Origin of the sequence: Sulfurimonas sp. C5 (genome assembly GCF_029872055.1) — a bacterium.
GTDB lineage: Bacteria > Campylobacterota > Campylobacteria > Campylobacterales > Sulfurimonadaceae > Sulfurimonas.
The window spans coordinates 115,343-170,161 of record NZ_JARXNQ010000004.1 but is presented as its reverse complement, the minus strand read 5'-3'; the positions used below and the strand labels follow the sequence as shown (position 1 = coordinate 170,161).

At 36.4% G+C, this 54,819-nt stretch carries 59 protein-coding genes, 2 tRNA genes, 1 rRNA gene and 2 riboswitches (1 of these 64 running past the window's edge); of the genes, 38 read left to right on the top strand and 24 right to left on the bottom strand.

The features are described 5' to 3' along the window. The first annotated feature begins 8 nt into the window (after nt 1-8). Together rrf and P6N22_RS08495 are read left to right on the top strand one after the other, a co-directional pair. Nucleotides 9-124, top strand: a 5S ribosomal RNA gene (rrf, locus tag P6N22_RS08500). Nucleotides 125-199: 75 nt separating this feature from the next. Further along, nucleotides 200-276 (top strand) — tRNA-Thr (locus tag P6N22_RS08495). Here the strand turns inward: P6N22_RS08495 and aat are convergent. Genes aat through P6N22_RS08470 form a run of 5 tightly spaced genes read right to left on the bottom strand, consistent with a single transcriptional unit; the run spans nt 255 to nt 5,026 of the window. After that, nucleotides 255-953, bottom strand: coding sequence for a leucyl/phenylalanyl-tRNA--protein transferase (gene aat, locus P6N22_RS08490; RefSeq protein WP_280332028.1), 699 nt, complete (start codon nt 951-953; stop codon nt 255-257). The two genes, P6N22_RS08495 and aat, sit on opposite strands and share 22 nt — an antisense overlap. After that, nucleotides 934-3,138, bottom strand: a complete 2,205-nt coding sequence (gene clpA / locus P6N22_RS08485) for an ATP-dependent Clp protease ATP-binding subunit ClpA (protein WP_280332026.1) — start codon at nt 3,136-3,138, stop codon at nt 934-936. The genes aat and clpA overlap by 20 nt, the downstream gene beginning before the upstream one ends. Before the next feature lie 3 nt (nt 3,139-3,141). Further along, nucleotides 3,142-3,441: an ATP-dependent Clp protease adapter ClpS gene (clpS, locus tag P6N22_RS08480; protein WP_280332024.1), complete on the bottom strand. Its 300-nt coding sequence runs from the start codon at nt 3,439-3,441 to the stop codon at nt 3,142-3,144. Between the two features lie 4 nt (nt 3,442-3,445). Further along, complete coding sequence (locus P6N22_RS08475) at nt 3,446-4,681, bottom strand: aminotransferase class I/II-fold pyridoxal phosphate-dependent enzyme (protein WP_280332022.1); 1,236 nt, start codon at nt 4,679-4,681, stop codon at nt 3,446-3,448. Nucleotides 4,682-4,693: 12 nt separating this feature from the next. Further along, nucleotides 4,694-5,026: a PLP-dependent transferase gene (locus tag P6N22_RS08470; protein ID WP_280332020.1), complete on the bottom strand. Its 333-nt coding sequence runs from the start codon at nt 5,024-5,026 to the stop codon at nt 4,694-4,696. Nucleotides 5,027-5,150: 124 nt separating this feature from the next. Between P6N22_RS08470 and P6N22_RS08465 the strand changes: the two genes are divergently transcribed. The 4 genes from P6N22_RS08465 to P6N22_RS08450 all read left to right on the top strand — a co-directional run bounded on the left by P6N22_RS08465 (nt 5,151) and on the right by P6N22_RS08450 (nt 6,124). Beyond that, complete coding sequence (locus P6N22_RS08465) at nt 5,151-5,378, top strand: hypothetical protein (RefSeq protein WP_280332019.1); 228 nt, start codon at nt 5,151-5,153, stop codon at nt 5,376-5,378. A gap of 6 nt (nt 5,379-5,384) precedes the next feature. After that, nucleotides 5,385-5,609 (top strand): hypothetical protein, encoded by a 225-nt coding sequence (locus P6N22_RS08460; RefSeq protein WP_280332017.1) that lies wholly within the window; start codon nt 5,385-5,387, stop codon nt 5,607-5,609. A 57-nt stretch (nt 5,610-5,666) separates the two neighbouring features. Continuing rightward, a tRNA-Arg gene (locus tag P6N22_RS08455) sits at nt 5,667-5,743 on the top strand. Between the two features lie 171 nt (nt 5,744-5,914). Continuing rightward, nucleotides 5,915-6,124, top strand: a complete 210-nt coding sequence (locus P6N22_RS08450; protein ID WP_280332015.1) for a hypothetical protein — start codon at nt 5,915-5,917, stop codon at nt 6,122-6,124. Between the two features lie 12 nt (nt 6,125-6,136). Here P6N22_RS08450 and P6N22_RS08445 read toward each other — a convergent pair whose 3' ends face one another. Then, nucleotides 6,137-6,763: an arylesterase gene (locus P6N22_RS08445; RefSeq protein ID WP_280332013.1), complete on the bottom strand. Its 627-nt coding sequence runs from the start codon at nt 6,761-6,763 to the stop codon at nt 6,137-6,139. 247 nt (nt 6,764-7,010) lie between these two features. Here P6N22_RS08445 and P6N22_RS08440 point away from each other — a divergent pair, with 247 nt between their 5' ends. From P6N22_RS08440 to P6N22_RS08430, 3 genes are read left to right on the top strand one after another with little or no spacing between them, the layout of a single operon-like run. Beyond that, complete coding sequence (locus P6N22_RS08440; RefSeq protein WP_280332011.1) at nt 7,011-7,784, top strand: hypothetical protein; 774 nt, start codon at nt 7,011-7,013, stop codon at nt 7,782-7,784. A gap of 2 nt (nt 7,785-7,786) precedes the next feature. Beyond that, nucleotides 7,787-7,987, top strand: a complete 201-nt coding sequence (locus P6N22_RS08435) for a YwbE family protein (protein ID WP_280332009.1) — start codon at nt 7,787-7,789, stop codon at nt 7,985-7,987. 10 nt (nt 7,988-7,997) lie between these two features. Next, a complete protein-coding gene (locus P6N22_RS08430; RefSeq protein ID WP_280332007.1) occupies nt 7,998-8,387 on the top strand; it encodes a hypothetical protein in 390 nt (129 codons plus the stop codon). Between the two features lie 11 nt (nt 8,388-8,398). Here P6N22_RS08430 and P6N22_RS08425 read toward each other — a convergent pair whose 3' ends face one another. The 3 genes from P6N22_RS08425 to P6N22_RS08415 are packed head-to-tail and all read right to left on the bottom strand — an operon-like array spanning nt 8,399 to nt 9,921. Next, nucleotides 8,399-9,013, bottom strand: coding sequence for a cupin domain-containing protein (locus P6N22_RS08425; protein ID WP_280332005.1), 615 nt, complete (start codon nt 9,011-9,013; stop codon nt 8,399-8,401). Next, the gene (locus P6N22_RS08420; RefSeq protein WP_280332003.1) at nt 9,006-9,371 is read right to left on the bottom strand and encodes a hypothetical protein; all 366 of its coding nucleotides are present in this window, start codon (nt 9,369-9,371) and stop codon (nt 9,006-9,008) included. Before P6N22_RS08420 ends, P6N22_RS08425 begins: the two co-directional genes overlap by 8 nt. 46 nt (nt 9,372-9,417) lie before the next feature. Next, complete coding sequence (locus tag P6N22_RS08415; RefSeq protein ID WP_280332001.1) at nt 9,418-9,921, bottom strand: J domain-containing protein; 504 nt, start codon at nt 9,919-9,921, stop codon at nt 9,418-9,420. 327 nt (nt 9,922-10,248) lie between these two features. Continuing rightward, a riboswitch (guanidine-I (ykkC/yxkD leader) is annotated at nt 10,249-10,348 on the top strand. A gap of 51 nt (nt 10,349-10,399) precedes the next feature. Between P6N22_RS08415 and P6N22_RS08410 the strand changes: the two genes are divergently transcribed. The 12 genes from P6N22_RS08410 to P6N22_RS08355 all read left to right on the top strand — a co-directional run bounded on the left by P6N22_RS08410 (nt 10,400) and on the right by P6N22_RS08355 (nt 24,066). Next, complete coding sequence (locus tag P6N22_RS08410; protein WP_280331999.1) at nt 10,400-11,668, top strand: hypothetical protein; 1,269 nt, start codon at nt 10,400-10,402, stop codon at nt 11,666-11,668. Nucleotides 11,669-11,904: 236 nt separating this feature from the next. Beyond that, nucleotides 11,905-12,008, top strand: a riboswitch (guanidine-I (ykkC/yxkD leader). Between the two features lie 47 nt (nt 12,009-12,055). Beyond that, nucleotides 12,056-13,123, top strand: a complete 1,068-nt coding sequence (locus tag P6N22_RS08405; protein ID WP_280331997.1) for a putative urea ABC transporter substrate-binding protein — start codon at nt 12,056-12,058, stop codon at nt 13,121-13,123. A 9-nt stretch (nt 13,124-13,132) separates the two neighbouring features. Continuing rightward, complete coding sequence (locus P6N22_RS08400) at nt 13,133-13,957, top strand: ABC transporter permease (RefSeq protein ID WP_280331996.1); 825 nt, start codon at nt 13,133-13,135, stop codon at nt 13,955-13,957. After that, nucleotides 13,954-14,736, top strand: coding sequence for an ABC transporter ATP-binding protein (locus P6N22_RS08395; RefSeq protein WP_280331994.1), 783 nt, complete (start codon nt 13,954-13,956; stop codon nt 14,734-14,736). The genes P6N22_RS08400 and P6N22_RS08395 overlap by 4 nt, the downstream gene beginning before the upstream one ends. Further along, nucleotides 14,726-15,463, top strand: coding sequence for an urea amidolyase associated protein UAAP1 (locus tag P6N22_RS08390; protein ID WP_280331992.1), 738 nt, complete (start codon nt 14,726-14,728; stop codon nt 15,461-15,463). Before P6N22_RS08395 ends, P6N22_RS08390 begins: the two co-directional genes overlap by 11 nt. A gap of 10 nt (nt 15,464-15,473) precedes the next feature. After that, nucleotides 15,474-16,094 (top strand): urea amidolyase associated protein UAAP2, encoded by a 621-nt coding sequence (locus P6N22_RS08385; RefSeq protein WP_280331990.1) that lies wholly within the window; start codon nt 15,474-15,476, stop codon nt 16,092-16,094. Between the two features lie 19 nt (nt 16,095-16,113). Further along, complete coding sequence (locus tag P6N22_RS08380; protein ID WP_280331988.1) at nt 16,114-16,896, top strand: N-acyl homoserine lactonase family protein; 783 nt, start codon at nt 16,114-16,116, stop codon at nt 16,894-16,896. 94 nt (nt 16,897-16,990) lie between these two features. Then, nucleotides 16,991-20,590, top strand: a complete 3,600-nt coding sequence (uca, locus tag P6N22_RS08375) for an urea carboxylase (RefSeq protein WP_280331986.1) — start codon at nt 16,991-16,993, stop codon at nt 20,588-20,590. 10 nt (nt 20,591-20,600) lie between these two features. Next, nucleotides 20,601-21,455, top strand: coding sequence for a TIM barrel protein (locus P6N22_RS08370; protein ID WP_280331985.1), 855 nt, complete (start codon nt 20,601-20,603; stop codon nt 21,453-21,455). Next, nucleotides 21,452-22,339, top strand: a complete 888-nt coding sequence (locus P6N22_RS08365; RefSeq protein ID WP_280331983.1) for a DMT family transporter — start codon at nt 21,452-21,454, stop codon at nt 22,337-22,339. The genes P6N22_RS08370 and P6N22_RS08365 overlap by 4 nt, the downstream gene beginning before the upstream one ends. A gap of 10 nt (nt 22,340-22,349) precedes the next feature. Then, nucleotides 22,350-23,684 carry an allophanate hydrolase gene (gene atzF, locus P6N22_RS08360; RefSeq protein WP_280331981.1) on the top strand — a complete coding sequence of 445 codons (1,335 nt, stop codon included), beginning with the start codon at nt 22,350-22,352 and terminating at the stop codon, nt 23,682-23,684. Beyond that, a complete protein-coding gene (locus tag P6N22_RS08355) occupies nt 23,677-24,066 on the top strand; it encodes a hypothetical protein (RefSeq protein ID WP_280331979.1) in 390 nt (129 codons plus the stop codon). The genes atzF and P6N22_RS08355 overlap by 8 nt, the downstream gene beginning before the upstream one ends. A 10-nt stretch (nt 24,067-24,076) precedes the next feature. Here P6N22_RS08355 and P6N22_RS08350 read toward each other — a convergent pair whose 3' ends face one another. The 3 genes from P6N22_RS08350 to P6N22_RS08340 all read right to left on the bottom strand — a co-directional run bounded on the left by P6N22_RS08350 (nt 24,077) and on the right by P6N22_RS08340 (nt 25,517). After that, nucleotides 24,077-24,271: a hypothetical protein gene (locus P6N22_RS08350; protein ID WP_280331977.1), complete on the bottom strand. Its 195-nt coding sequence runs from the start codon at nt 24,269-24,271 to the stop codon at nt 24,077-24,079. Between the two features lie 101 nt (nt 24,272-24,372). Then, a complete protein-coding gene (gene trpA, locus P6N22_RS08345) occupies nt 24,373-25,113 on the bottom strand; it encodes a tryptophan synthase subunit alpha (RefSeq protein WP_280331975.1) in 741 nt (246 codons plus the stop codon). Between the two features lie 2 nt (nt 25,114-25,115). Beyond that, entirely contained in the window at nt 25,116-25,517 is a 402-nt protein-coding gene (locus P6N22_RS08340) for an Hpt domain-containing protein (protein WP_280331973.1), read from the bottom strand. Nucleotides 25,518-25,596: 79 nt separating this feature from the next. Here P6N22_RS08340 and panB point away from each other — a divergent pair, with 79 nt between their 5' ends. From panB to P6N22_RS08325, 3 genes are read left to right on the top strand one after another with little or no spacing between them, the layout of a single operon-like run. Beyond that, entirely contained in the window at nt 25,597-26,388 is a 792-nt protein-coding gene (panB, locus tag P6N22_RS08335) for a 3-methyl-2-oxobutanoate hydroxymethyltransferase (RefSeq protein ID WP_280331971.1), read from the top strand. A gap of 2 nt (nt 26,389-26,390) precedes the next feature. Then, a complete protein-coding gene (gene ruvB / locus P6N22_RS08330) occupies nt 26,391-27,404 on the top strand; it encodes a Holliday junction branch migration DNA helicase RuvB (RefSeq protein ID WP_280331969.1) in 1,014 nt (337 codons plus the stop codon). Further along, the gene (locus tag P6N22_RS08325) at nt 27,405-28,499 is read left to right on the top strand and encodes an AI-2E family transporter (RefSeq protein ID WP_280331967.1); all 1,095 of its coding nucleotides are present in this window, start codon (nt 27,405-27,407) and stop codon (nt 28,497-28,499) included. Here P6N22_RS08325 and P6N22_RS08320 read toward each other — a convergent pair. Continuing rightward, entirely contained in the window at nt 28,462-29,310 is an 849-nt protein-coding gene (locus P6N22_RS08320) for a lipid A biosynthesis lauroyl acyltransferase (RefSeq protein WP_280331966.1), read from the bottom strand. The genes P6N22_RS08325 and P6N22_RS08320 overlap by 38 nt on opposite strands. Before the next feature lie 35 nt (nt 29,311-29,345). Next, nucleotides 29,346-30,347, bottom strand: a complete 1,002-nt coding sequence (gene waaC / locus P6N22_RS08315; protein ID WP_280331964.1) for a lipopolysaccharide heptosyltransferase I — start codon at nt 30,345-30,347, stop codon at nt 29,346-29,348. An 82-nt stretch (nt 30,348-30,429) separates the two neighbouring features. Here waaC and P6N22_RS08310 point away from each other — a divergent pair, with 82 nt between their 5' ends. From P6N22_RS08310 to P6N22_RS08280, 7 genes are all read left to right on the top strand, one after another. Then, nucleotides 30,430-31,335, top strand: coding sequence for a PDC sensor domain-containing protein (locus P6N22_RS08310; protein WP_280331962.1), 906 nt, complete (start codon nt 30,430-30,432; stop codon nt 31,333-31,335). Beyond that, nucleotides 31,335-31,946, top strand: coding sequence for an imidazole glycerol phosphate synthase subunit HisH (gene hisH, locus P6N22_RS08305; RefSeq protein ID WP_280331961.1), 612 nt, complete (start codon nt 31,335-31,337; stop codon nt 31,944-31,946). Before P6N22_RS08310 ends, hisH begins: the two co-directional genes overlap by 1 nt. Before the next feature lie 22 nt (nt 31,947-31,968). Next, the gene (gene hisA / locus P6N22_RS08300; protein ID WP_280331959.1) at nt 31,969-32,679 is read left to right on the top strand and encodes a 1-(5-phosphoribosyl)-5-[(5-phosphoribosylamino)methylideneamino]imidazole-4-carboxamide isomerase; all 711 of its coding nucleotides are present in this window, start codon (nt 31,969-31,971) and stop codon (nt 32,677-32,679) included. A gap of 70 nt (nt 32,680-32,749) precedes the next feature. Continuing rightward, nucleotides 32,750-33,124, top strand: a complete 375-nt coding sequence (locus tag P6N22_RS08295; protein ID WP_280331957.1) for a response regulator — start codon at nt 32,750-32,752, stop codon at nt 33,122-33,124. Further along, nucleotides 33,124-33,951, top strand: coding sequence for a 50S ribosomal protein L11 methyltransferase (locus P6N22_RS08290; RefSeq protein ID WP_280331955.1), 828 nt, complete (start codon nt 33,124-33,126; stop codon nt 33,949-33,951). The genes P6N22_RS08295 and P6N22_RS08290 overlap by 1 nt, the downstream gene beginning before the upstream one ends. Nucleotides 33,952-33,954: 3 nt before the next feature. Continuing rightward, nucleotides 33,955-35,916: an ATP-dependent zinc metalloprotease FtsH gene (gene ftsH, locus P6N22_RS08285; RefSeq protein WP_280331953.1), complete on the top strand. Its 1,962-nt coding sequence runs from the start codon at nt 33,955-33,957 to the stop codon at nt 35,914-35,916. Next, nucleotides 35,903-36,538, top strand: coding sequence for a phosphatidylserine decarboxylase (locus P6N22_RS08280; protein WP_280331951.1), 636 nt, complete (start codon nt 35,903-35,905; stop codon nt 36,536-36,538). Before ftsH ends, P6N22_RS08280 begins: the two co-directional genes overlap by 14 nt. Here P6N22_RS08280 and P6N22_RS08275 read toward each other — a convergent pair. From P6N22_RS08275 to P6N22_RS08265, 3 genes are all read right to left on the bottom strand, one after another. After that, the gene (locus tag P6N22_RS08275; protein WP_280331949.1) at nt 36,526-38,859 is read right to left on the bottom strand and encodes a tetratricopeptide repeat protein; all 2,334 of its coding nucleotides are present in this window, start codon (nt 38,857-38,859) and stop codon (nt 36,526-36,528) included. The two genes, P6N22_RS08280 and P6N22_RS08275, sit on opposite strands and share 13 nt — an antisense overlap. A 65-nt stretch (nt 38,860-38,924) precedes the next feature. After that, nucleotides 38,925-39,641, bottom strand: coding sequence for an outer membrane protein OmpK (locus P6N22_RS08270; protein ID WP_280332042.1), 717 nt, complete (start codon nt 39,639-39,641; stop codon nt 38,925-38,927). Nucleotides 39,642-39,720: 79 nt separating this feature from the next. Further along, nucleotides 39,721-40,062: a MerR family transcriptional regulator gene (locus P6N22_RS08265; RefSeq protein WP_280331948.1), complete on the bottom strand. Its 342-nt coding sequence runs from the start codon at nt 40,060-40,062 to the stop codon at nt 39,721-39,723. A 211-nt stretch (nt 40,063-40,273) separates the two neighbouring features. Here P6N22_RS08265 and P6N22_RS08260 point away from each other — a divergent pair, with 211 nt between their 5' ends. Continuing rightward, complete coding sequence (locus P6N22_RS08260; RefSeq protein ID WP_280331946.1) at nt 40,274-43,858, top strand: bifunctional proline dehydrogenase/L-glutamate gamma-semialdehyde dehydrogenase; 3,585 nt, start codon at nt 40,274-40,276, stop codon at nt 43,856-43,858. Continuing rightward, nucleotides 43,859-45,325, top strand: coding sequence for a sodium/proline symporter PutP (gene putP, locus P6N22_RS08255; RefSeq protein ID WP_280331944.1), 1,467 nt, complete (start codon nt 43,859-43,861; stop codon nt 45,323-45,325). A gap of 25 nt (nt 45,326-45,350) precedes the next feature. Here putP and P6N22_RS08250 read toward each other — a convergent pair whose 3' ends face one another. From P6N22_RS08250 to P6N22_RS08240, 3 genes are all read right to left on the bottom strand, one after another. Beyond that, entirely contained in the window at nt 45,351-46,001 is a 651-nt protein-coding gene (locus P6N22_RS08250; protein ID WP_280331942.1) for a DUF3530 family protein, read from the bottom strand. A gap of 108 nt (nt 46,002-46,109) precedes the next feature. Then, the gene (gene serS / locus P6N22_RS08245; RefSeq protein ID WP_280331940.1) at nt 46,110-47,360 is read right to left on the bottom strand and encodes a serine--tRNA ligase; all 1,251 of its coding nucleotides are present in this window, start codon (nt 47,358-47,360) and stop codon (nt 46,110-46,112) included. 24 nt (nt 47,361-47,384) lie between these two features. Continuing rightward, complete coding sequence (locus P6N22_RS08240; RefSeq protein ID WP_280331938.1) at nt 47,385-48,296, bottom strand: methylenetetrahydrofolate reductase; 912 nt, start codon at nt 48,294-48,296, stop codon at nt 47,385-47,387. A 21-nt stretch (nt 48,297-48,317) separates the two neighbouring features. On the opposite strand from P6N22_RS08240, the gene serB reads away from it, so the two are divergent. Next, nucleotides 48,318-48,974, top strand: a complete 657-nt coding sequence (serB, locus tag P6N22_RS08235; RefSeq protein WP_280332041.1) for a phosphoserine phosphatase SerB — start codon at nt 48,318-48,320, stop codon at nt 48,972-48,974. After that, nucleotides 48,974-49,309, top strand: coding sequence for a hypothetical protein (locus P6N22_RS08230; protein WP_280331936.1), 336 nt, complete (start codon nt 48,974-48,976; stop codon nt 49,307-49,309). Before serB ends, P6N22_RS08230 begins: the two co-directional genes overlap by 1 nt. A 25-nt stretch (nt 49,310-49,334) precedes the next feature. Here the strand turns inward: P6N22_RS08230 and P6N22_RS08225 are convergent, their stop codons facing one another. The 4 genes from P6N22_RS08225 to rpsF form a co-directional block, all read right to left on the bottom strand. Continuing rightward, nucleotides 49,335-51,047, bottom strand: a complete 1,713-nt coding sequence (locus tag P6N22_RS08225; protein WP_280331935.1) for an OmpA family protein — start codon at nt 51,045-51,047, stop codon at nt 49,335-49,337. A gap of 92 nt (nt 51,048-51,139) precedes the next feature. Further along, a complete protein-coding gene (rpsR, locus tag P6N22_RS08220; RefSeq protein ID WP_280331933.1) occupies nt 51,140-51,403 on the bottom strand; it encodes a 30S ribosomal protein S18 in 264 nt (87 codons plus the stop codon). Nucleotides 51,404-51,428: 25 nt separating this feature from the next. Beyond that, nucleotides 51,429-52,019 (bottom strand): single-stranded DNA-binding protein, encoded by a 591-nt coding sequence (locus tag P6N22_RS08215; protein ID WP_280331931.1) that lies wholly within the window; start codon nt 52,017-52,019, stop codon nt 51,429-51,431. Between the two features lie 13 nt (nt 52,020-52,032). Further along, nucleotides 52,033-52,425 (bottom strand): 30S ribosomal protein S6, encoded by a 393-nt coding sequence (gene rpsF / locus P6N22_RS08210; RefSeq protein ID WP_280331929.1) that lies wholly within the window; start codon nt 52,423-52,425, stop codon nt 52,033-52,035. A 238-nt stretch (nt 52,426-52,663) separates the two neighbouring features. Here rpsF and P6N22_RS08205 point away from each other — a divergent pair, with 238 nt between their 5' ends. The 3 genes from P6N22_RS08205 to P6N22_RS08195 form a co-directional block, all read left to right on the top strand. After that, nucleotides 52,664-53,674 (top strand): divergent polysaccharide deacetylase family protein, encoded by a 1,011-nt coding sequence (locus P6N22_RS08205; protein ID WP_280331928.1) that lies wholly within the window; start codon nt 52,664-52,666, stop codon nt 53,672-53,674. 2 nt (nt 53,675-53,676) lie between these two features. Next, a complete protein-coding gene (locus tag P6N22_RS08200) occupies nt 53,677-54,450 on the top strand; it encodes a DNA-processing protein DprA (protein WP_280331926.1) in 774 nt (257 codons plus the stop codon). Between the two features lie 137 nt (nt 54,451-54,587). Next, a protein-coding gene (locus P6N22_RS08195) for a porin family protein (protein WP_280331924.1) crosses the window boundary here: on the top strand, nt 54,588-54,819 show its beginning. The gene runs 317 nt beyond the window's last position; 232 of the gene's 549 nt are visible here — the first part of the coding sequence; it begins with the start codon at nt 54,588-54,590; the stop codon falls past the right edge of the window.

The following is a 54,819-nucleotide window of genomic DNA, read 5'->3' as shown; positions in this document are numbered from 1 at the left end:
GATCTTGTCTAGGTGGCTATAGAGAGAGGGAAACGCCTGGCCCCATTCCGAACCCAGAAGCTAAGCCTCTCATCGCTGATAATACTGCTCTTTGCAAGAGTGGAAACGTAGGTCGCTGCCTAGTTGCAGATCAATTAATCAATTTTCTGATTCTATTGTTTTTTTAAAATTCACAATAGGATAGAAGTCTTTAAAATTTGCCGACATAGCTCAGTTGGCTAGAGCAGCTGATTTGTAATCAGCAGGCCCGGGGTTCAAATCCTCGTGTCGGCACCATTTTCAATAATTTCCCATCTATTATTTATATTTTCAAAAGCAGAGTTTTTTAATCGCATTAAAAAGTAATCACGTGCTACTTCTTTTGCACCTAAACTTTTTAGATGTTCTGTTGGTACTTGACAGTCTATAAAATCATATCCCCATATCTTTAAATGCTTAATTAATGTAGCATAAGCAGCTTTGGATGCATCATTCATATGTGCAAACATAGATTCACCACAAAATACTCTTCCAATAACAATACCATATAATCCACCAACAAGCACACCATTATAATATGTTTCTACAGAGTGGGCATATCCCATGTGAAATAGCTCAGTATATGCTTGAATTACATCATTATTAATCCAAGTACCCATTTGATCTTTTCTAGGTGTTGATGCACACTTAAGCATTACTTCCGGAAAGTTTGCATCAAATTTATATGTAAACTTTTTCATACTTTTTTTGAGTGACTTTGAAAGTTTGAAATCATCAAGTTCCATAATTAATCTTGGGTCAGTAGACCACCAAAGAATGGGATCCCCTTGAGAGTACCAAGGGAAAATACCGTTTTGATATGCACGGATTAAGCGTGAGGGATTAAGATCACCTCCCCAAGCCAAGATACCGTCTTCGTTGGCTTCTCTAGGATCTGGGAAAGCTAAGGAGAATTTATTCAGCTCCGGAATCATTAACTTCCAGTTCTGTAAAGTTTAACTCTAATGAGTCTTCATTTACTGTAACAGATACACTACCACCTTTTTGGAGTTTACCAAATAGTATCTCGTCACTTAGTTTATTTGTAATATTGTCTTGAATATATCGTTTAAGTGGTCTAGCACCCATCTCTTTAGAGTATGCAGTTTTAGCAATATACTCTTTTGCTTTTTCATCGATTAAGACAGTGATTTTTTTCTTTTTAAGATCATTGTTCAAATCACCAATAAATTTATTAACAATCCCTTCTACAATCTCTTGTGTAAGTTGTTTGAACTCTACAATTGCATCAAGTCTATTTCTAAATTCAGGGGCAAAGAAAGATTTTAGCTCTTCATCTTTTGAGAGAGATTCATCTTTATTAAAGCCCATTACAGCTCTTGAACTTGCCGTAATATTTGAGGTCATAATTAAAATAACATTTTGAAAGTTTGCTTTATATCCATTATTGTCAGTAAGCGTAGCTGTATCCATAATCTGTAAAAGGATATTTAATAGATCAGGATGTGCTTTTTCAACTTCATCAAGTAATAGCACACAATATGGATGCTTTTTAATAGCTTCAGTGAGTAATCCTCCTTGTTCATATCCTACATAGCCTGGAGGTGCACCAACTAAGCGAGATAGCGCATGTTTCTCCATATATTCACTCATATCAATTTTTTCGTAGTGAATGCCAAGAATTTGACTGAGTGAAAGTGCAAGTTCTGTTTTACCTACACCTGTAGGACCTGAGAATAAGAATGAGGCAATAGGTTTGTTTTCTGGAGTTAAACCAGCTTTAGATATTTTAATTGCTTGAGAGACAATTTCAATAGCTTTATCTTGTCCGATAACTCTTGATTTTAGTTGATCTGCAAGATCTTGTAGAAGCGATAGGTCATCTTCTTTCATATGTGTATCTGCAATACCTACCATTTTAGTAATGGTTTTTTGTATATCTTTTGCACTTACTTTAGTTTTATGTGCTTTTTTAAGATGAAATGATGCTGCTGTTTCATCAATCAAGTCAATCGCTTTATCAGGTAAGAATCTATCTGTAATATATCTTTTTGAGAGGTCTACGGCAGTTTTAAGTGCCTTATTCGTATATGAAACATTATGGTGTTGTTCATATTTAGATTTTAAACCTTTTAAGATACGGTAGCTAATTTCAGTTGAAGGCTCATTTACATCAACTTTAGAAAATCTACGGCTAAGCGCTTTGTCCTTTTCAAAACCGTTTCTGTACTCTGCAAATGTTGTAGCACCCATACATTTGATCTCTCCAGAAGCCAGTGCTGGTTTTAGCTGATTTGCAGCATCCATGGTACCGCTTGTACTTCCTGCACCAATTAGTGTGTGAATCTCATCTATAAATAAAATAGCTTTTGGTTTTTTCTTGAGTTCATCCATAACGGCTTTTAGACGTTTTTCAAAATCACCTCTGTATTTAGTACCTGCGAGTAAAGCCCCAAGATCGAGTGCATAAAGTTCAGAATTAAGAAGGAGCTCTGGAACTTTATCGGCAGCGATGTTTAATGCTAATCCTTCAGCAATAGCTGTTTTACCAACACCTGGTTCACCAACTAATATAGGATTGTTCTTTTTACGACGGCAGAGGATCTGTGTTACTCTTTGAATCTCATCATCTCTGCCAATTACAGGGTCTATTTTTCCCTCTTTGGCTTTTTTGATAAGGTTAATTGAATATTTATCTAGTGGTGATTGTTTTTCATCAGCTTCTTGTTCTAAATCCGTGTTGTGTGAGATGAATTCTAAAATATCAAGTCTTGAGATATTGTAATGTTCCAGCAACATGTATGAAAAACTATTTTCCTCTTCATACAAAGCAGCTATTAAATCACCTACATCAGCACTCATTTGTCCCGCAGACTGGATGTGTCTGACCATTTTATCGATCAGGCGAGAAAGGGCAACACTTTCATAAGGTTCTTGATCAATGTTTTCAGGAAGCTCTTCAATATTGTCTTGGATATAATTTGCCAATGAAGTTTTCATGTTTGAAACATCCCCACCGCATGATTCAATGATATAAGAACCTTCAGGTGAAGATAAAAGAAGATAAAACACATGTTCTATCGTTAAATACTCGTGACGAGATCTCTTTGCATAAAGTATAGATTTTTGAAATATATCATTTAGGGTAGGGCTAATCATGGTTTATTCCTCTTCCATAGTAGCTTTTAGCGGAAAACCGTGGTCTTTTGCTTTTGATAACACCTGCATAACTTTTGTTTCCGCAATTTCATGTGTATAAACACCACACATACCACGTCCTTTTTTATGTACTTCTAACATGATATCTTGCGCTTGTTCATATGTTTTATGAAAAATACCAATCAAGATGTCAACTACGAAATCCATAGTAGTATAGTCGTCATTTAAAAGATAGACTTTATACTTTTTAGGATATTTTAGTTTAAGATCCTCTGAAACTTCGTATTTTGTTTCTGTTGCCATAGCTTTACTCCGCTGCGTTTAAGAAGTCTTCAATAATATCTTGTGGATTTTCCAATCCGATTGAAACACGGATAAGACCATTGGTAATTCCCAAAAACTTTCTTTCATCTTCGTTAAAATCACTATAAATTGTTGATGCCATATGTAATGCTAATGTACGGCTGTCTCCAATATTTGCAGTTATAGTTGCAAGTTTCGTTCTATTTAAAAACTCATATGCTTTTTCCTGCGTGCCCATATCAATTGTCAGTAGTGTTCCACAACCGTTTGAAAAGTCACTTTTGTAACGTTCATGGTGTGGATGAGACTCTAAGCACGGATGGTTGATATTTAAACCTTTTTCACTTAATGCTTTTGCGATCACTTCAACACTGTTTACAATTCTTGGAACTCTTAATGCCAATGTTTCCATACCTAACATTGTTTGATACGAGGCATGTGCATTTGCACTCATTCCGAAATCTCTTAGTGCTCTTTTTTTCGCATTTGGGATAAGTGCCATTTTCCCCATCCCTTTGATGAATTTAGCCATAAAAGTATATCTTTCAGATTTGAACTTGTCATCACCTTCATTAATAGCACGAAATACTGCACAACCGCCAAGTGCCGAAGCATTACCAGAGATAATTTTTGTAGTCGAATAAACAGCAATATCTGCACCTAATTCTAAAGGCTTAATGCTAAGAGGTGTTATTGTATTGTCAACTATTAATGCAACTCCAGCTTCATTGGCAATTTGCGCAATAGCTTTTATGTCCGGAAGTCTCATATTTGGATTTCCGACACTTTCTAAGAAGATGATTTTTGTATTTGAAGTGATAGCTGCTTTAATAGCATCGAGCTCATCTACATCGAAAAAGCTTGTTTTGATTCCAAATCTTGCAGTTGTTTCAGTGAAAAACGAGTATGTTCCGCCAAATAGTCCACCGACACTTATAACTTCATCGCCGCTAGCAAGTAAGCTCATAACACTTAAAGTGATTGCACCCATACCTGAACTAGTAGCTACTGCACCAACACCTCCGTCCATCATTGCCATGAGTGATTCTAGTTTTGCAGTTGTCGGGTTACCCACACGAGAATATAAAGGTTTTTTAACACTACCGTTAAATATCCCCTCCGCTGTTTCACAATCACCGTAAGCAAATGATGCTGAAGACGTTATTGTCGGTGAGATTGCTCCCTCTTTAGAACCAACCTCTTGAACAAATTGAGTACAATACTTTTCAAAGTTATCCATATTATCTAATACCTATGTCNCAAATAGTCCACCGACACTTATAACTTCATCGCCGCTAGCAAGTAAGCTCATAACACTTAAAGTGATTGCACCCATACCTGAACTAGTAGCTACTGCACCAACACCTCCGTCCATCATTGCCATGAGTGATTCTAGTTTTGCAGTTGTCGGGTTACCCACACGAGAATATAAAGGTTTTTTAACACTACCGTTAAATATCCCCTCCGCTGTTTCACAATCACCGTAAGCAAATGATGCTGAAGACGTTATTGTCGGTGAGATTGCTCCCTCTTTAGAACCAACCTCTTGAACAAATTGAGTACAATACTTTTCAAAGTTATCCATATTATCTAATACCTATGTCGTTAATTTTATAAATTATATCTAATTAGATATAAAAAATATCTCATTGTATTGATTTATGATAGAATTACAGGAATATAAAAGATACAGAAAGTTAGGATAGAAAATGCAGGAAAAAACTTCTTTAGAACTATTAAGTGCGAAGGTTTCAGAGATATTACAACAAGTTTATAACCTTAAAGAAGAAAATGAAGTTTTAAGAAATGAAGTAGTGACTCTTAAAGCAGAACGTGAAATTAAAGATCAAGAGATTGAGAAATTAACATCACTCAACGCGGAAAAAGATCAAGAGATCGAAGAGATAGTTGCTAAAATAGAAAGTATACTGGACTAATATTTAATGAGTAAAAAAATAGGCTTACATATTGGAGGCAGAAGATTTGACGTAGATGTGGAAGACGAATTTGCCACATTTTTACAGTCACAAATGCAAAGAGATTTTAATTGTGACGGTAACAATGATGCCAAAACAATGCTGCAAGCTTATGTAAGACAAACATATGAAATTTTTACTCAAAATAAGAAAATAGACGAAATAGTAAAAAAAATAGATAAAGAGGATTAGATTTTATAAAACTCTAAGGAAAAGGTGCTATAATTTCAGCCTCCTTTAAATGGATGTGCGCTCGTAGCTCAGCTGGATAGAGCACCGGTTTGCGGTACCGGCGGTCAGGAGTTCGAATCTCTTCGGGCGCACCATGTTAAACTTCATTAAATATATAATCAAAAATACAAATAAATAACATTGTTACAATAGATTACATTTTTACAAAACTGTGGTCATTCTTACTAAAAATTTTCCATATCGTCAAATTTGCTAATTAGTTGTTGATTTAAATATAATACATAAAAAAATAAATGGTATAAAAAATGGCGAAGAAAAAACAAAAAAGTATAGAACTTAAAAATCAAAACATCACTTTTAGTATTGAAAACAGAGATTTCGAAGTGATTCGCTTTTACCCTTCAAAAATGACCTTGGATGTAATGATTTTTGAAGACAATATCAAACAAGGTATGCAAGAGTTTCCTTTTGCACACCTTCCTCGCAATATAAAAAAGCTGGTTAGCCCAAACTAAGAAAGACTGGGGTTACTTTAGTAGTCCTTCATCCGATAAAATCTTATAAAAACGTTCAGCAATAACTTTATAGCCTTTATCATTAGGGTGGATAGTGTCACTTTTGAGTTGGTTCTTTCCCAAAACATCACTGAGTACGTCCTCAGCAAACATAAGTTTATACTCATCTGCAAGAACTTCATATAGTGACAGTGGAGACAAGCCTAATAAACCAAAGTTAGGAACAGCGACAAGTAGTACTTCAGCACCATTATTTTGAGCTAGAACTATCATTTGACGAAGGTTCTCTTGTAGCTGATGTATCGATTTTTTTCGTAATATATCATTACCTCCGTGACAAAGTATGACGACTTGAGGTTTATATTGTTGAAGTAACTCTGGAAGCCGCTTTAAACCATCAGCAGAAACCTCTCCAGATATACCTGCATTAATCACCTTTATACCACTAAGACGTTGCAGTTGTGAAGGATAGTCTTTGCCACTAGATGCTCCGTATCCGGCAGTCAAGCTGTCACCAAAAGCAAGGATAGTCGATTCTTTTGATAAAGGTTGTTTATCTGTATCATCTCCGTTTTTTACAAAGATCATCAGTATTATTAAAAGTACTAAGGGAAAAAAGAGAAGACGGATAATATTCATGTGACTTTAGATCTCCTTGTACGTGTCTGTATAGATTATATAATAATTATTCAAAAATTGAATTAGCTAAAATTTATAGGTTGTGGCATAAGTCGTTTTACGGTTGTTTCATGAGAATCCAGCTATAATTCCATACTCGTTTGTATCTGCCCGAGATATTTTTTTAAGGACATCTATGTTATCTTCTATTACCATCAAGCGCAACAATCACTGGCTATACCATTGTGAACCTGCACGCAAGCAAGAAATGTTGACACAGCTCATTTCTCATTATGCCGATAAGTCTATTCTTATTGCCGTTTCACATAAGGAAAATCTCTCGCTCGAAAGTGCTGAAAACATTACCGTCATGACCGATGATGAAATAGATGCACAACAATTCGATCTTGTCATTCATGCTGATCTTCCTGCAAAAGCTTCACAATACATTAAGCGTTTGTCATGTGCCAAAGAGCTTTCAATTGGGCTGCTGCTTCAAGAAGAATCACAACTGCTTTACCAGATCGAAACCTTGTTAGGTCGTACTATCCCGCAAAAATATTTAGAGGGCTTTGAACCAGTTAAAACTGTTCAAAAAGAGTTTCCAAAGCAAAATGACCGTCCTTCCAAAAACCGCTCGGAATATAATCAAAAACAACGCCATGAAAAGAAAAAATTTGGCAAACCTGCAGATCCTGATAAACGTCGTCAGCGTAATCATCATAAAGACGGAACAGTCCGTACTGAAGAAGAACGTGCAGAGTATCAGTCTCGCCGTACTCAATCGGGAAAAAAGCACAAATTCAACCATGACAAAAAAGCCACGGATGAGAAAAGTAGCAGAAAGCCTTTTAGCGATAAGAAAAAGTATGATAGAAAAGAAGGTTCTGAGAGTGAGTATAAAAATAGAAAACCGTTTGACAAAAAGCGTGACAGTGACAACAAGAAGAACGACCGTAATTCCGACAATAAAGTTACAGAACCGAAGAGAAAGCCACGTACATTTCAGATAAAAGCTTCAAAAAAAGATGGTGATAAATAAGAATGGATGGGAAAAGAAGAGCAGATATAAAACCAGGTTCTAAGGTCAGTATAGTTTTAAAGCAGGACCAAAGAAGTGGTAAATTAACGGAAGGGATCGTAAAAGATATCCTTACAAATTCTGCAATACATCCTCACGGTATCAAAGTCAGATTAACCAGTGGGGATATTGGAAGAGTCAAAGTAATACATTCAATAGATTAGGTTGTAAATAATGAGTATATTCGCTTTACAATCACCGGCAGGTGGTTTTTTAGATGAAGATCTTAAACATTTTAATAAAAAATTTGATGACTGGTGTGTTCAGTGTGAGACTTTTGAAGATGCTGAGGTACTGGCAGAGAGCCTAAGAAAAAGAAACAGCGTAGAGATCATTGAAATTACACCTTTAAGTTATCCACAATACTTTTTTCCGACACTTCAAGGGAATATTCATGCAACACGTCAAATAGGAGAGAAGATCATCTGCATTGTTGAACCGTATATGGGTTCAAGCTTTCGTATAGCAGTTTGTGATCTAAACACAAAAAAAGTAAGACTTACAAATACAAAATACAAAAGTGTTCTCAGTGTTGAAGGTGCATTTGCTAATTTTAGTGAGTAAAAACTTCTAAATTACAAGTGCCCCGTTTTAACAAAAATTATAGTTTCTTCATCTACATAAGGGTAGTGTTCACTTAAATGGGGGCTTCTTATCCAGGAACCCTCTGGATATTTTCCATGTTCATCCATAAAAGTGCCTTGTAAGACAAAAATTTCCTCTCCACCCCAATGTTTATGAGGGATAAATCTTTCATTTTTAGGCCATTTTACTAAGGCTGTTTGGATATCTAGCGGGAGTACTTCTAAATTTCCTTGTCCGGGCAGCCATTCAGAAGCAGATGTGTCAATGATGATTTGTTGATCATTTTTAGAGTAATTGGTTTTTCTAAAGATTGTACATCCTGTTGTAGTGTTGACAAAAGATTCATCTTCTTTTGGCAGATGTAAATAGCTCCCTTTACCAAACTTTCCAAATTCATTAATGTAAGTTCCCTCTAAAACAAATATTTCTACATTGTTGATTTGAGAATTTTCATTTACTTTCGAGTACTCTTCCATTTTAACTAAAGCTGTCTCTTCTTCCATATTGAAAGAGAGTGTTTTTTTGAAAATACCTTTTTGTTCGGTTTTTTCCCATTCTATAGTTGCTGTATTAATTAAAGCCCGTTTATCGTAGTCACTATTCATTTGTGTTTTCTTTTTCTTCTAAAGACTCTTTTTTATTGAAAACTGTAAACAGATTGTAGATACTCTTGATAAGATATGATATAAAAACTACACATATACTAAATAGCAGCGTTAAAACAGTTAATGTAAGTACTATTGTTATAAATCTCGGATTATCGGTGTAGAAGGTAACAAGCTCATAAATTTCTTTATAAATGAAAGCTGAAAATTGATACTGCATAATTTTTGAATGTAAATAACCTACGGAGACTACAATAGCTCCGATCCATGTCCATAGTAGTAAACCGCCCACTAGAGGAACTATGATAACAGTGCTTAAAAATTTCCCTATAGAACTCTCTTTATACTCTTTTTTCATGACGTATCCTGACCTTATTTAATAAGTTAGTGTTAAATATTATATCTTAAACTAGATTCCATTTGAGTAAGAGGTCACGAGCGTTTGTAAGATGGATAAACTCTTGATGACTACCACCGTGATCAGGATGTTTCTGTTTTGCAAGACGACGATATGCAGATTTGATTTGTGACGTCTCAAGTTTTCCTGTTAAAGGAAGTTCCAACAGTATTCTCATCTCTTTTTCATCTCTTTTTTCAAAACTACCAAAACTTCTTTGTCTACTGCGATTGTATATATTGATCTCTTCATAGAGCTCTTGCTGTTTTTTCAAAGCTGCTTCTAAAAACTTTTGTCGTTTTTCATGCCATATTTGCATAGAGATTACCTGACATGCGGCAAAATTGATTTCACCGCTTCTTTCAAGTTCTTCTAGATCAAAAGGACCTACCATCTCATAGGGTTCTTCAAGCCAAGCTTGGTGACCATTGTGAGAAGATTCAACATGACCAATAGTTACAAAGTCACGAATCCCTAAAGCACTATTATAGATGATCCATTGTGTTTGCATTATCGATCTCCTTTCTTATATTCTTAAAAAGATACATACATAATATATACCAATGAAATTTATTACTGATATTCACTGATCAGTTTCATAATTAGGAATAAGCTGAAAAGTTTACATAATATATAAAAGATATTTATTTAGGCATTGATACTACGTAGTTAGGAGATATATTACTAGTTTATCATCACAATATTTTGATAGTTAAAAGAGAGTGTTGATTAAAATTTAATCATTTTTATGAATGATTAACTATCTATATACTATATCATGCTAATTACAAAACATGACTTGAGATATAAGGTTATTATATTTTTTTAGCTTTATAAATTAATAGATTACTAGGGTTCCGACAAATTTTTGTGACTGGACCGAGAGTTATCGACCTTAATTAAATAAGGTTACACGGAGGGATAAAAGCCCGGGAGACTAAAAATCTCTTGCAGTGTTTTAAAAATTTTTTATGAGTCGAGGAGACAAGATGAAAGTAAATAAAATAAGTTTAGCGGCAGCATTAATTTTAGGAGCAAATTTATATGCTATAGATAATATCAACGTTAATGGTAGTGCAAGCCTTTTCTATGGTTCTGATGCTACAACTGTAAAAAATGCACCAAATCAAAAGATGTTTGATAAAGATGCAAGTTATGCTGATCTTGGTGTAACTCTTGGTGCTACAGCAGATCTTACTACAGGTATCTCTGCAGGTGTAGAATTTCAGGGAGTTTCTACACTTGGTTTAGAAAACAATCTTGTGAGCAATGTATGGTCAGGTGCTCATACTGCAACTGCTAATGGTAGTTCTTATGGTGCTAAGGTAGATAATGCAGCTTTCTTCTCAGAAGCATGGATTGCAGCTACACTAGGTAAAACAACTGTAAAATTAGGACGTCAAGCAATCGATACGCCACTTGCATTTACAGAAACATGGAATATCACTACAAATACTTTTGAAGGTGCGGTAGTTATCAACGAAGATATTCCAAATACTCAAGTGATCGGTGCATGGATTGGTAATTCAAACGGTACGGGTGATGACGATAACATTGCTAACAATATCGGTAATGTTACATCTGTAGATGGAAAGTTCTATACATTCGGTACTGATGGTGCTTATGCAGCAGGTATTATCAATAACTCTTTTGCTCCTTTAACGGCAAAAGCATGGTACTATAATGTTACACATCTTGCTGAAGCATACTGGTTACAAGCTGATCTAGAAATGGACGGTATCCTTGCTGGTGCTCAATATGTAAATATTAACCCTGAAGCTTCAGGTTCTAAAAATGACTCTGCATACGGTTTAATGCTTGGTTATTCAATGAAAGATTTAGGTACTGTTAAAGTTGCTTATTCTTCTGTAGATAACGAAGGAACATTTGGTGTATCTAACCTTGCAACTCGTGGACAATCATCAGGTGCTCAATCTCAACTGTATACTGAAATGTGGTGGTGGTATGGTACTGTAAGTCAAACAGGTGCTGATACTATCGCTATTTCTGCAGAAACAACGGTAGCAGACATTGATCTTTTCTTAGGTTACTATACTTGTGATATCAAGCCTAAAGGGATTACTTTCGGTACTAACGATAGTGTAGATGAAATTGCTTTTACTGCTAGTAAATCTTTTGGTCCATTAGACACAACTTTTGCACTTATTCATGATATGTTCGGTTATAAAGGTGGAACTTCAACTGGAGATATGGAAGATCTAACTTCGTTCCAAGCGTATTTAACTTACAATTTCTAATCAAATTTCAATTTCTAGGCTTTCTCAGTCCGAGAAAGCTTCTCCTTTAAAGCAAATATCTCATAAGCCCTCTTTCTATAAGAGGGCTTTACTACTCTCAAAAATCATCAAAAAATAAATTTTCAATATTTTTTATAATTGATTAAAATTTAATCATATTGCTGGTGCACGAATGAACCGTTTCTGGTACAATTATCTGTAGAAAACATGACATGAGGTTGAAAGACCTTAACCAAACAACAGATGACTAGGGTTCCGGCAAATTACTTTGTGACTGGTCCGAGAGTTATCGGCTTCTCGAATAATAGAAGTTACACGGAGGGATAAAAGCCCGGGAGGTTTGAAACCTCTTGCCGTGTTTAATTTAAATTTATTCAGGAGTCTCTAATGAAGCCTTTCTTTAAATCTACATCAAAACTATTAGTTGCCGCAACACTTGTAATGGGGCTAGGTGCATCATCGCTTATGGCAGAAGTAAAGAACAAGTTTACAGTTTCGTGGACTATTTATGTCGGTTGGATGCCATGGGATTATGCTCAGCAAAAAGGCATTGTTGACAAATGGGCTAAAAAATACGGTATCGAAATTGAACTTGTACAAGTAAACGATTATATAGAATCAATCAATCAATATACTAACGGAAAATTTGACGGTTGTCTTATGACAAATATGGATGCTTTAACTATTCCAGCTGCAGGAGGAGTTGATTCGACAGCAGTAATTATGGGTGACTTTTCAAATGGAAATGACGGAATCATCCTTAAAGGGAAAAAGAGTTTAGCTGACATTAAAGGTCAAAATGTAAACCTTGTTGAACTTTCTGTTTCTCATTACCTTTTAGCACGTGGTTTAGAGAGTATTGGAATGAGTGAGCGTGATGTTAAAGTTGTAAATACATCTGATGCAGATATCGTTGCAGCTTATTCATCTGCAGATGTAACATCATTAGTGACTTGGAATCCTCAGTTAAGTGAGATTATGAGCAAAAAAGATGCAAACCTTGTATTTGATTCAAGCAAAATTCCGGGTGAAATCATCGATATGCTAGTTGTAAACTCTGAAACATTAAAAGATAATCCAAAGTTAGCAAAAGCTTTAACAGGTGCATGGTTTGAAGTTATGGCTCTTATGAAAAAAGGTGATACGAAAGCGTTAACTTTTATGGCTGAAGCATCGGGTACAGATCTGGCAGGATATAAAAGTCAATTGAACTCTACAAAAATGTTTTACGATGCAAGTGAAGCTGTAGAGTTTGCAGACAGCGATGCATTACCAAATACAATGAAAAAAGTGAGTGAGTTCTCATTTGAACACGGTATTCTTGGAGAAGGTGCACCAAATGCAGAATTCATCGGTATGGAGTTTCCTAACGGAAAAACATTCGGTGACCCAAGCAACATTAAATTACGTTTCACAGATACTTATGTAAAAATGGCTGCAGAAGGGAAACTGTAAGGTATTCACATGAAACGATTTATGAACCTTAAGCCGTCAAAAACTACGGCACTTCTTTTAGGATTATTGCCGTTTATAATTGCCGGACTGTTCTATATCGTGGCATCCGACCTGCGTTTAGCAGAGAACCCAAATGATAAGCTTTTGCCTTCAATGGCAAGCTTTTCAGAAGCTATTGATAGAATGGCTTTTACACCAAGTAAGCGAACAGGTGAACTTCTCTTTGTAGAAGACACTGCCGCTTCACTACAACGTCTTGGGCTCGGGATCCTCATAAGTGCTGTCTTGGCAATTCTTATCGGTATTCCTTTAGGATTTATTCCCTTTGTTAGAGCAGGATTTTCACCGTTTGTGGCAGCTTTTTCGATGGTGCCGCCAATGGCGATATTACCGATTTTATTTATTGTTTTCGGTATGGGAGAGATAGCAAAAGTTGCATTGATAGTCATCGGTGTGACACCACTGCTTGTACGTGATTTACAGCAACGTGTATCGGAAATTCCGGCTGAACAGCTTATCAAAGCTCAGACTTTAGGCGGTTCATCTTGGAGTATTGTTGTTCGTGTCATATTACCGCAGATATTTCCAAGACTTCTTGATTCGGTGCGTTTGACGCTAGGAACTGCATGGATATTCCTTATCTCTGCAGAAGCAATCTCTGCAACTGAAGGTCTTGGATACCGTATCTTTTTAGTACGCCGTTATATGTCAATGGATGTTATTTTGCCGTATGTAGCATGGATTACATTCTTAGCATTTTTCTTTGATTATCTGTTAAAGAAGATAACTTATAAGCTTTTCCCTTGGTATAAAGCAGGAAAGGATGACGTATGAGTTTGATAACCATAAAAAATCTTTGGAAAGAGTATGGTGACAACGTTGTTCTGGAGAAGATTAATTTAAATATAGAAGAGGGTGAATTTTGTACCCTTGTAGGACCTTCAGGTTGTGGTAAAACAACTTTTTTGAAGATGCTTTTGGGTCAGGAAGCACCTACTAAAGGAACTTTTTTGCTTGATGGCAAACCTTTTCCCGATGAACCGAGTGTAGAAAGAGGAATTGTATTTCAGCGTTATTCCGTTTTTGAACATTTGAGTGTAATTGAAAATGTACTACTATCAATGGAATTACAAGAATCCAAATTGTTTGGAAGACTTTTTGGTAAAAAACGTAAAGAAGCAAAAAAGATAGCAATGGAGATGCTTGAAGCAGTAGGTTTAGGAGATGCAGCTGATAAATACCCGAGTGAACTCTCAGGCGGTATGCAGCAACGTCTCTCAATTGCACAGTCTTTGGTTGTAAAGCCGAAGATACTGCTGCTGGATGAGCCTTTTGGAGCTCTTGATCCAGGGATTCGTGCAGATATGCATACGCTTATTCTCGATCTTTGGAGAAAAAATAATTTGACGGTAGTTATGGTAACGCATGACTTGCATGAGAGTTTTTATCTTGGAAGCCGCTTGTTGGTCTTTGATAAAGTCCGTTACGATGAACAAGCACCTAATGCTTATGGTGCGTGCATTACCTATGATATCCCTTTAAATAGTGAAAAGGGAAATGAAAAAGAAAATAAAGAAATCTTGGAAAAGGAAATTAACAATTATGATAACTGAACATAAAAATTTAAAACCTGAAACTATTGTTTTGGATGAAGTTCTTCCAGGCGGAGGAAAATGGTCAAAGATCATTAAACGTGGTCAAAAAATACGTATAAGTACAGAAGATGGACTGGGTTCTCTTTCTGCACTTTTTTATAATGCAGACAATACGGCAGAGCGTTTTAATTCTGCAGATACTGTAAAGATTCAGTACAACGCTTTTTTCGAAAAAGGCAAAGTACTTTATTCGGAACTTGGTCATATCCTGTTTTCAATTACTGAAGATACGACAGGCGGGCTTATGGATGCAATCGCAGGGATGAGCAATCCGCGCATCGTTGAAAAGAACTTTGGAGAAGGAACATTCGGCGAAATCCGTAACCGTTATTTCAAAAGCGACAGGGAAAACTTCCTTGTAGAGCTTGGAAAATACGGTATGGGGAAACGTGATGTTATCCCTTGTATGAATTTTTTTAGAAAAGTGGATGTAAAAGAGGGAAGCAAGCTTGTTCTTTCAGAAAAACGCCCAAAACCTGGAAGTTATATAGAGCTTCGTGCAGAGATGAATGTACTTTTAGTTCTCTCAAATACTCCGCACGTAATGGAATCAGGTGAGTACAATCCAAGCCCGGTACAACTTACAATCTATAATGCAGAAGCTATGACGTCAGATGATTTTTGTATGCATTATACACCGCAAGCTAAACGCGGTTTTGAAAATAACGCAAGATATTTTGCATAAGGAGAAGAAGATGGCAAAAGATATTTCAAAAGCAATTTATAATGAAAAAATAGCGGCAGGCGTTCCTTGGTCTTATGTTGTTAAAAAAGGTCAGACACTTCGCATTGTCGATCTTGAAGGATGTCAAGCGGTAGATACTCTTTTTTATAATGCAAACGATCATGAAGAGCGTTATTCTGCTACAGATACGGTAAGAGAACAAGGTAGTATTTTTGTGACAACAGGAACAAAGCTTATCTCAAGTGATGATAACATTATGATGGAGATTACGGAAGATACATGTGGAAATCACGATACTTTAGGTGGTCACTGTAGTGCCGAGAGTAATACGGTTCGTTTCGGTCACGATAAAAAATATATGCACAGCTGTAGAGACAACTATCTTTACGAGATTGGTGAGTTGGAAATGGACCCTCGTGATCTTACAAACAACATCAACTTCTTTATGAATGTACCTGTTGAGGAAAACGGTCACTTGGCAATTGTTGACGGTATCTCAAAACCTGGTGATTATGTAGAGATGAAAGCGGAGATGGATACATTGGTACTTGTTTCAAACTGTCCACAGTTAAACAACCCGTGTAATGCATACAATCCTACACCTATTCAGATGATAATCTGGGACGAATAGGTTTAGTAAAGAAAACAAGATGACACAGGTAAAAAAATTTTGGCCAATCTTAACAGGAACTCATCGTTATGAGAAAACACTTTCTACTCGCGGACACGGTCAAGGTGTGATCATTGACGCACCGATATTGGCATATTTAATAGAAACATCAAATGGGCGTATTCTTTATGATGTAGGATGTGATTACAATAAGATCGTAGATGAGCAAAAACGCAAAAAGTTTTATGAGCATGAAGGTTTTCCTTTTGGCCCTCCTCAAATGACCGAAGAACAGCGTCTGCCAAACAGACTTGCTGAGCTTGGTCTTGTTAAAGAGGATGTAGATGTAGTTTTTTGCGGTCATCTGCATTTTGATCATGCAGGCGGAGTATGTGAAATGTGTCATGCGGAAGTCCATGTACATAAAAAAGAGCTTGAAGCTGCCAGAGTGTTAGCTGACGAAGCATATTTTGCAGAAGATTTGGATTGTCCGATCAACTGGAAAATCTATGACAAAGAGTATGATCTCATTGAAGGTGTCCGTGCTATCGAGACACCGGGACATACGGCAGGGCATATGTCTATGTTGATAGAATTACCAAAAGGAAAACCTATCTTGCTTGCAGGTGATGCGGCAGACTTGAGTGAAAATTTAGAATATGAGATAGCACCCGGATTGTGCTGGCAGGATAACGAGGCGATGGCTATAGAGAGCATCCAAAAACTCAAAGATTTGGCAAGACGCACCGGTGCAGAGATTTGGCCCAATCACGATATGAAATATTTTGAGTCAAAAAACTGTTTTCCAAAGTTTTTATCATAAGGTCTGAGAAAACCAAACTTTCTCCTTCTTACAAGACGGCTTGTAAGACGTACATAATCGGGACGGCCCGCAAATATAATTCTAAGGACATATGATGTTTACAAAAGTATTAATTGCAAATCGTGGAGAGATAGCTTGTCGTGTTATACGAACTCTTTCAAAAATGGGGATAAAGTCGGTTGTTGTTTATACGGCAGCTGACGCAGATTCACTGCATGTAAGTTTAGCTGATGAGGCTTATTTTATCGGTCAAGGTATTGCAAGCGAGAGTTATTTAGATACTAACAAAATCCTTGAAGTTGCTAAAGAGAGCGGTGCAGAAGCGATTCATCCCGGATATGGATTTTTAAGTGAGAATGCGGCATTTGCACTAGAGTGTGAAACTGCGGGAATTAGTTTTATTGGACCTCGTACGGAACATATGGAAAAGTTTGGTCTCAAGCATACTGCTCGTGCACTTGCTGAACAAAACAACGTTCCTTTACTTCCTGGTTCTTCTATCCTTGCAGACCTTGAAGAAGCAAAAAAAGAAGCGAACCGTATCGTATACCCTGTTATGTTAAAAAGTACTGCAGGTGGCGGTGGTATCGGTATGCAGTTATGTTATGACGAAGAGGAATTATGCAGTGCATACGAATCGGTTAAACGTCTGAGTGAAAACAACTTCTCTGACGGAGGTATGTTCTTAGAAAAGTACGTAGCTTCAGCTCGTCATATTGAGGTACAGGTATTTGGAGATGGAAAAGGATTTGTTGCTGCACTTGGTGACAGAGATTGTTCTGTACAACGCCGTAATCAAAAAGTGATCGAGGAAACTCCTGCGCCGGGCTTGTCGGATGAAACAAGAGAAGCTCTTTATAAAGCGGCCGTAGATTTAACATCATCTGTTAATTACCTTTCTGCAGGAACGGTTGAGTTTGTTTATGATACGACAACGGATGAGTTTTACTTTCTTGAGGTAAATACACGTCTTCAAGTTGAACACGGTATTACGGAAGAGGTAACGGGAGTTGACTTAGTAGAGTGGATGATCACTCAGGCATTTGGCGAAAACCCTGCGTTATACGAGTATAAACATGCCCCTAAAGGACACTCTATTCAGGTACGTGTATATGCGGAAGATCCGTTTAAAAATTTCCAGCCGAGTTCTGGTGTACTAACGAACGTAAAGTTTGCAAAGGGGATCAGATGTGACACATTTATCGAAACAGGTCTGAATGTATCTGCGTTTTACGATCCGATGATCGCAAAACTTATCATCAAAGCTAATGACCGTGATGAAGCACTTGTAAAAATTTCTGATGCAATAGAGAAGACGGAGATTGACGGGATTGAAACAAACCTTCGCTACCTTGGTGCTATTGTACAGTCTGAAGTGTTTAAAAATGCAAAACAGACAACAAAATATCTGAATAATTTTAGATTTTCTATAAGTAGTGTAGACGTTCTTCGTCCGGGTACGCAGACGACAGTCCAGGATTTCCCTGGACGTACGGGCTTTTGGGATATCGGTGTACCACCTTCAGGTCCGTTTGATAATTTTAGTTTCCGTTATGCAAACAGAATTGTAGGAAATGATGAAGCAGCTGCAGGTCTTGAGATCGCTATTGCAGGTCCTACTTTACGTTTTAATTCAGATAGTGTTATTGCATTATGCGGTGCGCAGATCGATGCGTATTTGGACGGTGAAGCGATTGAGATGAATGAAGCAGTGCATGTGAAAGCAGGTAGTACGTTAAAACTCAAAAAAGTACACGCTCAAGGTTTTAGAACATATTTAGCTGTACGCGGTGGTTTTGATGTACCTGAGTATCTTGGAAGCCGTTCAACTTTTACACTCGGGCAATTCGGTGGTCATGCAGGGCGTACACTTATTTCTGGTGACGTACTTCATGTCGGCACTCTTATAAAAGGTGAAGTTGCAGATAAAGCTGTGATACCACATCAAAACTTGACAAACAGTTGGGAGATAGGGGTACTTTACGGACCTCATGGTGCTCCTGACTTTTTTACAGACAATGATATTAAAACATTTTTTGAGACGGAATGGGAGATCCATTACAACTCAAACAGAACCGGTATCCGTCTAATCGGACCAAAACCTGAGTGGGCGAGAACATCAGGTGGTGAAGCAGGGCTTCACCCTTCAAACATCCATGATAACGCTTATGCGATCGGTGCGGTAGATTTTACGGGAGATATGCCTGTAATTCTTGGACCTGACGGACCTAGTTTAGGTGGTTTTGTATGTCCTGTAACTATCATTAATGCAGAGTTATGGAAAATGGGTCAGCTTCGTGCAGGTGACAGAGTGAAGTTTGTTCCTGTAGAACATGAGACTGCTCAGAAGATGATTAAAGCTCAGGATGATGCGATCGCAGAGCTGAAAACTTATGATGAGACAGCTTTTATTACACCAAAACCAATAGGTTCACCAATTCTTTACAGTGATGAAGGGGAAAAAGATCTTCCTGCTATTGTTGTACGTCAATCGGGTGACAGCAACCTGTTAGTTGAATACGGTGAGATGGAACTGGATATTAGTCTGCGTTTTCGTGTACATGTACTAATGGAGGCACTTAAAGAAGCGAATATCGAAGGTGTTACAGATATTACACCGGGTATCCGCTCTTTACAGATTCATTTTGAACCGAGAGTTTGTGATCGTTCAGCTCTAATAGAGAGACTAAAAGAGATTGAATTAACACTTCCGGCAATTGACAATATAGAAGTACCTGCTCGTATCGTGCATCTTCCGTTATCATGGGATGATGAATCAACACGTATAGCGATTGATAAATATATGAGAACTGTACGTCCGGACGCACCGTGGTGTCCAAGTAACATTGAATTTATCAGACGTATAAACGGTTTAGAGAGTATCGAAGAGGTTAAAAAGATTGTATTTGATGCAAACTACCTTGTTATGGGACTTGGAGATGTTTATCTTGGTGCGCCTGTTGCAACACCTCTTGATCCGAGACACCGTCTTGTAACAACAAAATACAATCCAGCCCGTACATGGACTCCTGAAAACGCTGTAGGTATCGGTGGGGCATATATGTGTGTGTATGGTATGGAAGGACCTGGTGGATATCAGTTTGTTGGACGTACTGTACAGATGTGGAACAGATACCGTCAGACACAAGATTTTACAGGTGGCAAACCTTGGTTATTACGCTTTTTTGATCAGATCAAGTTCTATGAAGTGAGTGCGGACGAGCTGCATCAGATGCGTGAAGATTTCCCAAGAGGACGCTTTAACCTAAAAATTGAGGAGACGACATTCAGCCTTAAAAAGTACAAAGAGTTCTTGGAAGAAAACGATGACTCGATACAGACTTTTAAAACGACACAGCAAGATGCTTTTGAAGAGGAGCGTCAAATGTGGGAACGTACGGGTCTGGCTAACTTTACAACTGAGAGTGCAGATGTTGAGAAGCAGACTATGGAGCATATTGAGATCGCAGATAATGCAGAAGCAGTTGAATCTCCTGTTCAGGGAAGTCTATGGAAAGTGATGTGTAAGCTTGGTGATGTAGTAGAGGAGGGTGAAGTGCTCGCTATTGCAGAGTCTATGAAAATGGAAGTTGATATTGAAGCACCAGAACACGGGAAAATTACTCAAGTTCTTTGTCATGAAGGTGAAAATATTCAAGCAGGAAAAATGCTTTTTGTGATTGAGCCGGTTTAGGAAAGAGATCATGAAACTAAAAAATTTTAAAACTTTGTGGGGCTTTGAAGGTGATTTTGAGATCGCATGTAAAGAAGCAAGTAAAGCAGGTTTTGAAGGGATTGAAGGACAAGCTCCCAAAGAGTTGGACGAACAGCTTTATTGGAGAGAATGTTTAGATAAGTATGAACTTGATTTCATCGGTGAAATAGTAACTGGAGGGGATTATGTCCCCGCACGCCATCATACGATACAAGAGCATCTTGAGGATGTTGAAGAGGGAATCAAAAACTCATTGAAACTCTCTGCAAGTTTTGTAACATGTATAGGTGGATGCGATGCATGGAGTGAAGCGGAGAGTCGTGAGTTTTTTCAAAATGCGATAACATTGGCAAAAAAATATGAGATAGATATCTCTTTTGAAACACATCGCAGCCGCTCTCTTTTTACACCATGGGTAACAAAAAGAGTAGTTGATGCACTCCCTGAGATGAAATTAACGCTTGATATGAGTCACTGGTGTGTTGTATGTGAGCGTTTAATGGATACGGAGTTAGAGACTATTAAAGCAATTGCTTCTAATGTACATCATATCCATGCCCGTGTAGGTTATGAACAGGGACCCCAAGTTCCTCACCCAAGAGCACCGGAATATCAAGGAGCTTTGATATCTCATCAAGGGATCTGGGAACTTATCTGGAGTGCACAAAAAGAGAAAGGGATGCAGACGACAACAATAACTCCGGAATTTGGTCCTGACGGGTATCTGCATACATTGCCATTTACCAATGTTCCGGTTGCCGATTTATGGGAAATTAACTGTTGGATGGCGGCAACAGAAAAAAGCCATTTTTACGCTTATTCTAAAAGAGAAGGCATATTATGAAAGCACATTTACCTGTTTTAGTTTTACTTGGAGCCTCTATACTTTGGGGACTCACATGGCTTCCTCTAAAAAGTATCAATGAGATGGGAATTGACGGTATCGGATTGATATTTTTAGCTTACGGTATGTTGGCCTTTATTTTGGTACCACTACTAGTCAAGCAGTTTAAAATATGGAAAGAGCATAAAAAGATGATGTTCCTGATCGCTTTTTTCGGCGGCGGGGCAAATCTTGCCTTTACCTATGCTCTTATAAACGGTGAAGTGATCCGTGTAATGGTACTTTTTTATTTACTTCCAGTGTGGGGAGTCGCAGGGGGACGACTTTTTTTAAAAGAGGAGATAGACCGCTGGCGTTACTTAGGTGCTTTTTTGGCAATAAGCGGTGCTTTCTTGATTTTGGGTGGCTTTGAAGTATTTAATACTCCGCCTTCTTGGATTGACCTAATTGCATTAATATCTGGCTTGTTTTTTGCCTTAAACAATTTAATGTTTCGTGCGGCTCAAGCCATTCCCGTCAGTTCAAAAATAGGGAGCATGTTTTTTGGTTGTTTTGCTATGGCAGGAGTTTTTCTTCTTGCGGGAGTTGAACAGTTACCAAGCGGGATAAGTGACAATGCTTGGTTATTACTTATAGGATATGCTCTTTTTTGGCTTCTTTTGGCAAATATCGGCTCTCAATGGGGAGTTACGCATATGGAGGCGGGGCGTTCGTCAATTATAATTATTTTAGAACTGATTACGGCTGTTGTTTCTGCAACACTGATCGCAGGTGAAACGATGACGGCTATAGAGTGGACAGGCGGTGCACTTATTATGACGGCGGCTTTTATTGAAGCATTTAGAACAAAAGATGACGATCAGCCGTTAACAACGATTGATTAAAGGAAAAAAGATGAATATTACAAATTTAAAAAAATCATATTTAGATAAAACGCTTACGCCTAGAGATTTGATGGTACAAATAAAAGAGCGTATAGAAAAGCACAGCACTAATCCGATCTGGATGTATATTTTGAGTGAAGATGAACTGGAACCTTATATTCAAAGACTTGAATCATGTGAGCCGTCATCTTTACCTCTGTACGGGATCCCTTTTTCTATCAAAGATAACATTGACTTAAAAGGAGTACCGACGACGGCAGGTTGTTTAGATTACAGCTATATTCCTGAAAAGTCTGCTTTTGTTGTGAATGCTCTTATTGAAGCGGGTGCTATCCCTGTTGGAAAAACAGCACTAGATCAATTTGCTACGGGACTTGTGGGAACGCGTTCACCTATCGGGGCATGTCAAAATAGCATCGATCCTAAATATATCTCGGGTGGCTCAAGTTCAGGGAGTGCGGTAAGTATCGCTTTAGAGATGGCAGCATTTTCGCTAGGGACAGATACTGCAGGTTCTGGACGTGTGCCTGCTGCTTTTAATAATCTTGTAGGGCTAAAACCTTCCAAGGGCGTTCTCAGTACATCAGGTTTGGTACCTGCTTGTAGAAGTCTTGACTGTATTTCAATCTTTGCAAACAATACGGAAGATGCACAAAAGGTTTTTGATGTAGCGGCATCTTTTGATGAAGCAGATCCGTACAGCCGAATAATGCCTCAGATGCAAAAAAGCATTCCCTCAAACTTTCGTTTTGCTATTCCAAAAGCAGAGCAATTAAAGTTTTTTGGTGATACTCAAGCCGAAGAGCTGTTTTATAAAGCAGTGCAAAAATTTGAAGAGATAGGCGGAACAGCAGTTGAGAGTGATTTTTCACCTATGCTTGAAGCGGCAAATCTGCTTTACTACGGACCTTGGGTTGCTGAACGTTATGTAGCCGTAAAAGATATGATAGAAAAGAAGCCTGAGAGTTTTATAGATGTGACAAGAACGATCATAGAATCTGGAAAAACAAAAACGGCAGAAGATTACTTTAATGCCGAGTATAAGCTTAAAGCGTATAGACGTCAGGCTGATAGTGTGATGAAAGATGTCGACTTCGCATTGACTCCGACGACAGGTACTATTTATACGATCGAAGAGGTAAATGCCGATCCGATCCAGCTTAATACAAATCTTGGATACTATACAAATTTTATGAACCTGCTTGATTTCTCAGCCTATGCAGTTCCCGCAGGTTTTAGAGATAATGGCCTGCCGTTTGGAGTTACGTTGTTTGCAGAAGCTTTTGAAGACAGAAAACTATTACAACTAGGAGAAAACTATATGACAAGGGGCAGTGATGTCTAAAACGATTAAGATCGCGGTTTGCGGTGCACATATGAGCGGGCTGCCGCTTAATCATCAACTTACAGAACTAGATGCCAAACTTGAAAAGAAAACATCGACTGCCAAAGGATACAGACTTTTTAACGTACCTGAAAAAATACCGCCGCGTCCGGGAATGGTTCGTGATGAGACAAGTAATGCATCTTTAGAGCTAGAGATATGGGAGATGCCTTTGGAAAACTTCGGGGCATTTATGATCCAAATTGCATCACCGCTATGTATAGGAACAGTGTTTTTGGAAGACGGGAGCAGTGTGTACGGCTTTTTGTGTGAAAATAGTGCTCTTTTAGAAGCTGAAGAGATAACACAATACGGGGGATGGAGAGCTTATTTGTCAAAATAAGTTTCAGATTTTAGTTAAAGAGGGAGATTCTATCTACTAAAGAACTTCTGCTTTTTAACTGAAGTTCATCTATTATTAATCTTTCTGGGTCATCAATATATTCTATATTTTCAATATTCAGTACTTCTGATTCGGTATCTGAATATATAAAAGCTTGATCACCCTGTAAGTGTATTTCAAGATCATTGATTTCTAAAATTCTCATGTCTAAATAGTAGCCAAGAAATACTTTAGTTATTTTGAACAACTATTGAAAAATGTAATATTAGATAAAAATTTTTTGGTAGAGTTAGAGGGCAAAGAAGATTAGCTGTTAATCTTTTCTTTGATCTCTTTTGCAAGAAGTGCACACTGGTTGATTTTCTCAGTATATGAGAGTGTGTCATTAAGTAAAATGTTAATAAATGCACTTCCTACAATAACACCGTCAGCACCTTTAACTTTCTCTTTTGCAGTTTTTTCATTTACTCCAAATCCAACATACACAGGTGTTTGTGTAAACTCTTTGATCGAAGCCAAGAAAGGTTGTAAGTCTTCACTCACACCAGAACCTGTAATTCCCGTATACGCAACCATATAGATAAACTTTTGTGCATCTGTTACAATCTCTTGGATACGCTCACGCGAATCTGTCGGAGCAACAAAACTAATGTTTGACAGTTTATTCGCTGCAAAAAGATCTTTATAAGCCAATGCTTCTTCGTGTGGTAAGTCTGGAATGATAAGTCCATTTAAACCAAGCTCTTGAGCTTTTGGAAGAAGTGATTCCATTTTTTGTTGATAAAAGCTGTTAAAGTAACCCATCCACAAAGTATCTACTTTTGGGGCAATCTCTTTTGAGATTTCAAGAAGATCTTTGAATTTAAATCCTTGTTCTAAGGCTTTTTGATTCGCTTTTTCAATTGCAGGACCGTCTGCCACAGGGTCTGAAAAAGGTACTCCGAGTTCCAGTGTATCTACACCGTTTTCTCCAAGTGCTAATGCTAAATCTATACTAAAGTTTTTTTCTGGATATCCAGAAGTTATATATGCTACTAAGTCTTTCAAGTTTAATTATCCGTGTCTGGTATTTTTAATAAAGAGAATTTTATCTTTGTAAGTTCATTGTCTAGTTTGAAATCATCTTGCCATTTTGCAAACATGTCACTTACTTCAAGAAGCCAGTTTACTGTTTCGTCATTGATTGGCGGTTCTTTTTCTCTGAGCTCTTCTAATTCTGATTCGACAAAAGCGGCAAGTTTTGCCATAGGCTCAATTTTTAAATAGCCAGAAGCTGACTTGATATTGTGAAAAACACGAAAAAGTTCATTGATACTTCTTTTATACATGTTTTCTTTTGTCAGGTCAATGACCATCACTTCCATACTATCGATCATCATAGAGTAGTGATCCAGAAACTCATCGACTATTTCAAAATCAAAATTGGCATCTAAATCACTTCTTATACCCATTAAATAATTCTCCTATATTGTTCAAATTATAGCAATTTTTAGTTAAAATAGCATTATTAATGCCAAAAGGGTTTTTTCGATGGGTAAAAAATTAACTATATCTTCTATTCAAAAGCAAAAGGGTGTAAAACCGATTGTGATGATTACAGCATATGATGCTCTCTTTGCAAAGTTATTTGAAGAGAGTGCAGATATGATTTTAGTTGGCGATAGTTTAAATATGAGTTTTGCTGGGAAAAGTGATACTATTAGTGCAACACTCGATCAGATGATATACCATACCAATGCGGTATGTAACGGTGCAAAAGAGAGTTTTGTAGTGTGTGATATGCCGTTTGGAACTTATTTAAATAAAGAAGAAGCTCTTAAAAATGCAATAAAAGTATTTCAAGAAACATCTGCTGCTTGTGTAAAAATTGAAGGCGGTGAGGATAAAGCTGAAATTATTAAACATTTAACTAGTAATGCAATAGCTGTTTGTGGGCATATCGGGCTTTTACCACAGTCTGTAAGAAGTGAAGGCGGCTATAAAGTAAAAGGGAAAACGGAAGAGCAAAGAGAACAGTTACTAAAAGATGCCAAAGCAGTTGAAGCTGCAGGAGCATTTTGTATGGTAATTGAAGGGACAAAAGCGGATGTTGCTAAAGAGATAGCAGAATCGGTTTCTATTCCTGTTATCGGAATTGGTGCCGGTGCTGATGTAGATGGACAGGTTCTTGTATTCTCAGATATGTTAGGTTTCTTTGAAGAGTTTACACCAAAGTTTGTAAAAAAATATCTTGATGGTGCTACACTTGTAAAAGAAGCTGTTGCCCAATATGCCGATGAGGTAGATAAAAAAGAATTTCCAAAAGAGGAACATACTTATTAATTATGGAAAGAGTTGTAGAGATAGAAACATTTAATGCAGAAGAGGAAAGCTCTGAAGTAACCTTAAGACCAGATGCTTGGAGTGAGTATGTAGGTCAAGATCAGATTAAAAAAAATCTTGGTGTTTTTATAGAAGCGAGTAAAAAACGTGAAGAGGCATTAGACCACGTTCTATTTTTCGGTCCTCCGGGATTAGGAAAAACAACACTTGCACTCATTATTGCAAATGAGATGAACTCTAGCATTAAAGTTACTGCTGCACCTATGATCGAAAAAAGTGGTGACTTGGCTGCAATTTTGACAAACCTGGAAGAGGGTGATATCCTTTTCATCGATGAAATTCACCGTCTTTCACCTGCTGTTGAAGAGATTCTTTATTCTTCTATGGAGGATTACCGCATAGACATTATTATCGGTAGCGGGCCAGCAGCACAAACAGTAAAGATTGACCTTCCACGTTTTACATTAATAGGTGCCACGACTCGTGCAGGAATGCTCTCAAATCCTTTAAGAGACAGATTTGGAATGAACTTTAGGATGCAGTTTTACAATCCTGAAGAACTCTCCCTTATTATTGCCCAAGCTTCAAGAAAATTAGGCAAAGAGATTGTACACGAATCAGCTTTAGAGATCGCAAAACGCAGCAGGGGGACACCTCGTATTGCACTGAGACTACTACGTCGTGTAAGAGACTTTGCAGATGTTGCAGATGAAACTATTATCTCATTAGAAACTACACAGTATGCTTTAGATGAATTGGGCATTAACTCTCATGGATTTGATGAGATGGATATAAAACTGCTCAATCTTTTGATCTCTGCAAAAGGAAAACCAATGGGTTTAAGCACTATTGCAGCAGCACTGAGTGAAGATGAGGGGACGGTAGAAGATGTACTTGAACCGTATCTCATTGCAAACGGATACTTAGAAAGAACGGCAAAAGGGCGTCGTGCAACACGTGCAACATACGATGTACTTAATATGGATTATGTAAATTCGGACGGGACACTTTTTTAGATGAAACCACAATATTTTATAGCTATACTTTTCGCAACAGCGTTGTACTGGATGTACCTTTTATATGCACCATATCTTATGGCTATCACAATTGCTGCACTTTTAGCAATCTCCACTTCAAACATTCAAAATTATTTGGAAAAATATCTTCATTCAAAACTTGCAGCTTCTTTTGTTTCAAGTCTATTGCTTGCAGCACTCTTTTTTGCACCATTAGGATACTTCTTAACAACACTTACTTTACAGCTGAATTCATTAGAAGCAGATACGATTAAAAAAGTAGAAGAATATTTGACAGGTTTAATAGAAAATCCTCCAAGCTATTTACTCTTTTTCAAGCCTTATATTGCAGGGGGACTGCAAGATTTAGATGTAAATGCATTAACCGCTGGGGCTATAAAGTTTGCAGGAAAAGTAGGAACATTTTCAGCGGGATTTTTGAAAAATGCTTTTTTAGTTATTGTTTTTTATTTCTTTGCACAGTATAACGGTGCAGCGATTGTATCGTTTTTAAAGCGTGTAGTTCAAATGTCTTCAGAAGACGGAACAATGCTTTCTCGTGAACTTTCATCTGTTATGAGTGTTGTTTTTTATTCTATTATTGCCACGGCTATGTTTGAAGGTGCATTGTTTGGAATAGCAGTTTCGTATATAGGATACAATGGATTACTCTTTGGAATTATGTACGGATTTGCCTCTTTAATCCCTGTTGTGGGTGGTATTTTAATGTGGTTGCCGTTTATGCTGTATGAGTTCTCAATAGGGAACAGTTCAAACGCTTGGTTTATTGCACTTTATTCAATTGTTGTCATATCAATTATTGCAGATACATTTATCAAACCTATCATTATTAAAGAGATTAACAAAAAACTTTTAAATGAGGATGATGCAAAACTAAATGAACTTGTCATCTTCTTTGCAATTATTGCAGGTTTGACAACGTTTGGTTTTTGGGGAATGATTTTAGGACCTGCAATTACAGCATTTTTCTTAACGATTTTAAAACTTTTTGAAGCAAGAACACAGGAGTGTGAAGCGAGACAAAAAGATGAGAAGATTAATTTTTCCGATAAATCTCAGGATAATCTTCTTTAAATCTTCTATGCAGCCAGAACCAGGGTTCTGGTTTTTTTAATATCTCTTGGCTCAACCACTCTGTCTGCATTTGAGTCGAGATTCTTAAATCCTCTTTTTCATTATCTGTTTTCGGCGGTATTATCTCATCATAAAATTTGATCGTAAAATTTTCATCATCTTCTGTATGGATAAGGGCAGGTATAAGTGCAGCATTAAACTTTCTGGCAAAAAAAGCAGTCGTTTGAATCTGCCCCATCTGATGCCCTAAAAATTCTACTTGAATAGCTTCGTTTTTATTGACGTTCGTATCTATTAAGACTGCCATTGCCTTACCGCTTTTGAGTGTTCTTAGCATCGCTTTTGTTGCTCCGTGACGCTCAGCATAACTCATTTTCCATTTTTCTCGGGAAGAGAGGAGATAGTTTTCAAAGTATTTATTCTTCATCTTTTTGTAAATAATGAGAATCGGTTCTATACTAAAACTCAGTGCACGACCTGCGAGTTCCCAAGAACCGTAATGTCCTGTTACGAAGATAATAGGACGATTTTCTTGTTGTGCTTTTTGTACCACTTCCAAGTTCTCAAAGGTGATATTTTCAACAATCTCTTCAGGCGCGTAGTAACGGCTTTCCATTGTATGCATGAAATTCAGCATCATCTGTTTAAAAGAGTGGCGTTTGACTTTATCTATAAACTCCGGAGACACGTCATCACCGTAAACAAATTTCAAATTTTGTTCAACAACTCTACCGTATCTTTTACTTATGTGATATGCAAATGTCCCGAGTCCTTTAAAAAAAGCTTTTCGCCATTTCCTAGGGAGAAACATTAGAAATTTTTCAAAAGCTAGAAAAAGATAAAAGCCTATGAGTTGCATAAAAGGTCCTTTGCTTTTTGTACGATATCTTCAGGGTGGATCTCTTTAATTGAAAAATCATTTTTATCAATTTTAAGAATATTCACCTTTGAAGGCGATTTAATACCAATATTTTTAGGTGTCTCATATATCATCCGTGTTGTTGTTGGCCCAAGCAGTGTAATTGAAGGGATGTTTTGTGCCCAGGCAATATGAGTCGGTCCCGTATCATTTCCGATAAGCAGATCTAAGTGGGAGATAAAAGAGACTAGTTCATCTAAAGACATTTTCGGTGCTAATTCGGCAAACTCAGAGTGTTCACAAATCCACTCTGCGTCTTCTTTTTCTTTTTCACTACCCCAGATAATATATACCTGCTCTTTAAGGGAATTACATACTTTAATAACTTCCTCTTTCGGATAAACTTTTGAAGCCCATGAAGCTCCGATCACAAAAGCTATATTTTTTTTCTCTTTAGAGCGTTCATATTTGTGTTTTACCGGAAATACTGCATGCTTGTGCAATAGCATAGTATCTGTGATTTGAAAACCTAAAGCATCAGCAACTACAAAACAGTTACGTTTTACAACATTTGCTTCGTACGGGATATATGAAGATGTTTTATAAAATACACTTGCTAATGATTCACGAATAGAGTGTTTGTCAAAACCGTGAGTATTTTTAGAGATTAGCCTTGCTACGACAGCGGATTTAATCAGTCCTTGCATATCTATGACAAGATCATATTTTCCTAAAGAATGAAGATAAGAAATAAGCTGCTTCAGCAGAGAAAAACTTTTCTCTTTTTTGATTTTTTTGATGTTGATCGGATAAACATTTTCAATCTCTGAATTGTGTTGTAGAATAGGGGCAAAAACCTCTTCAGTGATCCAGTCTATTTGAACATCTGGATAATTTTTTTTAATAAACTGAAGAACGACCGCACTGTTTACAATATCACCTAGGGCAGAAAGTCTGACTATTGCTATTTTTTTTATTTCTTGTTTCATTGATGTAATTATAGCTAAAGTAATTTGTTTGTTAGTATCAATTAGATATAATAAGCCCATAAATTGCAAGGAGTAAAACCCCATGGTACCTATAGATATCCAAAGGTTTTCAGAGAGTCGTACAAAAGCAAGAGCATACTTTTGTTATTTATTCTCTAAAAATATTCCAAATAGACTTCCTTCTATTACGGAAGAGATGATTATTCCGAGACTGTTAAAAATTAAAGCAGATCTTGAAAAATGTGAAGGTGTATACCTTTTAGACTCTAAAGGTGTGCAGATATCTCCAACATTTACCGAAACAAAAACGATCGAAGACGATGTAGGTAAAATTCGTGCGCATCGTGCATACTATTATCGTGCAGTTCGTGAAGAGAGATGTACTATTACAGATCCATATCCGTCATTGATCACTGGTGATTTAACGGTAACTGCATCAGCACCTATTTTTTGTGAAAACGGTGATCTCAAATATGTGGCATGTTTAGATATGCCGCTTGGAGAAGTATTAAATCTTGCACAACTTACGAAAATGGATACGGGTTTTGGTAACCTGTTTAAATATGCATATGCTACATTTGCATTTGCATTGTTGGCAGTATCGATTTTGCTTTTTGCTAAAGGGATTCAAAGCTTCTTTTTACATGAAATTACACCTGTTTCTTTTGATATTAAGCATGTATTTGAAGCGACAATTTTACTTACGCTCTCCTTGGCCATATTTGATCTCTCCAAAACCTTGATCGAAGAGGAGATCCTTGGGCGGCATAAGGAGCATAATATATCCGGACCGCATAAAACGATGGTACGATTTTTAGGTTCGATTATTATTGCACTCTCAATTGAAGCGTTAATGCTTGTATTTAAATTTGCGATCACCGATCCCGATAAATTGCAATATGCGATGTTTATTGTCGGAGGGGTTGGCTTTTTGCTTATAAGTTTGGCAGTTTATATAAAATTTACAAAATTAAAGATTGATGAATAATGATAGCGATAGTTGATTATAACATGGGAAACCTGGCAAGTGTACAGAATGCATTTGCCAAATTAGGAAAAGATACGGTTGTAGAGAGCGATCCGGAAAAATTTAAAAATTATGACAAATTAATCCTTCCAGGTGTTGGTGCTTTTGGAGATGCTATGGAGCATCTACGTGAGCGTAATATGATCGATGCGATAAAAGAATTTGCAGCAAGCGGTAAGCCGATGCTTGGGATCTGTTTGGGGATGCAGCTTTTATTTGAAAGTAGTGAAGAGTTTGGTTCTCACGAAGGACTGGGACTGATTAAAGGTAAAGTTACAAAATTTGATGAATCGAAATTTGAAGAACCTTTGAAAGTACCGCATATGGGTTGGAACAGAATGTTTACAAAAGATCATCCATTGTTTAAAGGTTTAGATGATATGCATTACCTTTATTTTGTGCATACCTATCATGTAAATTGCGATGATGAAAATGACATAATCGGAAGAACGAATTACGGGTATGAATTTCCATCAGCTGTAGCACACAATAATATTATGGGAATTCAGCCACACCCTGAAAAAAGTCATACAAACGGGCTGAAAATTTTAGAAAATTTTATTAATTTATAATTATAGAAACAGAGGGAATTAAATGACGTTATATCCGGCAATTGATCTTAAAGACGGACAGGCAGTAAGATTAACAAAAGGGCTTATGGAGAGTGCAAAAGTATACTCAAACGAGCCTTGGGAACTTGTAAAAAGATTTGAAGAGATGGGTGCTGAATGGGTGCACTTAGTTGACCTTAACGGTGCATTTGCAGGTGAGCCTAAAAACTTAGAGCAGATTAAGAAAATTCGTGCAAATTGTAATGTAAAACTAGAGCTAGGCGGTGGTATTCGTGATGAAGCTACTATTCAAAACATGCTTGAAATAGGAATCGACAGAGTTATTTTAGGGTCGATTGCAGTAAAAGATCCACAGTTTGTAAAAGATATGGCGGCAAAATACCCGATTGCAGTCGGAATTGATGCGATTGACGGTTATGTGGCAGTTGAAGGATGGGGTGAAGTTTCATCTATGAAAGCAACTGACCTTGCCCGTGAATTTGCTAATGCAGGTGTAGAAGCAATTATCTGTACAGATGTAGGTAAAGACGGGACTCTTTCAGGGGTGAATGTTGAATTTACTTTAGATATTGCTCGTGCTAGTGGAGTGAGTACAATAGCAAGCGGCGGTGTAAAAGATGAGAGTGATATAGAGGCTCTTATAGAGACAAAAGAAGTTGACGGTGTAATCATCGGAAAAGCGTTCTATGAGGGGACTCTAGACTTACCAAAAATGTTTAAGTTATTGGATTAATGGTAAAAAAATAAAAATTTCGATATTATTGTTCGAAATAATTTGCAAATTTTATAAAAAAGGATTTCGCTTGAAATTACTTGTCGTTGATGATAGTTCTACTATGCGCCGTATTATTAAAAATACTTTAGCTCGTTTAGGGTACAAAGATATACTCGAAGGAGCGGACGGTGTTGAAGGTTGGAACGCATTAGATGCTAATCCAGATATTGAGATGTTAATTACTGACTGGAATATGCCTGAGATGAATGGACTGGAACTAGTAAAAAAAGTACGTGCTGATGAACGTTTTACTGATTTACCAATTATTATGGTTACAACAGAGGGTGGTAAAGCAGAAGTTATTACGGCATTAAAAGCAGGTGTAAATAACTATATTGTTAAACCTTTTACTCCACAAGTTCTTAAAGAGAAACTTGGTGCTGTTATGGGTGTTGCCGAGTAATGCATGAGCATTATTATGAACTTACTGTAAAAGTTTCCTCTCACCATTCTTTATTTTCAGATTTTTTAGCAGACACTTTACCTGTTGGATTTGAAGAGACGGAAGAGGGCTTTATTATCAGAAGTGAAGATGACTTAGAAACTATAGCGTGGGGACTTGAACAGTTCCGTGAAGCACTGCAAAAAGCTTTAGGTGTCAGTATTGAATTAGAAACTGAACAAAAAAAGTTGAAAAATGATGACTGGGTTCAGCTTTATAAAGAAAGTATAGAACCGCTTACAATAGAAAAGTTTTACATCCATCCTACATGGAGTGAAGATAACCCTGATTTAATTAACATCGTTATAGATCCTGCACTTGCTTTTGGAACTGGACATCATCCGACAACGGCATCTGTACTTAAAGCAATATCAAAATATGTGAAGAAAGATGACAGTGTTTTAGATGTTGGTTGCGGCAGCGGTATCCTTTCTTTAGCGGCAATGAAGTTGGGTGCCAAAGTTGATGCATGTGATACGGATGAAATATCTGTAAAAAACTCTTTAGAAAATGCAGAATTAAATTCTCTAGAATTTTCTAAGATCTGGGAAGGTTCTTGTACAAATTTAGAGCAGCAATATGATGTAGTTGTTGCAAATATCGTTGCAGATGTTTTAATATTTTTAGCAAATGATTTGAAAAAAGCTTTAAAAGAAAACGGTATATTAATCTTATCAGGTATTTTAGATAAGTATGAAGATAAAGTTATAAGTGCCTATACAGATTGCGAGATTGTAGAAAAAATCAATCAAGATGAATGGGTAAGTTTAGTAGTAAAAAAGAGATAAATAATGGCAGATAAGCAAGAAAACAATAAAAATAATAATTTTTTTAATCAAAATCCTTTAATTACATTTGCAATTTTTTCAGTTGCTGTAATTTTAATCTTTAAAATGATGGTAGGTGAAGGTTCTGGAGAATCTTCAATCGGTGTCGGCACAAAAGTTAAGCAAGTAAGTTATTCTGAACTAAAATCTTTGGTTGAGAAAAAAGAGCTAAGTACAGTAGAGATTGGACAAAGCTATATCCGTGCAAAATCTTCAGACGGTGCAACTATGTTTACTACAAGAGTAATTCCTGAAGATAGCGGTTTAGTAGAACTTCTTGATAAAAATAAAATAGAATATACAGGTTTTAGTGAGTCAAACTGGTTTACAGAGATGTTTGGATGGTTGTTTCCATTCTTATTAATTCTAGGTATCTGGATGTTCTTTGCTTCAAGAATGCAAAAATCGATGGGTAACGGCATTCTTGGTATGGGCGCAAATAAAAAAATGGTGAATTCAGAAAAGCCAAAAACAAAGTTTGACGATGTAGCCGGTGTTCAAGAAGCTAAAGAAGAAGTTCAGGAAATTGTAGACTTTTTAAAATATCCAGGTCGTTATGTTGAGATTGGTGCAAAAATACCAAAAGGGGTACTTTTAGTAGGTAGTCCTGGTACTGGTAAGACACTTTTGGCAAAAGCAGTTGCTGGTGAAGCTGAAGTGCCATTTTTCTCAGTAAGTGGTTCTAGTTTTATTGAGATGTTTGTCGGTGTTGGTGCTGCGCGTGTACGTGATCTGTTTGAGCAAGCAAAGAAAGATGCACCTTCAATCATCTTTATCGATGAGATTGATGCTATCGGTAAAAGCCGTGCTGCTGGTGGTGTTATGGGCGGTAATGACGAAAGAGAACAAACACTTAATCAGCTTTTAGCAGAGATGGATGGTTTTGGAACAGATACGCCTGTTATTATTTTAGCAGCTACAAACAGACCGGAAATTCTTGACCAGGCATTATTACGTCCGGGACGTTTTGATAGACAAGTTCTTGTTGATAAACCTGACTTTGAAGGGCGTATCCAGATCCTTAAAGTACATGTTAAAGACGTTAAGATGGATGCAGATGTTGACTTGGAAGAGGTAGCTCGTCTAACGGCAGGACTGGCTGGAGCAGATTTGGCAAACGTTGTGAACGAAGCAGCGCTTTTAGCAGGACGTAAAAACCAAAAAACGGTAAAACAACAAGATCTTTTTGAATCTGTTGAGAGAGCATTAGCAGGTTTAGCGAAAAAGTCACGTCGTATTAACCCTAAAGAGAAAAAAATAGTAGCTTACCATGAAAGCGGTCATGCACTTTTAGCTGAAACTACTGAAGGTGCAAAAAAAGTTTCAAAAGTTTCTATTGTTCCTCGTGGACTTGCAGCTCTTGGATACACACTGAATAAACCTGAAGAAGACAAGTTCATGATGCAACGTCATGAATTATGGGCAGAAGTTGATGTACTACTTGGTGGACGTGCAGCTGAACAAGTGTTCTTAGGTGAGATTTCTACTGGTGCAGGGAATGATTTAGAGCGTGCAACAGACATTATCAAATCTATGGTACAAACGTATGGTATGACAGATATAGCAGGTTTAATGGTATTAGAGAAATCTCGCCAATCTTTCCTGGGACCAACTGGTGGAAGCGCTAGAGAATATAGCGATAAGATGGCAGAAGATATGGATACCTTTATTAAAGAGTCTTTACAGGAACGTTATATAGCTGTAATGGCACGTCTTGAGGAATACCGCGAGGCTATTGAAGATATGGTTTCACTTCTTTACAAGAAAGAGAATATTACGGGTGAAGATGTTCGTCAAATTATTAAAGAATTTGAAGAGAAAAACGGTTTAGAATCTAAACTTGTAGAAGAGGTTGAAAGTATCAAAGAGGAACTCAAAGAGGATGCTTCGATGAGTGATAAAGAGAATAAAGATGATGAGCAATAATCTATTTATAATAGCAAAATACTCGTATAACTATCTGCTTTACTCAGCAGCAGCTTTTGCCGTTTTTTATATATTCGGTTTTGAATTTTTAGCGACAATAGCTTTTTTTGTAGTTCTATTTTTCGTATATACATTCAGAAATCCGGAAAGAGAACTGCAAAACTTTGATAGTAGTAGTGTTCTTGCACCATGTGACGGTGTAGTTACTGCTATTGAAGAGTTAGAAGAGGGTGCATATCGTTACAAAGTAGAGATTGAATCATCTATTACAGATGTTGGAATTCTACGTGCCCCTATCAACGGTAAAGTTACAAATGTTCTTTTAGCAAAAGGTACAAAAGTAAAAAAAGCTTCAAAACTTTTTCATGATCTTAATGAATCTTTGACTATAGAATTTACAGATGAAAAAGATAACAGTGTAAAAGTTGTACACCGTTTAAAACAATCTGCAGTACCTATTTTTTCAGACCTTGTAGAATCTCAAAATGTTATGAAATCTATGAGATACGGTTTTGCTTCAAATTGTGTAACTACAATCTACCTCAAAAATAACGTAAGACTGAATCTTCAGTTATCGCAACAAATTACAGCATCACAAAGCTTAATAGCTTATTTCTCTTGATGCTGTTTCGCAAATAATAGTTTTTGCGTATCTATCTCAAAATCAAAATAGTGTGATCTAAAATTATTCGAGTCTATATGCAGTAATTGGATGTTCGCTGCTTCATAGTTCTTCGCTTCTAAATATAAAAGCCCAAGGGCAAATCTACTCTCATAAAATGATTTGTTTTTTATCTTTGATAGCTCTAATAATGCTATTGCATTGGCATGGTGTTTTGCAGCCGTAGAAGCTACAGCACCAAGATAAAGAGTATATGCGTCAGTTACTTTACGTTCATCGATTAAATGGTTATAAAGCGTATATGACTCTTCAAACTGTTGATCATAGAGTGATGCAAGTGCAAGTGTACTTTCAATCTCTTGAGAATAACGATCTGTAGACTCTAATTTCTCTTTTAACTGTTGGCGAAGATAGTAAAGTTTACCTGTAATTAAATTGATTTGAATATAAAGATAACGAGTGATGTAAGGGCCGTAATAGAGATCGTTAAATGTTAGACTCTGATCTTTTAGATAACTGATAATCTCCTTTGGATATTTAGAATCATTGTATGAATGAAAATGTGTATCCATATACATAATATGAGGGAGTATATCGTTAGGTAATAATGAAACAAGTTCTGCAGTGGCATTATTAGCTACTTCGAAATTATTTAACTTTGTTGCAATAATTGTATTGAGAACTAAATATAAAGGTCTTTTTTTGTCACTTACCTGGAGCCAGTCAGCCGCTAGCATATAGTTGTTCTCAGAGATAGCCAGCAGAGTTTTATAGAGCTCTTTTTCTTCACTTTCATCTTCCATATGGATAGAATCGGAAAGAATTGAACGGAGTTTTTCATATTTTGTATTTGTGAGTTGCGCTGTAAAAACAGCATATAAACCTGCAAGATAATTTTTAGAATCTAAGTAGTATGAACGTAAAAAGTGCTCATGAGCTTTATTGAGATTGCCAAGTTGTGCATATGTTAAAGCTAAGTTATACTGTAAAATAGAGTGCTTTGGCTGAATTTTAACAAGTTTTTGAAAATCATCATTTGCTTCTCGAAGTTGTAAGTTAAGAGCTTTTTTAATGGCAACAGTCATCCCTTTATTTACATTAGAAGATGAAGAACTTTTTTTAAGGTACTCTTGAGCAGATTTAATATTGTCGATGAATGTATTCGCATTCCCTTTACGAATGTAACTTATCGTTTGATCTGCATTAAACATTTTGTACGGAGAGTAATAAAATATTTTTTGGTAAGCGATATCTTTTGACTCTATAGTAACATCTCTATAAAGTTTTTGTGCCGCTTTAGGATCAAAAAGAGAACTTTTTAATTTGACATTTATTGGATAGGGCTTATATACGTCATCAGGAAACTTATCAGTTACTTTTTTCAGTTCAAGTGTTGCTTTTGCTATTTGTCCTGCTTTTAGCAATGTTAATCCCATTGCAAGTCTTGTACGCAGCTCTTCTTTGCCAGTTAAAAGCGCTGCTTCAAAATGTTTCACCGCAAGTGTAACATCTCCTACTCTTGAATATAAAAGTCCTAAAGTAAAATCATTTAATTCATCGCTGTTCATCTCCAAAGCGTCAATCGCATTATAGTTATTGTCAAAAAGAGCATTCATTTTGGCTTTTAAATTGTTTTGTATTTTAGGATAAGCATTTGATGTGGCATTGTTCAAAGAGTTTAGAGCTGCTAAATAGTTACGTTTATAGTAATTGATAAGTGTGTAATAGTATGAATATAGAGGAGAATTGACTTCATAAGGAAGATAGGCATATGCTAGGTCTATATAATATTGAAAACTTTCTTGATCGTTTAAATGTAAAGAACATACAGCTGCATTGATTGCACTTACACATCTTTTTTCATCATTTTCGATTGCTTTTTGAAAAGTCTCAAGTGCTTGTTTGTATTGTTTGTCTTTAAGTTGTGCTACTCCCAGATTGTACATAGAGATAGCTTGAGAGTATTGTGCAATTTTTTGGTAAAGAGAAAGAGCTTTTTCTTTATCTCCGTTAGAATAGAGATAATTGGCTTTTGCGATCATCTTCTCTAGTTTACTAGGCTCAACATGAACCTCTTGAGGTTGGAGTTTAGTTTCTAGAATGTTTTCATTAAGAGGGATATTATATTCATCACCTGATTTTGTAAAAAGTAGTATTACAATAATTAATAAAACAAGAACAAGAGCAATTAATATAAAGACTATAAATTTCTTTTTCGAATTACTATCATTTTCACCATCAGACTCTTTTGCACCGTGTGAATCATGGACAGCATCAATGTCTTCAATAATTATAATCTCTTCTTCTATTGTGTTTGCCATAAGTACCTAATTTCTTTAATTATATCATACAAGCAATTTTAATACCATTTTATAGCGAAAAAGTATTAGAAATAATATTTTAGAGAATAGATAATAGCGTCTTGGTAAGTCGCATATCCTAGTTTATGATCAGCATATCTATATTGGATACCGGGAGTAAAATTTTGTGTCATACTCCACCATAATGATATTGCACCATTTACTCCATACTCTTGGCCATCTCCGGTAGGAATTCCGTCACAAAGATAGTGCTTTTTCTCTCTTGCAAATTCAATCTCATGCCATTGAAATAGCTTGATTTTTTCACCAAAAATAGTCGTATCGTAATTAAATACCCACCCAGTCATATAACCGTTAAAACCGTTATAGTTTGAAGAATTTTGATAGTGTATTCCAATAAAAGGTTTAAACCAGAAGTTTGCCGTAGAATATTTGTAAGAAAAGCCTGTAATTAAATTATTTACATAAAAAGTTTTACTCTTTAGTGCAAAATCCTGTATATGAAGTGCAAACCCATTTTTTATATAGATATCAAAGATGGGTTTGAGAGCAAAACGCAAATCATAGGGATAAGCTTCATTATAATCACGATTTGGATTTTCAATATCTATATATCCGTAAAACTCACCCCATTTCCAACCTACACCGCCTTCAAGTTCTAAATATGTAAAATCTCTTTGTAAAGTTTGAGTAGCAGTTCTTTTACTCCAGTCAAAATAGTTAACACTTGCATTGAGAAATGAATAAAGTGTCTCTGCATATAATGATGCCGAGAAAAATATAAAAAGAAAAAAAAGTTTATGAGTATATATAGGAAATCCTTTAGTGTAAAAAGCTTGAATTTAAATAATGATAAGGAGATTAAAAAATATCTAGATCTTCTATCTCTTTAGGTGGAATTTTATCTAATTGTTTCTCTATGTTTTGCATGATTTTATTTTTTTCATCTATGCTCATATGATTTTCGAGAAGTTCAAGTATGTACTTAATGCCATTAGCATTTATTTTTTTTACACTGGCAATATAGTGGACAAAAGCGATTTTGTTAATATCGTTGATTGAGTAGAGTTTTTTTTCTATCCCTTCATGTTTTGGCAAAAGACCTTTATCTTCATACATTCTAAGGGTTCTGCTTTTTGCTTCAAGCATATCTGCTACACCGCTTAGGGGAATAACCGGTTTATCTTTATCTATCAAGGACAAAGTGTTTCTCCTGAATTGTAATATAAAATTATATCATAGGAATACTTTTGTTTAGAGTTGTTACATGTACTATGTAAAATATTTACATATATTATGTAAGAATAATTGTTTATTAAGGCGTATAACTATACACTAGAAATGTAAAATATTTGGCTTAATATGAAAAGAATGTAGAATATAGATGTAGTTAAACGAATAAAGGCATAAATGTATGAATATAGACAAAACAACTTTTAACGATGCAAAAAAACTTGCCACTAAATGGCAGTTGGAAATAGAACACAATAGGGAAAATGCTGAAAAAAAGTTTCATGCCATTATGCAACGTATGTTACAAGATCCGACAAATAAAGTTTTTTTAATTGAGTTGTTAGATCAAAGCTTTCGTTCACTGGATGCTAATCGCATTGCCGATCAGTTAGAGTATATATTTGAAAAATATAACAATACAACATTTTTTACGGAATTTGAGCAGTTACTGGTTTGGCTTTTTAGAAATGTCGGTATATATTTACCGTATATTTCAGTCCCGTTATTTATCAAGTACCTGAGAAACGATATTAAAAATATTGTAATAAAAGGGGAAGAAAAACCACTTAATGCACATTTGCAAAAACGTATTGATGAAGATACACGGGTAAATATCAATATTATCGGAGAGGCTGTTTTAGGCGAACAGGAAGCTAAAGAGCGTGTAGAAAAATATATAAAAGTATTAGAAAATCCAAATATAAATTATGTATCTATTAAGATATCCACTATATTTTCACAAATTAATCCTATAGCACATGAGTGGAGCGTTGCTCAGATATCTTCAAAACTGGAAAAGATATATGAATCTGCTATGAAAAACTCTTTTATCAATAAATATGGTAAGAAAGAGGCAAAGTTTATCAATCTGGATATGGAAGAGTATAGAGATATTAATCTGACAATTGATGTATTTATGAAAACACTTTCACGTAACGAGTTCAAAAATTTACATGCAGGGATCGTACTTCAAACATATATTCCAGAAACTCTAGAGCACTTGAAGAAACTTTACATATGGGCAAAAGAGAGAGTGGATAACGGCGGTGCACCAATAAAAGTCCGATTGGTAAAAGGGGCAAATCAGGAGATGGAACTTACAGAATCCTCTCTTAGAGGGTGGCCGTGTGTAACTTACTTGAATAAAGCTCAAAGTGATGCGAACTATAAAGTATTGATGGATTTTTTACTGGATCAAGAAGTAGCGCAATATATCCATATAGGTATAGCTTCACACAATCTATTTGATCAGGCTTTGGCATTTTTGCTGGCAAAGAAAAGAGGTGTGCAAGAGTATTTTACTGCAGAGATGCTCGAAGGGATGAGTGAAACGGCTTATCATATGTTGAAAAAAGATAAGATTAATGTCATTCTTTATGCTCCGACGGCAACAGCGCAAACTTTCACAAATGCAATCGCATATTTAGTCAGAAGGTTCGATGAAAATACAGCAGAGCAAAATTATCTCAGACACAGTTTTGGCTTGAAAGTAGGCTCTGAAGCATGGGATGTTCTACTTAAAAGCTACGATGATGCGCTCACGGCTATCCCTGATTTACCTATGATTCCATATAGAAAACAAGATAGAAATTTAGAAGTGCTAGAGTCAGATATAGATCCTGAAAACTATGTTTTTAAAAATGAAAGCGATACAGACTTTTCACTAAAGAAAAATCAACAATGGGCTCAAAAAATTCGTGATAAATGGAAAAACATATCTAAAACAGAACCTTTTAATACATCTCCTGTAGTTGGAGGAGAAGAGGTACACAGCGATGTTATAAAAGAGGTTATTGATAAGTCGCAGTACCACCAAAACGTTATTGTCGGGCAATGTGAAATGGCAACAGCAGAAGAATTACGAAGAGCTGTTCAGGTTGCTAAAAATGATCCGGATGAGTGGAGTGGACTAAGTCTTCAACAAAGAACAAAAATTCTGATGAATGTAGCAGATCAATTTAGAAAAAATAGAGCTGATCTGATAGGTGTAGCTGCTGCAGAAGTAGGAAAAGTATTTTTAGAAACAGATGTAGAGGTTTCTGAAGCTATAGATTTTTTAAATTTTTATCCATATAGTGTGAAAAAACTGAATGATCTTGAAGGTATTACAACTAAAGAAAAGGGTGTGGGGGTTGTGATCAGTCCATGGAACTTTCCTGTGGCCATAGCTACTGGCGGAGTTGCAGCTGCACTTGCAACAGGAAACAGAGTGATCCTAAAACCATCGTCAGATGCTGTTTTATCTGCTTATTTAGTGTGTAAATGTTTTTGGGACGGCGGTGTAAGTAAAAATGTGTTGCAGTTTGCTCCTACAGAGGGTGCACTTGCCGGTGAACATCTTGTAAAAAACAAAGATGTTGATTTTGTCATATTTACAGGGAGTGAAAGAACAGCTTTAGGGATGTTGCAAAATCGTCCAGATATTCACTTGAGTGCAGAAACAGGAGGAAAAGACGCAACAATTGTGACAGCATTGGCTGATCGTGATCAGGCTGTTAAAAATGTTATCGCTTCCGCATTTAACAACTCCGGACAAAAATGTTCTGCAACATCACTGCTAGTACTTGAAAAAGAGCTTTATGAAGATGAAAAGTTCAGAGATATGCTCGTTGATGCAACACATTCTTTAAATGTAGGTTCGGTTTGGGATTTTGAAAATAAAATCGGCTCACTGGTAAATCTCCCCTCAGGAAATTTAAAAAAGGCATTAGAATATATGGATGATAATGAGCAGTGGCTTATAAAGCCATCCTATGCGGATGATAATAATCCATATATGCTCAAGCCATCGATTAGATGGGGGACTCAAAAAGGAGACTTCTGTCATCTAAATGAGTTATTTGGTCCTGTTTTGAGTGTAATGTGTGCAGAGGACTTAGATAATGCCATAGATATAGTAAATTCAACAGGATACGGGTTGACATCGGGAATAGAGAGTCTGGATGAGCGTGAGAAAAAGCTTTTTAAAGAGAAGTTAAAAGCAGGTAATCTGTACTTAAACCGTGTAACAACGGGAGCAATCGTGATGAGACAGCCTTTTGGAGGTATGGGGAAATCGGCAATAGGAAGCGGGAAAAAAGCAGGTGGCCTTAACTATGTGTCTCAGTTTTTAAACATCGGCTTTGATGAGAGAGAGTTAAAGGAGCGTGCTGACAACTCCTACATCGCAAGATTGAAAGGGATTTTAAAAGAGGAACTTCAATATAAAGATATCCTCAAAAATGTGATTAAAACGCTTGAAAATTTTGCTTATTGGCTGGATAAAGAGTTTTTTGAAGAGCATGACTATACAAATATCAGAGGTGAGAGTAATATAATCAGGTATTTGAATGTTCAAAATATGGTGTTAATTATAGAAGAGGAAGATTCACTTTATGAAATGCTTTGTACAGTTGCTGCAGCAAAAATGGCAGGTGTACACTTACACGTATCACTGCCAAAAAAAATCGCCTCATTAGAACTATTATGGTTGATGGGAAAACTAGCCTTACTGCTTGATATGACAGACAGTTTTGCAAATGAAGGTATGCAAGAGAAGTTACGATCGGTTAAAAGTGCTGATCGTATCAGAACTCTCAAACGAAAAAATATAGCTCAAGATATCTATGAGAGTGCGGCTCAAGAGGTTGTTCATATTGCGAGTGAAGATTTTGTCCCTCACGGAAGAGTGGAGTTAATGCACTTTTTTATAGAACAGAGTATCTCTGACAGTTATCACAGATATGGAAATTTAGGTCTAAAAGGCCTGACACCAAAGGAGAAGTAGATGGATATACCTTTATTGAGTTCGTTTATCTTATATATGCTTGTAATGCTGGGTATAGGATTTTATTTTTATTTTAAAACAGATGATTTAAGTGACTATGTATTAGGCGGACGTGGATTAGGTCCGGGTGTAACAGCACTGAGTGCAGGAGCATCAGATATGAGCGGATGGTTGCTTTTAGGATTGCCTGGAATGATGTATAGTGACGGACTTGTCGGTAGTTGGATCGCTGTCGGTCTTTTTATAGGGGCATATTTAAATTGGCACTATGTTGCAAAGCCGCTTCGCGTGTATACACACCATTTAAACGATGCCATTACAATACCTGATTATTTTTCTAACAGATTTGAAGACAACAAAAATGGTTTGCGTGTAGTAACTGCTATAGTGATTCTTCTGTTTTATACGCTTTATACATCTTCGGGACTTGTCGGCGGAGCAAAACTTTTTGAGGCTACATTTAACTTAGACTATTCTACGGCACTGTTAATCGGAAGTTTTATCATCGTATCGTATACATTTTTAGGCGGATACAATGCCGTAAGCTGGACAGATTTTATCCAGGGGATACTTATGATGTTGGCCCTGGTCGTAACACCTTTAGCTGTATTGTCCGAGATAGGCGGAATAGAGAAGGTTATAGATATCATAGAGGTAAACGATATAACGAAACTCGATATTGTAAGCGGAAGCTCTTTAATAGGTATTTTATCTTTATTGGCATGGGGTCTTGGATATTTTGGGCAGCCCCATATCCTTGTTCGCTTTATGTCGATTAGAGATGAAAGTGAAATGGAGCGAGCAAAAGCTATAGGAATGAGCTGGATGGGAATCTCCATCTTGGGTTCACTGAGTGTCGGTTTCTTCGGATTTGCATACGTTGTTGCAAACGGAGTTGATCTGCAAGACAGTGAAAAGATTTTTATATCACTCTCTCAACTGCTTTTCAATCCTTGGATAGCAGGTTTTTTACTTGCTGCGATTTTAGCTGCGATTATGAGTACTATCGATTCACAGTTATTGGTATCATCCTCAGTATTGACGCGGGACATATATCATGCGATATTACATAAAGATGCAAGCGATAAAGAGTTGGTATGGGTTGGTCGTGCGACTGTAATGATTATTGCAGTTATTGCATGGTATATCTCTACCGATAGCAACTCTAGTGTATTAAAACTTGTTTCTTATGCTTGGGCAGGATTTGGAGCGGCATTTGGTCCTCTTATTATTTTATCTTTATTTAGTCGTGAGATAACGAAGACGGGAGCGATAGCAGGAATGGTTGTCGGATCTATTACTGTTATTGTCTACAAGCAATTAGAAGGGGGGATTTTTGATCTGTATGAACTGCTTCCCGGATTTGTTTTTGCTTGGATTGCGATAGTTGTAGTGAGTAAAATAAGTGGTGGCGCATCTCAGAGAAGTAAAGAGATATTTGATGAGGTGCAAGAGAAGCTACGTTAAATACTTTTAGAGAAGGTTGAAAAACCTACTCTTGTTGCTGCTCTATCCAGTTTTCAACTTCCTCAATCAAAAAACCGTCTACACCGTCTAAAACATGGTTTGCATTGGGAAAAGGGTACTGTGTATAGTTTTCGTTTTGAAGATGAGTACGTGTTGCAGCATATCTCTTATCTTCTTCATTGGCATCTCCCCATATATCAAAAACAGGGATGTTGATTTTTTTCATATTATCGTTGCAAGAGATCAGTTTACTCTCATTACCTCTACATCCGACAGCAATATAGCCTTTTACTCCACTTTTTGGATAGGAGACCAAGAAACTACTTGTCATTCCTGCACCTAAAGAGTGCCCTATAAGGTAGATGTTTTTTACACCTTTTGAATGTAAAAATTGTATTGCTTGATTGATCATGGCATTTACAGCTGGCTGTTCTACTTCAAACTCTCTATACTCTTTATGGTTTATCGGCATCTGTAGAGAAAGGGTATGAAAACCCATATCTTCATTCAAAGCTATTCTTAGAGGTTTTACTACTTTAAAATCAGGATTCTTACCTTTACCGTGAGCCAGAATAATTCCGTTTTCATTATTCCCTTGCAGATATAGAGAATGCTTTGGCATATCTATGGCAAGTAACTGCAAAGAAAGCATGGCAATAGTTAAAAAAAATTTCATATGAATTCCTTTCTATTTTGATTGATAGAAAGTATAGTTTGATAATATAAAATAAAAATAAAATATGGAGAAGACAATAGACAGCGAATACTGTCTATAATAAAGAAATTACATCCCTAGGTAAGGGTGTAAAGCTTGAGGGATAGTTATGCTGCCGTCTTCTTGTTGGAAATTTTCCATAATAGCTACAAGTGTACGTCCAACTGCTAAAGATGAACCGTTAAGCGTATGAACCATATCATTTTTCTTACCGTTTTTAAAACGGATTTTTGCACGTCTTGCCTGGAATTCTCTTGTATTTGAGATAGAAGAGATTTCACGGTAAGTATTTTGTCCCGGTAACCATACCTCAATATCCGTAGTATGAGCAGCACCGAAACCAAGATCGCCTGTACATAGGTTTACTAGACGATGCGGTAACTCTAATGCCGTTAAAAGATCAGATGCACACGCTACCATCTCATCAAAAACTTTTTCACTCTCATCAGGGTGTGTAATTGCCACCAGTTCAACTTTATGGAATTGGTGTTGGCGAATCATACCGCGAGTATCACGTCCTGCAGCACCAGCTTCTTTTCTAAAACAAGATGTGTAAGCCGTCATTTTTTTAGGAAGCTCATTTTCTGCTAAGATCTCATCTTGGTACAAGTTAGTAACCGGTACTTCTGCAGTAGGGATAAGGAAAAGTTCCGGGTCTTGCACTTTGTAAAGATCATCTTCAAATTTAGGAAGTTGACCAGTTCCCTCTAAGGCTTCTCTATTAACAAGTGCAGGAACACTTACTTCATCAAAGCCGCGTCCACGGTTAAAGTCAAGCATAAAATTTATAAGTGCACGCTCCAGTCTTGCACCCATACCGAACTGAACACTAAAACGACTAGTCGCTAGTTTTACACCACGCTCAAAATCGATCCAGCCGTTTTGTTCTGCGAGCTCCCAGTGCTCTTTAGGTGTAAAAGTAAACTCACGAGGAGTAAGAACTTTTTTAAGCTCAATGTTATCCTCTTCATCAGCACCATCTGGAACATTGTCATCTGGCATATTAGGAATAGCCATAGCGATAGCTTCAAGTTCCTCTTGCTTAATTCTTTGTACTTCGATAGCTTCTGCAACTTTCACTTTGTTTTCATCTACACGTGCTTTGAGTTCAGAGATGTCTTTACCTTCACGTTTATAAACACCGAACTCTTTACTCATGGCGTTTTGTGCCGCTTGAAGAGCTTCAAAATTTTTCTTTGCTTCTTTTAACTCTTCATTTTTTGTGCGTAAAGTTTCAAGGAGTGCTTCATCTACCCCTTTTCTTAATAGTTTTCTTTTTACTTCTTCAAAATCTTTTTGTAATAGTTTTAAATCAATCATTATATCCCTTCGTTTTTTTATTTGTTATGAGAGCAAGTCTTTTGCAATTTGAAATTGGTTAGCCGTCATTAAATGAATTTTTGGATGCAGTTCTTTGAGGTCTTCAAACAGTTGTTTACTAAGATCGAAACCTACTTTATACTCTTCTTCTAAACCGCCTTTGCTAGCTTTACGAAGTTTTTCGATCCAACAATCAGGTACGTTGATTCCAGGAACATGAGCTGAAAGAAATTGTGCTGTACGAAGTTTTGTGATCGGAAAAATTCCCAGAACAAGTTCAGCACTTTTATTTTCTGCACAACACTCTTTGTTAGCATTTTCTTTAAGTTCTAAAAGAAGTTTTGCATTTTCAACATCATAAACAGGCTGTGTGATAATTCCAAGTGCACCGTGTTTGATCTTTTTTTGCATTTTCTTTTGCAGTGTTTTAGGATTTTTTGCATAAGAGTTCACAACCGAAAACGGATAAATAGGTTGTGGAGCAACTGTAAAAGGTTTTCCCGCATAGTCCATTCCTGAATTAAAGGCAGAAATGATGTCAAGAAGCAGAGTACTATCTCCTTCAAATACACCTTTTGTATTTGGTTGATCAGAAATAGTTGCAGGATCTCCAGTTAGGGCTAAAACAGCTCTAATGTCGAATTCATTTGCACCGAGAAGATCAGATTGCAGGGCAATCTTATTGCGATCACGCATACTCATAGTAGCAATTACAGGTTTATTAAATCTCTCTTGCAGAAGTTTTGCACCAAAAAGGGCATTGAACTTCAGTTTTGCAAGTGGATTATCAGTCGTTGAAAACCCGTCAACAAGCTCGTGCAGACCAAGTGCTTCAATCTTGTCTATCATCGGAGTGAATGTAGCACTATGCCCCGGAGTAGTTTCGAGTGTTATATATTTACCGTTTTTGAGTTTATCTTTTAGTTTTTCAAACAAAAAAAGTCCTATTTCGCTATAATTGCGAAATTATATAATAAACAGAGGAAATTTATGCTAAAACTTGCAGTATTTGACTTTGATTCTACTTTAATGGACGGCGAAACGATCGATTTTTTTGCCGAAGAGTTAGGAATCGGAGAACAAGTAGCACATATTACAGAAGAAGCGATGAGCGGTAGACTCGATTTTTTTGAATCGCTTCAACAAAGAGTAGGGCTTTTAAAAGGGCTTGACTTTTCTATTGTAGAGAAAATTTCTCATAACCTGCCTTATATGAAAGGCGCAAAAGAAACAATTGCCGAGCTAAAAAGCAGAGGAATGACTGTAGTATGTTTCTCAGGTGGATTTAGAACGGCAACGATGTATGCAAAAGATATCTTAGGATACGATGCAGACTTCTCAAACGCTTTACATGTTAAAGACGGAAAACTTACAGGACTTGTGGGTGGTGACATGATGTTTAACTACTCAAAGGGAGATATGCTGGTTCGCCTGCAAAGCATTTTAGGAATTTCTGAGGAAGAAACACTTGTATGCGGTGACGGTGCAAACGATTTGAGTATGTTCGCACACGCAGGAACACGTGTAGCATTTTGCGGTAGAGAAATCTTAAAAAAAGAAGCCAATATCATCGTAGATGAAAAAGACTTGACAAAAATTTTGGAGAAAATATAGTGCCAAATTCAGTACTAGAAAAAACAGTGTGGAGACAATACCACAAAGATAACAATTTTAGAGAAAAATTAGCAGAGTTTACAAAGATAGACATCATTGACTTAATTGACGATGATAAAAAACTCTATGCGGTATTAAAGTCAAAACTGACAAAAAAAGAGTTGAAACTTTTTGCTATGGATACTGCCGGAATCAATGACGAAAACATTAAAGAAGAGTTTGAATACAGTGATTCTGATCTTGAAAAAGCAAAATACAAACTCTATAAAAAATTAAAACAAGACAAAACAAGATTACCGTTTCGTCAAAGTTCTGTAGAAGATTTTGAAGACTAGTTTTAGACTCCTTCGAGTCTAAAGTCTACTTTGTAACGATTTTAAAACTTACCCGTCTCGATAACTTTTTATATTCCACTTCATGATATATTTTTCTTTTTGACGAACTAAAACCGCTTCCCACAATTATTTTACTTAACCATTTTTGCATTTGAAGATCTTGTGCTTTAAACAAAGAGCTAAATACCGAGTATGCACGCTGCATTGAAAGTTTTTCATTCTTTAGGTATCTACTAGTATATTCCTCTTTTGCCCATTCGCTTGAAGTATGTCCATTTATTTGTAATTGTGCGACAGATTCATCGTGTTGCTTCAAAAACGGGATGAGTTTCTTTCCAAAATTATGGATAAAAGTTTCTTGCTTTTGTGAGAGTTTGTAGACACCTGTTTCAAAATATAATGAAGGACCAAGTAGCTCAATATTGAGATCAGATGAAATTGTTATTTGTTTGTTTTTTATCTCATCAGCAAAGAGTTCACATAATTTTTGATACAGAGATTTTGAATTATATTGCACCTTCACTATAGAAGTGTCTTTTTGAAGTTTTGTAATCCACATATTTGATTCTTGTGAATTGTTGTCTGTATGTATACCGGCTACTGCAGCTTCTGAATTGTTTAATATAACCACTGCATTGAAAATATCATAGTTTTCAGAACCGTAATGTTCTTGTCTGAGCATTGCCAAGTTTGAATCTAAGAGCATTGCCAAAGCATCTGTATTAAAGGCATCTTTTACATAACCTACACCCATAATAGTACCGTCTGAAAACTCTTTAATGTCGTTAAGACCACTAGGATATGTTGTAAATATTTTTTTATCAAGTAAGATGTTTTTGTAAAGGTCAAATTTTATCAGACGGATATGTTCCTGTTGCAGGGCATTGTACTCTATTAATGAGACAACAAAATTATTATCTCTCAGGCGTAAAAGTTTCTTAGGTGTAACTAGGTTTTCAGATTTGTATTGTTTTAGCCATAGTTTATTACCGTTTTCGGTAATTCTCATAAGTGTGGCATCTGTATTGTTGTCATACGAAGTCGTACTCACAACGACAATACTTCCGTCTGCTGCCTGTGCTGCATCTATACCTTTATCGTCATATTTGGTACCGAACTTTTTACTCCAAAGTTTATAGCCATCTTTTGTAAATCTTGTTAAAAAGATATCGCTTACACCTAAACCCGTTTCAAACATATTGTCATTATTATCTCTAGTTGTAAAAGAGGAACCGACTGCTAAAACACCGCCGTCGCTAAGGAGTACAAGTTTACTCATTCGATCATAGTTTTTGGTTCCAAACATTTTGTTAAAAACTATTTCACCTTTTGCATCAAGACGAACGATTATTAATTCACCATCAAGTGTATAGCCACCTACAAAGTAACCATCATCTGGTGTTTTTACTAGCGCTACAGCTTTATTGAAACGTGAAAGTTTTGCAACTTTAGAGAGAATAATATTCGCCTGATTATCTGCTTGAATGAGATGCATTTGTGTCCCGTAAGAACCTGAAACACTTGCAAGGTATTCGAATGGATCGGAGTATGTTCTGGCTTGATGAGTAGTATGCTCGTTTTGGTTTGAAAAACCTATTGCAGAGATTGTTCGATCGTAGTTTTGAGTAATATCTAAGAGTGCTGCGTCAAAAGGTTTGTGAACGATAATCGAGTAGTTTTTTTGTTGAGCGTATAGTGATAAACTAAAGAATAAAAAGATGAAAAGAATACTTCGCATTTGCCTACTTTTTTAGAAAAATAAAGCAAAAAATATTCCTAAATTAAGAGTTTGGAGCTCATAGACCTCAAAAGAGGTCTATTTTCATTTGATTATTTTAAATTTTCAAATGGGTTTGTTACAACTGCTTTACGAGTTACAGTGTATGGTACTAGTGCAGCAGCACGAGCACGTTTGATTACGTTAGAAACCATATCTTGGTGACGTTTACAGTTACCTGTTAAACGACGTGGCATGATTTTATATCTCTCTGAAAGAGAAAAACGTAAGTTAGCTACATCTTTATAATCGATGAAGTCAACTTTTGCTTCACAATATTTACAATATCTTTTTTTGTATTTTCTTTTTTCTGACATGTTATTACCTTTTATCTATTTTTTTCTAAAATGGAATTTCATCTTCATCTATATCTATTTCAGGTATAGAGTTGCTACTAGGCATCTCTCTACTTTGTTGAGCCGCAGCTTGATGAGAGTAGCCTTGATTTGCTTGGCCGTAGTTATTTTGTTGCATCGGTTGTTGCTCATAACTTGGCTGTTGCATTTGTGGCGCTTGATAAGATTGCGGTTGTCCTTGTGCAGGAGCATTGTAATCATTTGCACCATAACCTTGTGGTTGTCCCATATCTTGACCCATAGCAGGATTTCCACCTTTTGCGTCAAGCATTTGCATAGATTCAACTATAACAGAATGTTTAGATCTTTTTTGTCCATTTTGGTCGACCCATTGTTCAAAGCTTAATCTTCCTTCAACAAGGATTTTACTTCCTTTACGAAGGTATTGGTTTGCGATCTCTCCACTTCTTCCGAAGAAAGTGATATCAACAAAACATACTTCCTCTTTTCTTTCACCATTACTAGTGAATCTGCGAGTTGTAGCGATTGCTGATTTTGCAATTGAACTACCGCCTTGAGAGTATCTAAGTTCGATATCGCGTGTTAAGTTTCCTACCAAGATTATTTTATTGAACATAAGCTTTCCTTAATTATTCAGCAGCTGCTTCTTCTGTAGCTGGAGCTGCTTCTTCTGCTTTTGCAGCTGGAGCATTTTTAGTTTTTTCAACAAGTGCATCCCAAGCTTTTGTTTCAGCTTTTTTCTCGTACTTGATAGTAACGAAACGAAGCATTTCTTCATTGATACGGAAACGTCTTTCAATTTCAGCGATAGCAGATGGCTCTACTGTATAATAGATTACATGGTAATAACCACGTTCATTTTTAGCGATTGGGTAAGCAAGTTTTCTCATTCCCATTGCATCTGTAGCAGCGATTTCACCACCGTTTGAAGTAATTACTTCTTCGATTGCAGCGATGTTGGCTTGAATTTCTTCAGCAGTTAATGTAGGTTTTACGATTACTAAGTTTTCGTATTTTCTCATAACGTATGATCTCCTCTTGGTATTGCCAGTTACGGCTTTTGTTTCCCTTTCGGATCTAAAATATAACTCTGTACTTAACAGAATTACAAAGAGAAAGGAACTCGGAATTATATCTAAAATTTTCTTAAAGATAGCACATATGATTTAGATTAGTTTTATGACAATTTGTCATGGTTTTTTATGATTTAATTTTTTTAGGATATAGTTTCAAAAATAAGATATTAAAGTTATAAATAAAATGGCAAGAAAAACAACAAGAAAAAGAAAACCAAGTGCTACAAAAAATTCTAAATTTTTAACTTATGTCGCATGGTTTTTGGCGATAGTGGCATTGATGCTCAGTTCATTGGTTGCAGGGTATTATTTTGGATTTAAAGATGCAAAAGATCAAAATACGAAAACAATTCTTCAAGAGAAGAAAAAAACTAAAGAGTTACAATCAAAACTGGAGAAAACTACACATAAACAAGAAGATGTAGCAAAAAGACTTCAAGAAGTTTTGAAAAAAGAGTCTAAAACTTATACCTCCGCTTCTCATGAAATTGATGATGCAGAATTGGTAAACCCTCCAAAACAAATACAAAAAACAAAAGTTGTGATGACACACAAACCAAAACTGGCTATTATTATTGATGACGTAAGTACAAGTGCACAAGTGCATTCGATTAAATCTTTGCACATACCGATTACAATGTCCTTTTTACCGCCTAGTCCTGCACGCCCAAATTCTGCTAGATTGGCTGCGAAAGAAGGCTTTTATATGGTGCACTTACCTATGGAAGCTGAGCATTTTTCTAAGGAAGAGCCGTATACTTTACATGTAAGGGATACTCAGCAAGAGATCATGCAAAGGGTTGCAGAGATCAAAACACTTTTTCCAAAAGTGGCGTATATTAACAATCATACAGGTAGCAAGTTTACATCAAATGAAATTGCAATGAACAGACTCTTTTTTGCCTTGAAAAAAGAGGGTGTACATTTTGTAGACAGCAGGACTACAGCAAAAACTCAGGCTCCGAAAGTCTCTAAAAATTATGGTATTGAATACGTGGCACGAGATGTGTTTTTGGATCACCATATGGAAGAAGAGTATGTCAAAGAGCAGATTGAAAAAGCTGTAAAATTTGCAGAAGAACATGGAAAGGCAATAGCGATAGGGCATCCGCACAAAAATACTTTGCAAGCACTTGCTGAATCCAAAGAACTACTTAAAAAAGTACAACTTGTACAGGTGAAAGATATCTATTAGATATGATTCAAACAATAGATTTTCAAATAGAAGCATTGAAGGATATGAAAAAATATCCTAAGCTCTTCTATCTTGGAAATCTCGCCTTATTAAACTCGAAAAAAATATCTGTTGTCGGTAGCAGAAAACCTAATCAGTATGCACGTAGTTTAACACAAGAACTTTGCTCTAAACTCTCTGCTCACGGTGTTACAATCGTAAGTGGCGGTGCAATAGGGATAGATGCGATAGCACATAAAAGTGCAGGGGCAGAACATACTATAATGGTTGCAGGCACAGGTTTAGATACCCGCTATCCGGCGATCAACAAAGCACTCATATCTGACATAGAACAAAAAGGATTGGTTCTCAGCCAATTTGAATCCGGTACCACTTCAAAAAAATATAATTTTCCACTTAGAAATGAACTTATTGTAGCCCTTGGTGAAATATTAGTGGTTGCTTACGGTGATCTTAATAGCGGAACTTCAAGAAGTGTAGAATATGCACAAAAAATGGGAAAAGAGATATATGTTTTTCCTCATAGAATAGGGGAAAGTGAAGGTACAAATAAACTTTTACAAGATGGAATAGCGAAAGCTATCTACGATATAGATAGTTTTGTTTCGATGTTTGAAGAAGAGAGTCAAAATAGAATTGAAGCAGATGAGTTTTTACTATTTTGCAGAAAAAATCCCAATTATGAGGATGTGATCAGATATGATGCACAAAAACTTTTCGCATACGAACTTCAAGGGAAAGTTGAAGTAAAAAATTTAAAAGTATATGTCCTATAAAGAAGAAAAATATGTTAATTTTTTGAACATAAAATGCATATAAAGATAGCAAATATAGATAACTTTAATAACAAAATATGTAAAGATTGAGATGCCCTTTTTTAATATAATCCTTTTTTAATATTTAAGGAGAAAAAATGATTAAAAACATAGCATTAGCAACTTTATTATTGTCAACAGGTTCATCTGTACTTCAAGCAGAGGAACATAAAAATTCAAATGAATTCTATGTGGTTGCTAAAGCATTATATACTATAGGGAAAACTATACCAGAAGGTGTTAGCATACTTAAAGGGAAAAGCGGTAAAGGAATGGGAATTGATATAGGTTATACTCTTCCTTATAATTTTGCGCTAGAACTTGATACAT

Excerpts from the sequence above, each read along its gene's own strand:
- P6N22_RS08310 (WP_280331962.1), top strand. The coding sequence starts at position 30,430 with ATGGTACCTATAGATATCCAAAGGTTTTCAGAGAGTCGTACAAAAGCA.
- P6N22_RS08435 (WP_280332009.1), top strand. The coding sequence starts at position 7,787 with ATGGATGGGAAAAGAAGAGCAGATATAAAACCAGGTTCTAAGGTCAGT.
- P6N22_RS08365 (WP_280331983.1), top strand. The coding sequence starts at position 21,452 with ATGAAAGCACATTTACCTGTTTTAGTTTTACTTGGAGCCTCTATACTT.
- P6N22_RS08450 (WP_280332015.1), top strand. The coding sequence starts at position 5,915 with ATGGCGAAGAAAAAACAAAAAAGTATAGAACTTAAAAATCAAAACATC.
- P6N22_RS08425 (WP_280332005.1), bottom strand. The coding sequence starts at position 9,013 with ATGAATAGTGACTACGATAAACGGGCTTTAATTAATACAGCAACTATA.
- P6N22_RS08275 (WP_280331949.1), bottom strand. The coding sequence starts at position 38,859 with ATGGCAAACACAATAGAAGAAGAGATTATAATTATTGAAGACATTGAT.
- P6N22_RS08200 (WP_280331926.1), top strand. The coding sequence starts at position 53,677 with ATGATTCAAACAATAGATTTTCAAATAGAAGCATTGAAGGATATGAAA.
- hisH (WP_280331961.1), top strand. The coding sequence starts at position 31,335 with ATGATAGCGATAGTTGATTATAACATGGGAAACCTGGCAAGTGTACAG.
- rpsF (WP_280331929.1), bottom strand. The coding sequence starts at position 52,425 with ATGAGAAAATACGAAAACTTAGTAATCGTAAAACCTACATTAACTGCT.
- ftsH (WP_280331953.1), top strand. The coding sequence starts at position 33,955 with ATGGCAGATAAGCAAGAAAACAATAAAAATAATAATTTTTTTAATCAA.
- ruvB (WP_280331969.1), top strand. The coding sequence starts at position 26,391 with ATGGAAAGAGTTGTAGAGATAGAAACATTTAATGCAGAAGAGGAAAGC.
- serS (WP_280331940.1), bottom strand. The coding sequence starts at position 47,360 with ATGATTGATTTAAAACTATTACAAAAAGATTTTGAAGAAGTAAAAAGA.
- P6N22_RS08260 (WP_280331946.1), top strand. The coding sequence starts at position 40,274 with ATGAATATAGACAAAACAACTTTTAACGATGCAAAAAAACTTGCCACT.
- P6N22_RS08420 (WP_280332003.1), bottom strand. The coding sequence starts at position 9,371 with ATGAAAAAAGAGTATAAAGAGAGTTCTATAGGGAAATTTTTAAGCACT.
- P6N22_RS08340 (WP_280331973.1), bottom strand. The coding sequence starts at position 25,517 with ATGGGTATAAGAAGTGATTTAGATGCCAATTTTGATTTTGAAATAGTC.
- P6N22_RS08320 (WP_280331966.1), bottom strand. The coding sequence starts at position 29,310 with ATGTTTCTCCCTAGGAAATGGCGAAAAGCTTTTTTTAAAGGACTCGGG.
- P6N22_RS08395 (WP_280331994.1), top strand. The coding sequence starts at position 13,954 with ATGAGTTTGATAACCATAAAAAATCTTTGGAAAGAGTATGGTGACAAC.
- P6N22_RS08250 (WP_280331942.1), bottom strand. The coding sequence starts at position 46,001 with ATGAAATTTTTTTTAACTATTGCCATGCTTTCTTTGCAGTTACTTGCC.
- P6N22_RS08370 (WP_280331985.1), top strand. The coding sequence starts at position 20,601 with ATGAAACTAAAAAATTTTAAAACTTTGTGGGGCTTTGAAGGTGATTTT.
- P6N22_RS08215 (WP_280331931.1), bottom strand. The coding sequence starts at position 52,019 with ATGTTCAATAAAATAATCTTGGTAGGAAACTTAACACGCGATATCGAA.
- P6N22_RS08445 (WP_280332013.1), bottom strand. The coding sequence starts at position 6,763 with ATGAATATTATCCGTCTTCTCTTTTTTCCCTTAGTACTTTTAATAATA.
- hisA (WP_280331959.1), top strand. The coding sequence starts at position 31,969 with ATGACGTTATATCCGGCAATTGATCTTAAAGACGGACAGGCAGTAAGA.
- P6N22_RS08465 (WP_280332019.1), top strand. The coding sequence starts at position 5,151 with ATGCAGGAAAAAACTTCTTTAGAACTATTAAGTGCGAAGGTTTCAGAG.
- P6N22_RS08225 (WP_280331935.1), bottom strand. The coding sequence starts at position 51,047 with ATGCGAAGTATTCTTTTCATCTTTTTATTCTTTAGTTTATCACTATAC.
- P6N22_RS08355 (WP_280331979.1), top strand. The coding sequence starts at position 23,677 with ATGTCTAAAACGATTAAGATCGCGGTTTGCGGTGCACATATGAGCGGG.
- P6N22_RS08205 (WP_280331928.1), top strand. The coding sequence starts at position 52,664 with ATGGCAAGAAAAACAACAAGAAAAAGAAAACCAAGTGCTACAAAAAAT.
- rpsR (WP_280331933.1), bottom strand. The coding sequence starts at position 51,403 with ATGTCAGAAAAAAGAAAATACAAAAAAAGATATTGTAAATATTGTGAA.
- P6N22_RS08280 (WP_280331951.1), top strand. The coding sequence starts at position 35,903 with ATGATGAGCAATAATCTATTTATAATAGCAAAATACTCGTATAACTAT.
- putP (WP_280331944.1), top strand. The coding sequence starts at position 43,859 with ATGGATATACCTTTATTGAGTTCGTTTATCTTATATATGCTTGTAATG.
- P6N22_RS08475 (WP_280332022.1), bottom strand. The coding sequence starts at position 4,681 with ATGGATAACTTTGAAAAGTATTGTACTCAATTTGTTCAAGAGGTTGGT.
- atzF (WP_280331981.1), top strand. The coding sequence starts at position 22,350 with ATGAATATTACAAATTTAAAAAAATCATATTTAGATAAAACGCTTACG.
- P6N22_RS08410 (WP_280331999.1), top strand. The coding sequence starts at position 10,400 with ATGAAAGTAAATAAAATAAGTTTAGCGGCAGCATTAATTTTAGGAGCA.
- P6N22_RS08415 (WP_280332001.1), bottom strand. The coding sequence starts at position 9,921 with ATGCAAACACAATGGATCATCTATAATAGTGCTTTAGGGATTCGTGAC.
- clpA (WP_280332026.1), bottom strand. The coding sequence starts at position 3,138 with ATGATTAGCCCTACCCTAAATGATATATTTCAAAAATCTATACTTTAT.
- P6N22_RS08290 (WP_280331955.1), top strand. The coding sequence starts at position 33,124 with ATGCATGAGCATTATTATGAACTTACTGTAAAAGTTTCCTCTCACCAT.
- P6N22_RS08325 (WP_280331967.1), top strand. The coding sequence starts at position 27,405 with ATGAAACCACAATATTTTATAGCTATACTTTTCGCAACAGCGTTGTAC.
- aat (WP_280332028.1), bottom strand. The coding sequence starts at position 953 with ATGATTCCGGAGCTGAATAAATTCTCCTTAGCTTTCCCAGATCCTAGA.
- P6N22_RS08460 (WP_280332017.1), top strand. The coding sequence starts at position 5,385 with ATGAGTAAAAAAATAGGCTTACATATTGGAGGCAGAAGATTTGACGTA.
- panB (WP_280331971.1), top strand. The coding sequence starts at position 25,597 with ATGGGTAAAAAATTAACTATATCTTCTATTCAAAAGCAAAAGGGTGTA.
- clpS (WP_280332024.1), bottom strand. The coding sequence starts at position 3,441 with ATGGCAACAGAAACAAAATACGAAGTTTCAGAGGATCTTAAACTAAAA.
- P6N22_RS08400 (WP_280331996.1), top strand. The coding sequence starts at position 13,133 with ATGAAACGATTTATGAACCTTAAGCCGTCAAAAACTACGGCACTTCTT.
- P6N22_RS08380 (WP_280331988.1), top strand. The coding sequence starts at position 16,114 with ATGACACAGGTAAAAAAATTTTGGCCAATCTTAACAGGAACTCATCGT.
- waaC (WP_280331964.1), bottom strand. The coding sequence starts at position 30,347 with ATGAAACAAGAAATAAAAAAAATAGCAATAGTCAGACTTTCTGCCCTA.
- uca (WP_280331986.1), top strand. The coding sequence starts at position 16,991 with ATGTTTACAAAAGTATTAATTGCAAATCGTGGAGAGATAGCTTGTCGT.
- P6N22_RS08405 (WP_280331997.1), top strand. The coding sequence starts at position 12,056 with ATGAAGCCTTTCTTTAAATCTACATCAAAACTATTAGTTGCCGCAACA.
- P6N22_RS08440 (WP_280332011.1), top strand. The coding sequence starts at position 7,011 with ATGTTGACACAGCTCATTTCTCATTATGCCGATAAGTCTATTCTTATT.
- P6N22_RS08350 (WP_280331977.1), bottom strand. The coding sequence starts at position 24,271 with ATGAGAATTTTAGAAATCAATGATCTTGAAATACACTTACAGGGTGAT.
- P6N22_RS08390 (WP_280331992.1), top strand. The coding sequence starts at position 14,726 with ATGATAACTGAACATAAAAATTTAAAACCTGAAACTATTGTTTTGGAT.
- P6N22_RS08430 (WP_280332007.1), top strand. The coding sequence starts at position 7,998 with ATGAGTATATTCGCTTTACAATCACCGGCAGGTGGTTTTTTAGATGAA.
- P6N22_RS08385 (WP_280331990.1), top strand. The coding sequence starts at position 15,474 with ATGGCAAAAGATATTTCAAAAGCAATTTATAATGAAAAAATAGCGGCA.